A 57,671-nucleotide genomic window follows, 5' to 3' on the forward strand; every position below is an offset into this window, starting at 1 on the left:
TGTTTCCTACTGACTTCTTCTCGGAGCAAAAACAAAAACAGAAAGCAGACTGCTTGTACGGTCTACTTTCTGTTATCATAACTTGAATTGTGTAATTGCTATGATTGAGACAAAATTACATTCACTACCTCAAATACAAGTTTAATGGCTGAATCTTCAACTCTTTCAACCCCAAGTAGACAAGCTTCGCGACTTCAATCCCGCCCTGCTGTTGGAAATGCGCATTGTCTTCCACCCCATCAGGGAAGTTCATGAATTCACCAGGTGCCAACCACATAAATAACCGTTTGGTTCCCTCGGGTCCCGCTGATTCGAATAGCACCTTGCTCCGTTCAGCCAAATCGATCAATGGCACTTCTTGTTCGACGGCCAGCTCACGCATCGCTTTCAAATAGTCACCATGAGTGTCCCGAAGTGAACCATCTTCTTCGAAGAATCGCCGCTGTACGGACGTAACCAGTATCGGATAAGCGCCTCGCTCGCGAGCTCCATCGATATAAATCTTTAACGTTTCTTTATATGTCGTAAACGGCTCGGTAAACCTTGCTACATCTGGCTTTTGGTCGTTATGACCGAATTGGATGAGGAGGTAATCATGGGGCTTGATTTTGCTCCAAATCTTATCCAATACACCTTCACTTATAAAGCTCAAGGAACTGCGACCTGACAGCGCATAATTGGCAACCGACGCATCAGCCTTGACGAACAGCGGCAGCATTTGTCCCCAACCTGCATACGGATAGCCATCCGTCGGTTGGTCTGTCACCGTTGAATCCCCAGCTAGAAACAGTGTACATGCAGTTGGAAAACACTCAATCTCCAACGCATTAATACGCGGTGCTCTGCCTGTAAATGTAAGCTTCAACTGTGCATCGGTGACCCACACCGAGAAGCTCGTACGAATAAAATGCCCCGCTGAGATACGTTGCTTATGCACAACTAGTCTGCCCTCACCAGTGGTAATCGTCGTTTCTGTTTCAGCGATCTCATCGCCGACTAGCACCGAAACCTTATAGTTCCCATCTGCTGGAACATCCACGAGAAACGAGGTATCGAGCGGAATGCAAAAGTCTCTGCGCAATGGGCCTGGTTCTTCACGATCCTTGGCATGGACATTTTTCACGTTGCTGAATCCGTAGCCAACTGCCTTCTCATACTGGTCTTCCGGTGAGATTTTGGTGTAACCTTGCTCGGGATTCGCTGCCCCGAAATCAAACTTAAACGCATGTGTCATGGTAGATTTCCTTTCTTAGTTACAACGGAAGTTCTCCGCCAGGATATAAGGTTGAGCTCGATAAGTGTTTGGACTGTGGGAATGGGTTGCCTGACAAAGTTGTAGCAAACTTACCTGTCAACTTTTTATGGATTAATTGAACCACTGCGAGTAAAATGCTGCTTAAGAAGAACTGCTAACTCGCTGTCGGATAACGGGTTTCGATGTGTATTTTCCAGATAGATATGCTTTTCCGTTTCTGGCATCAAATATTCCTTATACCACAGGAAAAAATCTGGGCTATCGCCATGCATACGCAGAAACTGCCTTACCGTATCTACGTTATTAACCGTACTTTCTATATTCGTGAGCCAGTCTGCTCGGTAGAAACGGTCCCACTTCCCATGTTCAGCATCCCTTAGTATATCTAGCCCTTTTTTATAAAACGACATCGATTCGGAGGCGAAAACAAAAGCTTGTGGATATCGCTGCTCATGGTACTCCCTAAACGAACGGCACATCCAGTAAAATCCTTCGCATCCAGATAAATGAAGGGCTCCATGGAAACGAAGATGATCAGTTGCCCTTCTTAAATCGTCTGTATCTAGCTTCGCTAGGACTTCATCACAGCGTGTAAGCCAAGCGCCCCATTTCTCTATGCCTTGTGCCAAGAGATCTTCGAAATTCTTCACTTGATGGTAGAATGGAACTTCTCCCACAGCCCAGAACAATCTCGAATCTGGCTGTTTACACTTTCCTTGTAACCAATGACCGATGATTTGTCTAGCAGGATGATGATAATACTCATCTCCAGCTAAATCATCAGCATGGGGTCCGTATTGTATCGCCGCTTCCGTATAGCTTTGATAAAGTTCTTTCAGCTCATCTTGATGACTAGCATAATAGCCACTTACGAATTCATTTAAATGCTTTTTAACATCAATAGTTCCGGCACTCCATAGCTCCCGAAGAATGTCCAAGGAATAGACATGAGGGCGGATATTTCCGCAGTTAATTAGCAAATAATCGTCAGCACCAGCAGCGAATGCCGCCTCGATCTCCTGCTTCAGAAATGTCGCTGACCCTGGGTACATTGTCAAATGATTCGATGCTTGTAAATCATGGAATGTCACGTGATAATACAGACCATCTCTGCCTCTGTCATCGCTGGTAGGAAGCGATGGTACACGATGATTCTGATTGTTGTGTCTCCGGGAAACCATTTTCCCGTACCCGTTATCGGCCCATATTTTAATCACATCTTCTGGCAGATCAACATAGCCACCTTTGAACAACTCTGCGATCTCCCCATATAAAGCTACGCAGTAAACGGGATTCTTTACGACACTCCCAATCATATCGTACTGTTTTCTAATAACCTTACTAATCATTGCGCCGCGTTTTTCCGACGTGTCGAATGAAGGATCGTTATACCAAAAAGGAGCGTCTCCTTGACCACGGAAGGAAAGCACCCATAGGACCTTCATGTTCTTTTGCTCTTCGATAGCTTCTGCCCACAATCTTTCAAACAACTCTGGAGCCTCCTGATAGCTGGCGTTCCTGCCAGGGAAAGCGCGTAAGAACATTTCTGCACCCAACGGCTCAGCATGATGATGTGTCACCCATAGCCCCATTTCTGAGGCAAGCTTGTAGTGAATGCCATCTCTCGGTAGGTCCGTCCCCGGAATGACCATGTTGCCACCACTGCGCAGCAGCGCTTCAAAAACGGGTTCCCATACTTCCCTTGTAGGTGGATATGGATCTTTCCAGCCAATCAATGACACTTCGTCGTTAACGAACCAACCACGATACCGAACCTTCGGGACTGGGGCATCGTAATCAAGGCATGGAATGTTAATTTCAAGCTGCTTAGCAATGGATTGATCCGTCCAAAACCAGAACGGCTGTATGCCTAAGTATATCCTGCTGAATTCTAATATTCCGTAAACCAGTCCCAATTCATCATGACCTATAATCTCCATATAGGGTATTACGCCATCCGAATGAAAACGAAAACCAAACGCCTCAGATCGTTTCGGTATATCGTCATTTTCTAAGGCAAGCCGTATGCATAACTCAGCATTTTTATCAGATTCCGTTACCAGTTGTGGGCTAGCGCCCAATACCGTTTCTAAGTCTCTTACCAACATTCTCAGGGCATGTTCAACCGACGAAAATAGTATTTCAGGGATTTCAATGTTTACCTTTCCCTTTAAATTCAGTTTTTCAATTGCTTGCTTACTCATTACATACAACATCCTTTCTTTTAACTCACTAAGAAATTTAGAAAACCCCCATAATCAGCATGGGGGTTACTCCAACCATTATTTCTTCTTCATATCCTTGTAGGCAGCTCTGCGTTCATCAGTAACCGTTTGACCGCCAATCTTCAAATATTCTTGAACACCTGCATCAAATGTTTTTCCAAAATCATCTGGTTTCGCCATGATACTTTTTATAACAACCTCAATTGCCTTATCTTTCAGAGTTTTGCCGTATTTAATCTCGGATTCGATTGGACGATCGAAACGCGGAATAGTAAAGCCGTCTTTAAGCCCATTTTTAATCGTTTGTATTGCTAGTTCTTTATAAGGAGGAAATGAAAGAGCAGTTGCTTCAATATTTTTATCTAGGGAACCGAAATCTTTACCGTTTATCACTATCGCAATATCAGCATTATTATAGAATGTTTTCTTCGCTTCATCCGTTGTGATTGCTTTCGGAAAGCCATTCTCTAACGTGTAGTGTTGGCCTTCAATACCATTTTGAAGTGTGAACAGTACGTCTGGCTTCGACATCCAATCTAAATATTTGATGACTTCCACCGCACGCTTACTAGACTTAGGAACCATCATATACACCCCAATTGGGTCGTAAATAGCTTTTACTGACTTCCCTTCCTCGTTCGTGAATGGATCCATCGCGACATACTCAGCACCTGGCACATTCTTTTTGAGCGTATCGAATACATTGCCAGTACCAAATAAGTTTTGATGAGCAGCAAGTGCAGTAAAGGCACCTACAAGACCATTCGAAGCATCTTTCTCGAAGCTTTTGCCATCTTTATCAAGTGCGAAGTCTGGATTAATTAAGCCTTCACTATTCATTTTATTCAAGAATTGTATGCCTTCTTTGTAACCTGGTTTCGTCAATTCAGGGATGTAATTCGACGTCGACAAGGCATAGTTTTCTTCTTCTGACAATTTCTTAATGAACGAAGTTGTACTACCTGCCGACGTAATCGCCGCACTGTCGAGAGCACTGAAATCGTATGGAATTACTTTACCACCTGTTTTGCCAGGGTCTTTCTCTTTAAACGCTTTCATTGTTTTGTAAAATTCATCTGTTGTCTTCGGAACCGGCATGCCAAGCTTATCTAACCAATCCTTTCGAATGTAGGAAGACTGGGTAAATTGTAGCGTTCTCTTTGCAGGGATCGTATACTGCTTGCCGCTAAAGATACCGTAGGAGAGGACTTCCGTACCAAGGAACTTCTTCAAATTGGGTCCATTGGCATCGATCACCGAACTGAGATCGGTCAAGCCTCCACTTTTTACATAGTTGTTAATTGTCGTTGTATCATACGTGAATACGAGATCAGGAGCATCGCCGGAAGCCATGAGGACATTGAGTTTATCAACCTCTTGACTCCGTGGTACCGGTATGAATTGTAGTTTAATATTGTTAGGGTCCCCGAAATTTTTCTGAATCCATTGTGTCCAGAAATTGTTGTCAACTGGACCTGCACCTGCTGGTGCATTACCACGATCGAACATCTCCACCTTAAGAGTAACTGGATCTTTACTCGCAACAGGAGTTGCGCTTGATGTGGATCCTGCTGTGGCGCTTGGAGAAGCTTCTTTCGTTGTACTGGAACAAGCTGATAACAAACTTGCTAATACGATTACTGTAGTTGAAGCCCCAAACCATTTACGATGCTTTGCGTTCATGTTCAAACTCCCCTTCACATTTGTTTGTGATTTACATGTATGTTAGACCTCGAAAAAACCGAGGAATTAACCAATTTCAATGGTCCCAAACTAACCCTTAACTGCTCCAATCATAACGCCGGAGACGAAGTACCTCTGAAGCCAAGGATATACAATTAAGATCGGAGTGGTAGCAAATATAATGCTCGCTGCCTTGATGCTTTCCGGTACAGACTCAATCTGAGAAGCACCTTCCTGCGCTGTCAAGTCCGTTATCTGGCTGTTCACAACAATCTGATACAACTTGAGCTGGAGCGGATACAATTCCGCGTTGGTGATGTAAAATAATGCATCCAAAAAGCCATTCCACCTGGATACCGCATAAAACAAACTTAGTGTTGCCAAAGCTGGCATTGAAAGTGGCAACACGATACGCACGAGCGTCCCGATGTGAGAGCTGCCGTCTAGATAAGCCGACTCTTCTAAACTGGCCGGTATAGAGGAGAAGAACGTTCGTAAAATAATCAGATTAAATGCAGAAATCATGCTCGGTACGATCAACGCAGACAAACTATCCAACATCCCAAGCTGTTTCACTAGCAAATATTCGGGAATTAAACCTCCGCTGAAAAACATCGTGAACACGATAATCATCATGAACACTTTTCTCCCTCTAAGGCGATCTTTGGTTAACGGGTATGCAGCACAAATGCTCATAACCATACTCAGTGCTGTATATGTGACTGTCAGAACAATCGTCAGCCCCATCGACCATAATATTCTCGCATCCTGAAACACGATGCCATAGGCGTGAAAGTCCAGTTCCCGCGGATAAAACGTTACCAAATCAGATAGAATTGCATGCTTCGAGCTAAGCGAGATCGCTATGATATGCAGAAACGGCAGCAGGCAGAGCAACAGCGTCACACTGATTACTAGCATAATAACCGCATCGATTACTCGCATACGATAGGGTTTACTACGTAAAATTTCATTCTTCATGTTGATTCCTCCTACCATAATCCTTCCTCACCGAATCGCTTGGCGATCATATTGGCTGATACTACGAAAACCAGTCCAATCAGAGCCTGGAACAAACCGATCGCTGTGGCTAGAGAAAATTGTGCTGATTGCAGACCTACTTTGTAGACATAGGTAGAAATGACTTCTGCATAATCCTTAACAAGTGAATTACCCATCACGAAAGGACGCTCGAAACCAATCGTCATGATATGACCAATCTGCACAATGAGTAGAACCACGATTGTCGACCGAATCCCCGGGAGCGTAATATGCCACATTTTCTTCCATCTTCCAGCCCCGTCGACCTCGACCGCTTCATAAAGTTCCTTATTGATACCCGTTAATGCCGCCAAGTAGATAATCGTTCCCCAGCCAGCACTTTGCCAAACGCCCGTTCCCAAGTACACAAGTACCCAATTGATTTTATCCGTTAAAAATGGAATCGCAGGAATACCGACCGAGCTGAGCATATTGTTAACGAGGCCGCCTTTTGTGGCAAACATTTGATAGACGAGTCCACCGATAATGATCCACGAAATGAAGTGAGGCAGATACAGAAGCGTCTGCGCCATTTTTTTAAACCATACCACTCGCAATTCATTGAGCAGAAGCGCTAGAATAATCGGCGCTGGAAACGAAAATATCAAATCCAAAAAGTTCAGAACTAGTGTATTCCTTACAACCGTATAGAACTGGCTCATTGCGAATATTTCCTGAAAGTTCTGAAATCCAACCCATTTGCTTCCCGTTACCCCTTGAAAAATACTGTAATCCTGAAACGCTATCGCCGCTCCATACATCGGCACGTATTTGAAAACAATGAAATATAGGATTGGGAGAATAAGCAATAGATATAATTGAAAATCCTTCCGAAACCACTTTTCTTTACGACGCCTCACGGACACCGGTATCGATTGCAGCTTACTGTGTGTAGTTGTTTGGTCCATATGCATCCCTTCTTTTCTTTTATTAAGGTAGCCTATCTACTTCGGCCACCGTTCCTGATCCTACCGGTTCAGTTGAATAACCACACTATACGGTGAATGCCCGAACGGCACAACAAACTAATTTCAGATCATTAACTAAATTCCGAAAACCTTGATACAATAGGCTTTTTAGATATAAAAAAGTTTTTCATAATAGGGAAGCTGCTCATTGCTGTGATTCTCTATACTGGCCCGGCGACATGCCAACCCATTTTTTAAACACCCGGCTGAACGAGATGGAACTCGTATAACCCGTTTTCTCCGAAATATCTTGAACATTTTCTTTCGTCTGAATTAATAGCTGTTTGGCGTATTCCATTCGAAGTGCGATTAAAAAATCGCTAAAATTTTCGCCAATTTCTTCTTTAAACAACTGGCTCAGATATTTGGAATTAACTTGAAAACGATCGCTCAAAAAGGTCAAAGAAAGATTCGGATCCTTAAAGTTCTCCGTAACGAAACTTCGTATTTCTTTCATAAGCACATAATGCCTTCGATTCTGTGACAGTTCCAGTAATTGCTCTACCATCTGTTCAATCCCATGACGATAACTAGTCTCAATCTGGTCGATTGTATCCGACTGTTCCATGGCAAGCAGCAAATCGGGCTTTAAACTTGAACTCCAGTACTTTCCTACCTCTGGCATGATACCTTCTAATTCTCGCTCCAATTGAAAGATCAAATAGTGGAGAAGTCGATTAATATCTTCCTTGGGCAGCTGTTGGCTTCGCATTTCCTGAAATAAACTCACTAAATGATCCTGCCATTTCAATTCCGCTTGCCGAACTTGACGCACAAGGGATTGAATCCATTGCAAATAGGTAAACCATTCACCTGATGATCCCTCTTGAACTTCAACGGTGTCAATAATCTTGTTAATTCCGAGCGTAACCTTGCGGTTAACGGCATGAGTAGCTTCTTGATATGATCGGCTGATCATACTCGAATCGGTAGCGTTACCTATACCGAATGTAACTGTAAAATCCAACTGATCTGAGATCCATGAACGAATTTGCTCTGTTAATTTTAGTGAATTATGTTCAATGTCTTGTTCTTCCTCAGACATATGAAGAATGACAAGCCGATTTTTGGCAATCCACTCGATCATAACTTGATGATTGTGCTGCTCGGCGAATTCAATCACAACACTATTAATAACAAACTTAAACAACGATTGATCCTTCTGGTTATATCTCAAACAAAATTGTACGTAATGATCCATCTCAAGAATTGTCGCAACAAATCTTGTACCCTCTTTGAGTGCATAATGCTCACGCTCTTGTAGCCATATTGCCTTCTCTGATTCATATTCACCATTTAATAAACTAAGCAAAAACTGTTGCCTGCGTATTGTTAAATCTTCCTGCCGTTTCTCCTGAAAAGCCATATTATTGGTAATTAATCGCTCAATGGCCTGATCAATAAAAGCAAACTCATTTTTGTCATTTTTTAAATCAGCAGATTTAATTGTCGTTGAAAATCGATCTATCCGATGTAGAATCGCCTCAATCGGCTTATAGTTTCGACGAGTTACATAAAAGGTTGAACCAATGGCAAACAAGATCGCACAAATTATAGCAAAGATCCAAAACACGCTGCCATTCAGTAAAATGCTATACAATCTGCCACCTTTAATTTCCGTTTGATAGCTCCATCCTGTATAATCCGAAACGACCTCAGCATGAACTCCTTTATTACTCGAAGCAAAAGTCACTTCTGGTAGAAAAGGGACGTGCTGATCATCATAAATTTGTGCATTGGTCAAATTACGGTCAATCATCTCATCGATGAATTTGGATAGTGCGTCGACTTTTACGTTTATTACTATATATCCGAGACTGCCTGTATTTATCGGAATTTTTCTACCCAAAGATATGACCTTAATAGCCAAATCCTCCTCATTGCTCCCCTTTTTCAATCTCGGCGAAGACCAATTCACTGGATATGGCTGTTCTAACAATTCTGAAATAACGCTGCGATCAGGAAACACGTCCAAGGGACGAATTTTGCTTTGATCCAGCACTTGCTTATCTATTGCCCGATAAAAATAGACGGAATCGATGAAAGCATGTTGAACCATCATACCGCTCAGTACGTTAGATGCTACAACGTTAAGCAATCTATCTGAAGGATTGTCAAGGAATGCATGCAGTTCCATATTGGTCTCAATCAATTTTCTCACATCTGTATCTATCGTTTTTAAAGAATTATCTATCATATGACCAATATACTCGGTTGTTACTTTGTTAGATTGAATCGCGTTACGCACATTTAATTCGTTTAGAATTGTAATAAATATAAAAATTAGCACACTGATCGTGAGGAACAAAATAGGAAGATATGAAAACATCATGCGTTTAATATAAGTGTTTTTTTTCATATTTAAACTCCTGTTCAATACCCTTATATACAAATAACTCCTCAAGCTGAATGTGATCTCAGATTTCATCAACAAGAGGAGTCATTTGCTATTAAGTTAGAATATTGCGGTTACTGGGTTGTTCAATTACCCAGCATAATATTAAATATGACGGTAGCTGCCTCTGCCCTAGTAGCCAAACCTTGAGGTTTAAAACTGCCGTCAATAAACCCGTTAATGAAACTAGCTTCTTTTAGTACTGCTATGGCTTCAGAAGCATAGGTGGAAATCATCGCTTGATCCATATATCCTCCACCAGATACTGATGAAATATTGATCATCCGATTAAGAAGAAGTGCCCTGTATGTCATCACTGCCATTTCTTCTCTTGTAATTACACGCTCTCCACCGAAAGTTCCGTCACTATTGCCTGTTACGATTCCAAGCTGTTCAGCGGAAGAAAGTGCTACATAATACCAACTTCCCATCTTCACATCAGTGAATTTGCTGACAGCCTGTGATTTAGATAAATCAAGTGCGTTCATCAAGATTTGCAAAAATTCATATCGGGTAACTGGACGGTTTGGTTCGAAACTCCCATTCTCCATCCCATTAATGATCCCACGCGCTGCGAGTGATTCAATAATCTCTTTTGCCCATGTTACTTTAGCAAGATCGGTGAATCCAATACTATTATATGCGATCGCATATTTGCTGAAGTGAGATGCTTTCCATACGATTTTCCCAGTAGCCACGTCGTATTTTGCAGTCTTTACAATACTCAAGATACCATTGTCAGATAGTGAGTAAACGATAATTTGATGTGAATTTTCACCTGATTTTGGCGAATAATCGGTCTCAACCTTGACTGAATCTGTTCCCTCGAACTGACTTACTCGCTGACCATTAACCTGTAAATTGAAGTCATAGACTGTATTTTCATTAATCTTCTGCTGTATTTCAACAGGGAATGCGCTTGAGTCCACTCGAGTAATAGTCAGTTCAACATTTTTGGATTCTGGATTCAATATATTTGAAGACTCATCCACGTTAAGAGTGATTATGACCATCCCAGATTTCACTACAATTTTTGTAATCTCATTACTTTTATCAACAACACCCTTGACTGGAATGTCAATCTTTATGCTTTGGACACTAGAACCCGGTAGTGCTGATACTTCAATGACCAGCTGCTTGCCAGTTGCCGATTCTATTGCTTTAGCAATATCCTCAGCCTTAATGTTGACCTGCACATGACCAGTAGCATCTACAGTCGGAGCAATGAATACTGTACCTTCTCTCACAGTAACTTCATGTTGATTATTATCTATTGTGGACATATTACCGTTGTTATCGTTATTACCATTATTATCAGGATTAGGATCTTTGACGATTACAGCGGCCTTAAATAGTGAGATTGCCAAATTCAATTGAGTGACAGCCTCATTCACTATGCTTTGTTCGATCTCACCATCCAATAAGATCGTATACGCTGACTCGATCGCAATTCTCAGTGCCTCTCTGGACGCAGTGGTGTAATTGCCGTTTTCTATTCCTTCCACTGAATTGGTGTACAGTTCTTCGGCATTCTGAATGGCAACCTCAAGCGCAGAAGAATTCACGCCGTTGACAGAATTGGAGAAGGTACTAATAGCTGCATTTAAGTTGGCAACAACTGCATCAACCTCTGACTGACTGACATCGATACGATTATTTATAATTTCCGCAGCATTGAGTGCTGCTTGCAGATGGGCCTTCGAACCTACTGGATACTGATTACCCATTTCCCCTTCCTCAGAATGTTCGATCATATGAGTGGCTGTCGAAATCACCGTACCTAAAGTTGACTTATCAATAACAATTACTGACGATTTAAACACATCGATTGCCACGAATAAAGCTACATTTGCATTATTCACCACTGTTTGATCAGCTAATGGATCACTAAAAACTACTGATGCCGTCTCAATCGCATTTTTCAGAAGCACTTTAGATTCAACTGAATAATTCCCGTTAAATTCACCAATTATTGCCTCATGATATACTACTTCTGCTACAGAAATTGTATTTCCAAGCAGATTTTTATTGACACCATTAACCTTTCCTTGAAACGTATCTATTGCTGTTTGGAGGTTAACAACTGCAGAGTATGCTTCAGCTTGAGAGAGTCTATTGCTACTTATAGTTAAAGTCTCACCTAAAGTTTCTTGTAGCGCGCCAATGATGTCTGCTGAATATTGACCCTCATCTACTCCTACTACTGCATTAGAGATTAGCAATTGTGCCTGTGCAATAGCAGCATTAAGTGGCCCACGATCAATGGTATTAAAAGAACTGCGGAAAATTAGATCTGCATTCGACAAGGTGGAACTGGCCACATTTACATCAGACTGAGTCGACAATAAGTTCTCTTGTACTGCTTTTGCATTCTCAATTACAGCAATAAAAGCATCAACTTTGTCTTGAGTATATTGTTCTTCCTTATCACCAATAACGGTATCATCTAGGAGAGCTTCTGCCATGCCAATCGCAGTACTAAGACTTACCAAGTTTATCCCTACTACTGAAATTGAAGATATTGCAGAGTATTTCCCATCTAAACTAGTTGCGGTAATCGTCGCGCTACCCGCTTTATGCCCAGTTACATAACCATGGGAATCAACACTGGCGATGGATGGATCGCTCGAAGACCATGTAACCATTCGAGTATCCGCATCTTCGGGCAGCACCGTTGCAGTCAATTGCGCTGAATTATTCTGACCCACCGTTAAAGTCGTATTATCTATTTGAATCCCAGAAACTGGGGTCAAATACGTACCGAATCCTTGAAATTCCACAATACAAGGCCATTGTGATGATGGCGTAATACCTGTAATCGTAATTTGGATCCATCGACCAATTGCATTATCTCCTAAAGTATCAGAGTAATTCGGTCCGACAATGCTATTACTCGTCTTGTCCAAGATTAAGGTATAACCCGTTGTCTCGGAATCCGATATTTCTACTTTGTACTTATAAATGTTCGCAAATGCAACGAAGTCAGCTCTGGACAGCTTTGCTTTTGCACCTAAATCAATTCGCACCCAGCGAGGTACCGCCGATGAATTGCTACACCAGGCAGTATTCGTATTCCCATCAACAATGTTGTTCGCCGAAGAGCCACTGCCTGTTGTCTGAGCTTTTGCGGGTTTCCCACTCGTAAGCAGATTACTTACTGTCACAATACTCGTAGCAGTAAATCCACCTTCATTAGTAGTTGCTGTAATCGTCGCATTTCCATTGCTTATCCCTTTTACAACGCCATTTATATCTACAGTTGCAACCGTTTCATTACTGCTTGACCAATGTACAAGTTTATTTAAAGCGTTAGTTGGCTGTACAGTTACAGTTAATTGACCCTTGTTCCCCGATAGTAAGCTCAAAGTTCCCGAACTAATGGTGACTCCGCTGACAGGCTGTGGAATATCAGAGGTAGTTAATGTAAGTGTTGGTCCATCAGTGGTCCAATCGCTCGTACCTGTCTTAGCCTGAATCTGGAAAGTATAGTTGGTCAACTTCGTGAGGTTTTTAACTTCATATGTCTTGTATGTTGCCTCCAATGTTGTCAGCTCTACTCCATCTTTCAAAATACGGTACTCAGAGACATTGTCTCTAGGCATTGCCTCAGTCCAATTCAACGTCAATTCCGTTGCCAACACGTTCGTGGCAGAAACTTTACCATCTCCCCATATAGGCAGTCGGTTATCGGATATATCCTGCCCTGTGATATCAACAATAATTGAAGACTTCATTCCTGAACCATCTGCGGTCGTTGCGATTACTTTTACTTGTCCATTCTTGTTCGCAATTAATACGCCACTATTTGTCACATAGGCACGATCTGTTTCTGTGCCATTGAGCTCAGATACTGACCAAAGGATAGTTGGGTCACTCACGTTAAAAGGAATAACCTTGCCAGATAGCTGCAAATTTCCACGGTTGTGTGAAATTGAATTATCACCCGTAATTACAACATCCGTAGCCGTAATATGAGGAGCTTGATATACCTCTACTTCTGCAAGCTGCATCATATAATTGGCTCCACTTTCATTTCGAAGCTTCGTCCCTTCTATCTTCACATAACGAGCTTGCTTATTCTCAAAATGGAAACCCTGAGGATTGCCAGTTGAGGGATTCGGATAGTCGGTTTCATTTATTACTTTTAACCAGTTCGCCCCATCCTGTGAAACCTGAATATTAAAATCCACCGGGAAATACTTGCCCAAATTTCCAGCATCCGATCGAGGAGATAAGGTAACCTGATTAATTGAATTTACCGTACCTAAGTCGATTGTCAAGGACTCTGTATGATTACTAGCATTTCCAGATGAGCTGGACCAACCTAGACTGCTAGAATTAGATTGCGTCACACCATCCACAACGAAAGCGTTTGACCAACCTGTAGAAATTAACGAACTTGTCGTTGTTATTGTCTTATTCTTCGCAATATTTTCAGGATTTACCAACGGGGATGGTTTATTCGTTACGTTTGCTATAGCGCTAAATGCTTTGAGTTCATTTAGTTGCAAGCGATACTTACCATCAGCCTGAGACAACTGCGTAGATAATAGGCGAACATAGCGAACATTGGCTGTATCGAAATTGAATGTCTGCACGCCTGAGACCGCTGCTCCATTATTATAATTTGTGTGAGAGGATAGATCCGTCCAGAGTCCGCCATCAGCAGATCCCTGTATTTTGAAATCTATCGGGAACCCCTTACCGCTATTTCCCTCATCATCTCTCGGGTAGATTTCAACTTTATTGATAGAGCGGGTTTCACCCAAATCTACAGATACCCATTCTGTTTGATTGGGAGTATCATAACCTAAGCTAGAATAACCTCTATTTGGATTGCCAACATCCGCCATTGTGAACGAAAATACAATACTATCGGTTAGTAAATTTTTAGTCCAACCTGTTTGTGGATTCTCGTAAGAGGTGCGCGCGAAAACTTGGCGTCCAGCTGCAACATTGACAAACGGCAAAGGCGGCGTACTATCCACAGGACCGGCAGTTGGTGAACTATCCGTTGATTCCAACTCAATCTGCATAACACTATATGCAGTCAAGTTCTCAATACGGTTAAAGCTTCCTGATGAGCTTTGAATAGAACTTTCCTTCAGAGTGGCATTCTCAGAGGGACCCACAGGATATCCTCTTAAGCCCGAAGCATAATCTTTCCAATAATTCCCGTTATTGCTGTCAACAAGCTTTTTCGTTACTTTATAGTTTTTCCCCATCTCTAGGTATGGTAGATTTGAGAGGTTGATCGTCATATTGACGTCAGTATTGGAATAATTCCAAAGGAGCATTGAGACTTTACCTGTCGTAGAATCCTTCGTTACGAACCCATAAGTATTTTTACTGTCTGCATTAGTACCTGTTATTGATGATTGCACAATTTGTGATTCCAAATTGTCATACATCTCAAACGTATTAGCAACAGCCTTTTTATGTCCGTCAATGGTAAATATACCGGAATCTGAAAAAAACAAACTTGTTGGAGATAAAGCATCAGCAGGCGTAAAGTAGTAGATTTGATCCACTTCTGGACGAAGAACAGCATCGTACATTCTTTTTGCCGCATAGGCAGCGTTCAAATTTGTATCCTTCTGAGTACCTCCTGGGCCACCACTTGTGTAGTCATAGTTCCACTCCGTATATTTAATCGGTTTCACTGGAACATTGTTACTGGAAAACAAATTGTAGATATTTGTAGATGAGAAATCAGCCGCTCCATATTGATGGACAGAAATGTAGTCAAACGGAATTGTTGGATTGTTCTTCAGGTAATTCATGAAAGTCGGTTTCCAACTTCCATCTGCAATATTTAAGTTCCTGAAGCCAATCCCCCCGATAACAGCTGTTGCATCTACCCCACGAATTGCAGTTGCAAAAGCACCGTACATTTGTGCTGCCTGTGCAGGAGTTGTCGGCTTATTGAAATTCTCCGGCTCATTATGAGACTCCCAATACCAGCCCGTGTACCCAAGATTCTTATAATGCTGAGCAATTACTCCCGAAATTTGTCCAAATTCGATAATTCCTTGTGCAGAAGGCGCACCTTCACCCGAGATACCGGTTCCGCCTAATGCACTTGGCAAATACCCTAGGCACATCATCGGGGTCATTCCCCGCTCAACAAGAGGAAGAATAATTTTGTCCAATTTAGTGAAATCATATTCCAATTGCTGAGTAACAGCGTTGCGGGAAACCACATGATAGAACAAGTCAGTTATGACCCAATCGATTCGAACGACTTTTATTCCAATTTCCTTCATTTGGTCATAATACGATGGTAACCAATTTAAGTTGTTGTTTATTAAATGACCCCCACGCGCTAAATTCTGTATTTTCACCTTATCGTAATTCCCAGTCGTTATTTTATAATCCGCCGATAACGTCGTTGCCCCCGCCGCTTGAACCTGTTTAGGTCCTACGGCCCCCAATAAAATTGACATAAATAATAAGAATGCCAACCCAGTCATTAATAACCGCTTTACAAACAAACGCATCTGACTTTCCCCTCTCGAAGTATCTATTTCGAAGCTATATAACCGCCTATTTCACAGCAATAAGAAGCTGAAGGTCACTTGAAAACCTCTAAAACTACACCAGTTGACGACGCTTACATTTCAAGGCAAAGAGCCCCTTGAAGTATGTAGATCGCCGCCTTCTTCCCCAAATGTTTCATGCCCCCTCAAAACATCACTTATGAAATCAATCATCTATCCCCTTCTACAATAGCTCCCATTTTTCTTAATGTGAGAGAGTACTCCATCATTTTAAAGGAAAAAAACTTAAATGATTATTTCATTATTTTGATATCTGTATCATTCCATTAGCTTTTTAATTTAATTTCATCTAAATCTTCCTAGATAAGTTTGTGATTTTTCTATTTGAAATCTCGATTATATATTAACCTCTACTCTCCCTCCTCAAATAGTCAGCATTATAAATCCTCGCATTACACACTATAAGAGTAAATCACTATCCTTCACAATAAACTCTTTTCAGTTCCTTAACTGTTTTCCGTTCCACCTAAATTTTGTTAGCTTTTTTAAATGGTTGTGATATAAATTTAATCATTACTAAGAAAAAACAGACAGAAACGAATAAACCATTCCTGTCTTTCTATATACAACCAGCATTTCATCACCTTTGACAGATTAACCTTTCACAGCACCAGATGTAAGCCCCGACACAACATATTTTTGCAGTAAAAGAAATATGACAACAATAGGCAGGGAAATAAGAATAATATCAGCAAATAATAAATTCCAATCAGAGTGCTTTTGTCCGTAAAAACTAAAAGTAGTCAACACTACTGTAAACTTTTTTGGTGTATTCATTAGGAAGATCGAAACTGAAAAGTCATTCCAGATACCCATAAACGAGATTATGATAACTGTTACAGTAACAGGAAGGATCAGAGGAAATATAATTTGACCAAATAACCTGATAGGCCCACAACCGTCAAGTGCTGCGGATTCGTCTAAATGATTTGGAATGCTTTTAAAATAACCGGTAAAAAGAAAAACACTTGTTGGGAAAGATAAAGCAACAAAAACAAGAATGATACCTGTGTACGTCTGAGAAAGTCCTAGGCTTTTTATTAGGAAAAACGTTGCTGGAGCACAAAAAGGAACAGATAGTCCAGCAATAATCGCATAGTTAGCCCCTTCTGTCAGACGACTTTTTCTTCGTTGGATAATAAAACCGCTCATAGCTCCAAAAAAAACAATAAAAATGACAGATAAACATGTAATCAGCAAACTATTTTTGTAGGCTGTTGCCAGTTTGGCTATCTGGATAACCTCACTATAGTTATTCAGAATTTGATTTAGAGTTACACCGTTCCATGACAAGCTTAGCTTGTTACTGCCGGCATAATCTTTAAAAGAATTTACAAGAATCATGTAGATGGGGACTAAGATTAACAAACTTAACAGTACTGCAATGAATTCCATCGAATATTTACGGATAGATAATTTCATAGTTCCACTTCTCTTCTACGAATAAATGCATAAGTAATAATGGAAGTAACTGCAACGAATAGTGTTAATACGACATTACCGGCACTAGCGAGACCTTGCAAATTGTTTCCGAAATTTTCAAATATTGCTGTATTTAAAACCTCAGTCGCCCGGCCTGGACCGCCTCCGGTTGTTGCAGCAACCAAGTCAAACACTCTAAGTCCACCAATGATATTACCTACTAAAGCAACATTGAAGGCAGGCATAATCAACGGGAATGTAATGTGCCAGAAGCGTTTCACTCCAGAAGCTCCATCGATTTCTGCGGATTCATAATACTCCTTTGATATCGATTGTAGACCGGAAAGTATAATAACCATATTATATCCAGCCCACTTCCAAGTTTCGATTCCAGCAATAGAGAAAATCGCAAGTTTTACGTCCGTTAACCAACTCAATTGGAATACTTCCATATGCAAAATACCTAGTGTCTGATTAAGCAATCCGTTAGTAGGATGTAAGATCGCCGTGAACAAAATACCGACTGCAATTGTATTTAATACTGCTGGCAGGAAAAATACTGTTCGAATGAAATTACTTGTTTTTAATTTCTGATTAACGAACAAAGCAAGTCCCATCCCTAGTCCAACTTTGGTGATACCTGTAACAAACGTAAAAATTATCGTATTCTTCAGAGCAATTTTCATTAAGGGATCTATCACTATATCCTGATAATTACTTAGTCCGATGAATTTAGCGGTATAAAAATCCCAACTTGTAAAAGAGTAATAGAACGTAGTAATAAAAGGTACTAAGAAAAAAATGAAGTATACGATAAATCCTGGAGCCAGCCCCCAAAGGGGATACATCCTTTTGGTGTAATTGTTCTGCACGCATATTCTCCTACCCTATATAGAATACTCGGTTGACTTGCCTCAATGATTATAGGTAAGTCAACCGAATTCCAAATCTCTATGTTTATTTATTTAGCCGACCAATTGGGATCTTGTTTTGCCTTGGCTGCTTTTGCAAAATCATTGTCCAGTTCTTTCGCTACGTCTACTGGCGTTTTTCCACCAACGAGCATGTCTTGCAAATACTTCTCAAATGGACCTTTTTGATATTTTGTATAATCAAGAGGTGACTGGAATGATTTCCCCTCATCGATTAGTTTTTGAATATCCTGTTGCGCAGACACCAAGCCATTGACTTGGATACCTTTAGCAAAAGGAATATCGGGTTGCGCTTTAAAGTACGCTTGTTGGGCTTCCTGCGATACCATGAATGCGACTACTTTCTTTGCTAACTCTTTGTTCTTGGATTCAGATGGCACCCATAATCCACTTGGTGGTGAAAGATTAATAAGTTGACCTTCATCAAAAGGAATACCGAAAGCGCCGATATTATTGGCTTTATCCTTATCCGCTTTTACCAAATCAGGTACGATCCAAGATCCCATAGCATACATTGCGATCTTCCCGTCAAGTAACGCTTGGTGAGAAGATTGGTCATCATCAGATAAGAATGTTTTATTAATGAGCTGCTTATCTGCTAATTCTTTCACTTTACTGATCGAATCAACGAATAACTTCAGATCCGTAAAATGAGTTTTATTCGTACTTAATCCATCCGCAGTCGGTGTCACTTTTTCTTTAGAGTCTCGAACGGCACCTACAAGCGGTATAATTTGCAAGGTCCAAGCATCCTTACCTGCAAAATAAACAGGTGTTATTCCCTTCGCCTTCAATTGTTCACTTATTGCAAGAAATTCTTTCCAGTCTTTAGGTACTTGAAGGCCATTTTCTTGGAAAACTTTCTTGTTGTAAAACATAGACATTGTACCAACTTCGCCAAATGGAGCTACAATTAATTTGCCGTCTGATTTATATTTAGGAGTATCCAGCGCTTTGCTGTCATAGTTTTTCATCCAGTCACCTGAAAGATCTTCTAGTCGAGCGCTTCCACCTAATTTACTAGACCATGTAGCATCATACCAAGAAAGAATATCTGGCGGTTCGCCAGCAGCAAATTTCGTTTGAACGACTTGATCGCCAGCGTCGCCCTCTGCTATCTTCTCCAGCTCAATTTTCGCACCAAGCTCGGCTGATTTGGAATTGACCAAATCGACAACAGCTTGAAAGCCAGGTCTTACCCAAGAAGAATGTACAACGAGTGTTAATGTTTTCACAGCTTTAGCTGTAGCAGGCGTCTGAGAACTTGCTCCTGCTTTATCTGTTGCTGTTGCATTTGGCGAGCTAGTCCCTGCTGAGTTACCGCATGCAGCTAGGGTTAACATGGTGACAACCATGCCAGTGGATACAAGAAGTTTTCCCCTTTTCACTTTCATCTCTCCCTTTAAGTTAGTTACTAATTGGTTCTATGAACATGATAACTTATTTACATTTCATCAATCATTTCAATCTGTTATCATTGAGTATAGTTTTTTAAGGGAAAAAATGATTAATAAATTATACTAAAACAGCCCGCCGATCATTATGGCAGGCCCTAGTTGAAGGGGATATTTTAGTGTTCTTCTTCAATATACTGTTTTGGCGTGACACCGTATCGTTTCTTGAAAACGCTAAAAAAATAAGGGTAGTTATGAAAGCCACAGTTAGCTGCGATTTCTCTCAACTCCTGCACCCCCTCTTTAAGCAGCACGGATACCTTTTTTAACCTTACTTCTGCTAAGTATTCGGTAAAACCAATGCCTACCTGCTCTTTGAAGATTTTACTTAAATAGACTTTGCTGATGTTAATAGATTGCGCAGTTGAATCCAAAGAAATATCTTTTGCATATTGTTTATGAATATATGTTATAGCCCTATTAACATGCAAAGAATCGTACTTTTCACCTGTTTCTAACAACTCCTCAAACAACCTGTCAAAAACTTGGTGAAACCAATGTCTTGCATCGTTGATGGACTCAAAGATCTGTATGGCTTCCGAAGGTGGTTTATTATTATATACTTTCTTAATTTCCACATGGAGCTCTTTACATATCCGATTCACAATACTGATTAGATCATTAAAAATCATTTGAGAACTGTAGATATCTAGACTCCTCTGAATGATTATCTGAAACACCTGATTCAGCATCGTTTTAGTCTTCTCTGAATCTTCTAAATGAATCATCGCGATCAAGCTTTTCTCCATTTCCAGGCTGATACCTTTAAAAGAATTCGTCATTTGAGTGGGGGATGATTCTTTTATAACAGTATTCTTACCTTTTAAAAATTTCAATGTCATCTGTACCCTTGCAACCTCGTAACTACTCTTTAAATCAACAATGTTCCTTGCATTGGGACCAATACTAAAACTCACAGTTATATTCAAATATCTTTTTAAGGAAAGCCTTACTCTATCCAACACTTGCATGGTTCCTTGTTCATTAGTAGAAGAACTTACGGCATATTTGAATGAACGAAGAAGCACGAACTGCTCAGTAGCCACATGGCAGATTGCCCCATTATCCTCATCCTTCAAGATTTCCTCGATAATATTCAAAATAGCAAAATTAAATAAGGATATCTCCTTCATACTTCTCTCCGCATTCTTCTGCTTATATCCGTCAACGCACATAATAATCACGCATATATTCCTTAAGTCTAATTTTATATCCAACACGGCAAGTCTCTGCTCAATTTCCTCTTCCCTATACAAACCTGAAAGTAGGTCTAATGTAAACTTGTTTCGCAGCGCTAATAAATTGTTCTGGTCCAACGATCGGAATGTGTTTGTATTATTGGCAAGCTGTTCCTTTGCTCTAAGTAGCGTGTCTAGCATCGTCGATGCATGTAAATTATGTTTCAATATATAATCAACTACGCCGTCTTTTAAGGCACTTCGCACATAATCATAATCATCATAATTACTTAGTATGATGACCTGTATATGAGGGTATTGAACCTTTAACGTATTCATTAATTCAATACCACCCATTTTGGGCATTTTCACATCAGTCAATACAATATCGGGATTACATTCCTTGACCATAAACAACGCCTCAATCCCGTCCTTGGCTTCACCACAAATATGATAACCATTTTTTTCCCAATCCAACAGAAGCTTTACTGTTGTTCTTACTAGTAACTCATCATCAACAATCAGTATTTTAACCATCCGTACCCTCCTCTATTTCAACAATATAAGGTTGTGTAATTTTCACATGGGTGAAATAGTACTTTTCGCTTACAATGTTAAAGCTCGCCAGCTCGCCATAGTATAAGCTCAATCGTTTTCGAACATTGACAATACCTATGCTTTTGTTGTTCAAATCGTCATGCATAATCTCCATAATTCTCTCTTCATCCATACCAACTCCGTTGTCCTCGATGTCAATCATTAAAGAATCATTGCTCTTGTAAATTCTTACCACTAATATGCCTTGACCTTTCATTTGGCCAATCCCATGTCTTAATGCATTTTCAACAATCGGCTGAAGCAGAAGCTTTAATATTCTAGCATTCTCTATTTCATTCTCAACAGATATTCGTGAGATAAATTTACTATTATATTTATATTCCTGTATGCGAAGGTAATTAGTTAAGTATTCAACCTCTTCACGAACCGTAATCATTCTACGACTATCCATATTGACATGCATCAGCGTTGCTAAAGATTCAGAAACGTCCCTAATCCCTTCAGCTCCTTGCAATTGAGCTAAAAATTTAATTGTATTTAATGTATTGTATAAAAAATGAGGATTAATTTGTGCTTGCAGCGCTTTCATCTCTGCAACTCTTTTTTCACTTTCGTTATGAGCTGTCGATTCGACCAAATCCTGAATACGCTGTACCATTCGATTAAATTGGTTGTAGAGTTGGCCTACTTCATCTTGGCTCTTGATCTGTATGGCAATATCGAGGTTGCCGCGATCGATTTTTTTCATGGCTTTGCTCAGTAATAGTAGGTTGCGAGTAAGAATTAAAATAATCCCGTACAGAATTGCAAAAGAAATAAGAGCTAAAAAAGAAGTAAATAGTAAGTTAGCTCTTTGTGTTTTATGAATACCTTCTAATAATTTTGTCTTAGGAATAAGCCCCACAGTAGTCCAGTCTGTAAAAGAAGAATGGTTAAAGATAGCTAATGTGTCTTCCCCAGCGATATCTAAGTAAATGTTATTTTTGTATTCTTGCTTACTCTCCCATGCTTTCATAACTGCTTCTGGTAAAATAAAAGGTTCTAACTCACTTGGTGGTTTCAGTATCCACCCACCATTACGATTCAACATAATAATGGATGCATTGTCTTTTAAGTTAACGTTAAATATATCTAGCAATAGATTAAATCGAATGTCTGCTTTAACAAACCCAATGACCTTGTCTTCTTTTACTATAGGTCTCACAATTGAAATGACTGAATCTTTGCTTTGAGGATTCTTAAATTCGACAACTCCATTTATATAAGAATACGGCCCTATAATTAACTTACGTCCTTTAGATTGCAGTACATCGGAATACCAGCTTTGCGTCTTCACATCATCGAATCGCATAAAATCTCCTGCACCTGTCATTCTGCCAGCTAAGTCAGTTACCATTAAGCCACTAAGATATCTTTTAAAGTTCAATTCATTGGCAATCAGCGATTCAATTTTTCTTTCATCCTTCAGAAAATCGATTTGGGAAGAATAACCGCTTGAGGAAAACGCATTGATTATATCTGGATTAATGGAGAGCATTGTAACAATATGATCAACATCCCGCAGTGAAACTTCAAAATTATCATTTGTTACTTTAAGCATTTCATTCATATACGAAGTCGCGGAAGCCTCAGTATCGCTCGTTACGCGTGAATTCCATTGGTACGTATTCAATATTGTAAAAATAACAACGAACACGATCACACTTAAAATAATTTTATATTTAATACTTAGATCTCTCATAGAATGTCCTTTCTATCAGAACAAATGCAAAAAGTACAAATACCCCCATTAGGGGGTACTCTCGCTTCTTAAGACTAACCTTTCACGCTTCCCAATGTTAAACCCTTAACGAAATACTTCTGCAAGAAAGGATAAATGCAAAGAATTGGTAGTATGGATACAAAGAGTTGTGCAGCCATAACCGTACGATTCGAAATGTTGTTTAACAAGGTTAAGTCAGCTGTATTTATATTTGTTAATGACTTAGAAACGATTACCGTGCGCAAGTAGGTCTGCAATGGATAATGACTTGGCGAATTCATATAGATCAAACCGTCAAACCAGGAATTCCAATGCGTAATAATGCAAAACAATAAAATAGTTGCGATTGAAGGTTTAGAAATAGGTAAATATATGCTCCAAAGTGTTCGCCAATTTCCAGCTCCATCCATCATCGCTGACTCCTCGAGTTCATTGGGTAACGTACGAAAAAAATTCAACATTAAAATAATATTAAAAACGTTAACCGCTGATGGGATAATAAGTGCCCAGATTGAATCCATTAGTCCTGTCGCTTTCACAACCATAAAACTGGGGATCAACCCTCCGTTGAAGATCATAGTGAAGGCGAAAAACCAAGCATAAACTGTCCTCATCGGGAAGCGACGATTTGTTTTAGATAATGGATAGGCAGCCAAGATAGTCAATATCATATTTATAGAGACTCCCAAGATCACGCGCTCAACTGCAACTAGGAACGACTGACCAAAGGCGGGATTTTCCAAGATATACTTATAAGAATCCAAAGTGAATCCAATTGGCCACACACTAACCCAACCAGCTGTCACGGCTGAGTTAGAGCTAAATGACATTGCAAGCATGTGTATGATCGGAAATACGCAGGTCAGTGAGAATATGGCAAGTGCAGCATAATTAATAATAAGAAAAGATATTCTCCCGAATGTTCGCTGTTCCAACATTGTTGTAACCTCCTTAAAAAATGCGATAGTCTGCTAATTTATAAGCTAAGTAGTAAGAAGTGGAGATAAATATGAAAGAAATGACTGATTTGAATAGGCCTACCGCTGTCGCCACGCCGTATTGCATTTGTTCTATACCAAGTCGATAGACAAATGTGTCCAGAATATCCGAACTACTGTATACCTGGGGACTATATAAATTAAAGATCTGATCAAAACCAGCATTTAACACATTTCCTAGAGCTAATACAGTGAGCAGAACAATAATCGGACGCATTCCTGGAAGAGTCACATGCCACATTTGATTCATATGTCCCGCGCCGTCGAGTGCTGAAGCTTCGTACAATGATTTATCAATACTTAGAATAGCCGCCAAATAGACAATCGTGTCAAATCCAACCTCTTTCCAAATGTGTGATGCAATAAGAACGAACCGGAACCAACCTGAATCACCTAAAAAGTAGATAGGTTTAATATGAAATTGTGATAGAACAATATTTACTAATCCACCCGAGGGGGAGAGTAAGTCGATCAATATGCCAGACAGAATTACCCAAGACAGAAAATAAGGTATATATACCAGCGTCTGGACTGAACGTTTAAAGATCATATGCTTGACTTCATTCAGCATGATTGCCAAACAGATAGGAAGGACGATACCTACAACAATCTTAAGTAAAGCAATCACTATTGTATTTGACATGACTTGCATAAACCCAGGCATATTCCAAACGTATTTGAAATTATCCATTCCAATCCATGGTGAGCCAAACCAACCGTTAGCCGGAATGAAATCCTGAAACGCAATTGCAAGGCCAGCAAGCGGCCCATAACTATAGATTAGGATAAGAATTACTGCCGGCAGTAACATGATGTGGAATGCAGCTCTTGGCATACCTCTTCTTTTTCGAAATGTCGTATTCATGGTCTTAACTCCATTTCTCTCGTAATTGAAGTAGAGGGAGACTTATCTCCCTCCGTCTTCTAATGTTTTAATTTATTTCTTCGCAGCATCCCAATCGTTTACTTCTTTCGTGATTTGTGTTAATCCAAGCTTATTGAGATTTTCTACAAATGCATCGAAATGATCGATTGACTCTGCACCCATGATAACTTTTGTAAAGAATTCCATCTCTGTTTTCTTGATCGTATCCATCCGGCTCTTCATCGTATCCGTTGGAGATCCATAGAAATTGTCTAGAAGGAACAGATTATTTTTGTCGTATTCATTCATGATTCTGAACGAACCCGTTTCACCGAATACTTTTTCGAACTGTGCTTGCGTGTTGTCGCCGCCTTGATATTTTTTAATATTGTCATAATATGTTTTCTCTTCACTATTCAATTTAGCGGCATCCCCTGATTTCATTGCGTTCGTAACATTCAGATGCGCTGACAAATTTTTCTTAGCTGCCCACTCTTGGAATATTGTCGGATGTTGTCCCGGGCCTTTCGGTCCAAAAAATTTGTCATATAATTGTACATCCGGTCCGCGATTTACTTCTACAAAGTAATTTAACAACTTCACTAACGCTTCTGGATTCTTAAAATTTTTATTAACAACATAATATCCACGTACATTTAGCTTGATCTGAGGCTTAGCTGGCTGGCTGTTATTAGAAACAAGTCCATATGAGAGCCAGTTGGAGTCTTTGAAATTATCCTTCGTTTGTTGAAGTGGATACATGGCGTTCCACATTGCACCATATTCGATGCCAACTCTGCCGCTTGCTGCTAGTTCTGTCGCTTTTGCGGAATCCTTCGCGCCGAAATCCGCCTCAATAAGGCCTTCCTTGTACAGTTTGTTCAAGTACACTAGTGCTTCTTTCATTTGAGGTTGAACACTACCATAAGCAAGCTTCCCTGAGCTATCTTTTAACCAAATACGCGGATAAGCCTGGAAGCCATTAAATATACCTAATGCTTCACCAACGCCTGGATCAAGAAAGTCCTTATTTAGCATTAAACCATACGTATCTGATTTGCCATTGCCATCTGGATCCTTTTCTTTAAACGCTTTCATTACGTTATATAGTTCATCCAATGTCTTAGGGACTTTAAGTTGCAGTTTGTCCAGCCAGTCTTGCCGCATCCATAAGAATGATGCTGTATCAATAGACGAATCTACTTGTGGAATAGCCAAGACCTTACCACCAAATGTTGCCGAATCCCATGGTGCTTGGCCTGATTCACCCACGGTATCCTTCGTTAGTTTTGAAGCATACTTATCATACACATCTTTGAGATCTGTTCGAATTAAATTCGTTTTAGACAATAATGCTAATTGCTCAATGTTGACTGTCATAATATCAGGAATATTTCCAGAAGCGATGGCAACACTCTTCTTTTGAGAACATAAATCAGTCCCTGAACAAAACCAGGTTGCATTCAGGTCGATACCATACTTATCTCGATAATCTTTATTCCATGGATTGTTGGGCCAATCCGCTTCCTTAAAATCCTTTGCCATAGCATCGTTGATTTGAAAATCGATCGAAACTTTCAGTGGTGGATCATACTTCGCGTTAGGATCTGCAGAAGTTGCAGGTGTAGTTGCAGATGCAGTTGCTGCAGGCGTTGCACTATTGGTAGCACTATCTTTTTTCTCGCCACATGCAGCCATAATTCCGGCACTTAAAATAACTGTGCTAAGTACTAATAAACTTTTCTTCACTGTCTGTTCCCCCAATATGAATGATTTGTTTACATTCTTAATGATAGAACATGACAAATACGCAAGCGATATCACGTTATTGACATCGCTTACACTTTGTTGACTTCTTAAATTTCCACATATCCGTTAAAGCAAATAAAGAGAAACAGAGAGCATGTTTACTCTCAGTTTCTCTTTATTAAATCCATAATTTCTATTTATTGTTATTCCATTCATTAACTTCTTTCGTTATTTGCAGCAGCCCTATTTTATTCAATTCCTGTATGAATACATCGAAGTTATCAACCGATTCAACTCCCATAATAACTTTTGTATAGTATTCCATTTCTTTGTCACTAATAATTTTCATTTTTGATTTCATCGTCTCGGTTAGAGAGCCATAAAAACTATCCATCATAAATAGGTTTTTGTCATAATACATTTTCATTGCATTGTAGGAACCTGTTACACCAAAAACTTTTTCATATTGAGCCATACTGTTATCTCCAGCCTTGTATTTAAGAATGTTTTCATAGTATCCTCTTTGCTCCGGAGTCAACTTGGATACATCACCCGTTTTCAACGCGTTTACCACATTTTCGTGTGCTTGTAGATTCTTCTTCGTAGGCCATGCGCGGAAAGGCATGTAATGAAGGCCAGGGTTTTTTGAAGGGTCTGTTATCCCATCCCCAACATTATAAAATTTATTATATTCATCCATATTTTCGCCAAATGATTTTTCAGTGAAAAGATTTAGAATTTTAATCACAGCTTCTGGATGTCCGAATCCTTTCTTCACAACGATATAATTTTCGTTGTTTAAATTAATTTTTGCTTTTGCAGGTTGATCATCACTTGAGAGAATGCCCAATCCTCTCCAATCAGAATCCGGAAAATTATCTTTCGTTTTCTGCAACGGCGTCATTGCGTTCCACATAGCACCAAATTCCACGCCTGATCGATTTGCTGCAGCGGCATCCGTAGCCCTCTGCCAGTCCTTGGCTGCAAAATCCTTTTCAATCAAACCTTCTTTATATAACGTTTGGAGATAAGTCAGTGCTTTCTTCATTTCTGGCAGCGTGCTGCCGTAGACCAAATGCCCTGATGAATCATTAATCCAGGTTTGCGGATAAGCATGGAATCCGTTAAAAATTCCGATAGCTTCAGCTGCGCCTTGTTGTAAGAAATCTTTACTCAGCATAAGTCCGACAGGTTTGCCTGTTTTACCTAGGTCTGCTTTTACGAATGCTTTTATCACTTCATGCAATTCATCTAAATTTTTTGGCTCTTGAAGGTTCAATTGTAGCAGCCAATCTTTGCGTATCCACATGAAGGAAGCAGCATCACCTGAAGAGTTCGTCATGGGAATGGCAGTGAGCTTGCCATCGGACATTGCCGCTTGAAATGCTGCATTGCCTTCCTGTTTCATGATACTTTTTGTCAATTGGGACGCATATTGATCATAGATAGGTCCAAGATCTTTATTAATCAATTCCGCTTTGGACAGTAAAGCTAGCTGCTCAATATTTACGTTAAAAATATCCGGTAGGTCACCCGAAGCAATATCTATTGAAACTTTTTGCAATGATTGCTCAGTAGAGCGAGTAATCCATTTATACACCAGGTTAATACCTAATTCGTCTTTCATTGCCTTGTTCCATAAATTATTCTTCAAACCTAAATCTGAATATTGTTCCTTTATTGCCTCATTGACTTCAAAGATTGTTTTTATAGTAATTGGCGGATCATATTTTGCCATGATATCTGGATTCGGTTTCAAATTGGTGTCGGCGTTTGGATTATTGGATGGTAAACTTGTAGTTTCTTCACCATTGTTCGTGCAAGCGACGAGGAAAATTAGTAAAAAAGCAGCAATTGTTGGACAAACAAACATACTCTTAAATGTAGTCATTCAATTCCCCTTTCGCCCGTTCATTTGCTAAGCGCGGTTCCTGTATTCTTGCGGTGTTATGCCGACCACTTTTTTAAAAAATCTGCTAAAATAGCCTGCAGTAGTAAAACCTAATTGGCTCGCGACTTCTTGAATTTGAAGAGCAGGGTTTTTAAGGTTTTCTTTAGCAGAATGAATTTTAAGATTTGTAATGTAATCCGATAACGTCATTCCCTCCGTTTGTTTAAACAGCCGCGACAAATATTCAGGCGTTAAATAGATCTGTTCAGCAAGATGAATAAGCGTCAGATCGCCATCCAAATGTTTATTAATATATTGTTTTACCTGGTATATCGCCCTTTCCTTTTCCTTCCCCATCTGTTCTCTGTTTAACTCAAACAGGAAATTCGTCATTTCCTTCGCATAATCCCAAACAGCCTCCCATTTGCCTTGTAAAAACAGTTCTTGCCATCTTGTTAGCAATGACAAATGTACACTTCGATCTCTCTCTTCCAAATTCGTATATAACGAACTAAAACCTAGCCCCAGCAGATAAAAGAGTTCAAAGACAAATGTGTTATCCTTATCAATCGGTCCATGTAAGGCCTCCTTAAACTCGGCAATCGCTCTAAAACAAGCCTCTTGCTGTCTTGTCTCCAAATGATTTTGTAATTGCCCAGCCTTTTTGATTAAGACATGTCCCTCGATCGCATCAGATAAGTTCTGATGATTTGGTGATCCCCAGTGATCGTTTGCATCCGTTAATATCATTCCCCTCTCACCATAAAACTGCATCAATAACAGTTTTAGAAATGAAAAGTGTTGAGGTAGTTCATCTATTAGCGATGATTTGTTAAGCCAAGCAACTGACAGCGGAGCTCTCCATGACATCTGGGCAGTTTTCAACAATGTTTCTAGCGTACCACCAACAAAAGAACATGCACGCTCCCAACTCAGGTTCATCTGAGTTTTCGGTTGAAGCATAACAATAATATAGGACGGGCTGTATATACTGCTCACAACTTCAGTCAATGAGCCTAGAAGCATATGAGCTACATTTTGAATTGAAACAAATTGGTTATTTATTTCCGTTCTTGACATACCTTCAGCATCATCCATACGAATCAATACAAGAATAAAGGGTTGATTGACAGATAAACAAATAGATAACTCCTTGAACTGTTGTTGATTAATATCACTCACTTTGAGTGAACCTTCCATCAAATCAGTGATGTATAACGTTCTCATGTGCTCAATATGCATTTTATAATAAATATCCGCTTTATCGGTGAGCGTTTCCATGAGTAAGTCAGTTTCAACATCTTTAATGGCAAGTGAGACATTTTCCAGAATTAGTGCATCGCCATCTGCTTTTAACACATACCGGACATCCGAATATTGAATTGCTTGATAAACGTAATCAAATTCATTATGTCCCGTAAGAAAAATCACTTTACAGCGCGGCCAACGCATTTTAATTTGATCTAGTAATTGAAGGCCTGACATTTGTGGCATTCGAATGTCAGTAAGCACAATGTCCATACGGACACGCTCTAAAATTGCTATCGCCTCAAAAGCGGATGATGCCTTAAATATAGTAAGCTCCAGTTGCTCATTTTCAGTGAACAACTCAACTAAACCTTCTAGAATATAAGGCTCGTCATCAACAATCAGCAATTTATGCATGTGATAAATCCTCCCCCTCAATGATAATACAAATACAAATCCCCCCATATCGACGACTTAAAGAAGCATTCAATCCACTATTTGGACCAAATACAGATTTGAGTCTCCGGTCGACATTGCGAATAGCTGTTGTTTCCTTATCAAAAGAATCATCGGTATTCAGGCATGCATGAATGCGTGCCAAATTATCCTCTGCACGATCCCCATTATCTTCAACGCATATTTTCAGTTGTTGATCGTTCAGTTCAAAAGTAATAGACAAAACGCCTTTATCCAACTTGTCCTCCATCCCATGTATATAAGCATTCTCAATCAACGGTTGAATAATGAGTCGGGGGACCTGTCGAGGCTTGAAGCGTTCAGGTACTTCTCCAAAAATGAGTGTCACTCGGTTGTTAAATCGTGTTTGTTGGATATTCGCATAATTTTTAGCGTGTTGAACCTCATTTTCCAGAACAACCAAATCACTTGAGTTTTTAGTGACAAATCTGAAATATTGAGCCAATTGGTCAACAAAAATAACCGCTTCTTCCAGTTTCTCTAATTTGATCATTCGAACAACGATAAAAAGACTGTTATACAGAAAATGAGGATTAATTTGAGATTGCAGCTGCTTTAATTCTGCTGTCTGAAGCAAGATGGTTTTCCTGTACTGCTCATCTATTAAATGCCGAAGACTATCCACAGTCCAGTTGAACTGTTCATACAGGTATCTGTACTCATCCTGATGGTTATGATGTATGACCGTTTCCAAATTCCCCTCTTCCACCCGTTTAAACGCACGTACCATTTGAAGCAGCGGGCGGTGAATCGTATTATTGTTGTAAGCAAGAAAAAAGCAAATAGCGACGAACGTCAATACTGTAAAAATCCAGAACCAAATAGCTCTTCTATGCACTTGCTTGAAAATGACATCTTTTGGAATAAACTGTTGGAGAAGCAGCTTGTTATCTTTTGATGCGGCAACCTGAATGACCATGTAAGACTTCCCAGATATATTTCTTTCTTCTGAAAGCTGTAATTGATTGGAATTACCATCAGTCTCTGATTTTAGAAATGGTTCAAATTGATTCTCTCCATTACTATCGTAAGTAAACTGATATTGATCACCTATTCTTAGAATCACAATTCCACTATAGGTTCTAATATTCGACTGAACTAAGTCATTTTCAATTTCAGGAATTGATAATTCTATTTCTAAAATTACGGTCGGTGTCTCTTTCATTGGATCAATTGTTATTGGAGATAGATCTGAAATGGTCATATAAAGCTTCCCACTGCTATACACAATTTGGGATGGGTGCCTTAAATTCTTCTCATTTATCATTTGGGAGTCAAATTCGCCTAGTCCAGTCACCGCGGATAAAGCTATGTTTTCTTTAGGTGCATATAATTTTATATCTTCCACAATGGGACTCATATTTCTGATTGACTGCAGTCTTGACTGAACAGAAAGAATAGCCTGTATTCTCGCATATGAATCATGACTATCATAGCCGATAGCAATTTGATTCACATAACGGTCTGTTAACATTTCAAACTGCATTAAGGAAATTTTATTAATTGTATTTTCTAAATTTTTGAGGTAGTAATCTGATTGTTCCATGGATTGTTCAGTAATGTATTTCTTCATATGTGATATATCCCAATTATATAAATAAAGGCTGAACACATAGATAGGTATGATAGCAATAATAAAACTGATGATTAACTTACTAAAAATTGATTTTAGCTGAAATTTTCGATAGCGAATAAGGATGTCCTCCTATTAACTTACTTAAAACAGGTTTCAAACTGATAGTTGCCCGAACCAACTCTAACTATCGTATAATAGTATCCACCTTCATACACAACATCATGGCTAATTGGATAGCCGTTCTCTAACACCAATGCACCTATCCCAAGAATTGGAATACGCACCTGTGCGGATGTATTAGCTGGAATGCTCACAGCTAAACTGACTTTCTCTTTGGAATGTGAAAAATCGACTTCAATTAATCCTCTGACTGAATGATATTTGCCGCGCACATGGTGAAGTTTCTCACATAGGTACGGTGCAATACTAATTTCTTTATAGGCTCCCGAGATTGATGATATACCGAGTAAATCCTTGTAAAGCCATTCCAATATATGTCCCATCATATCATGATTACGTGAACGTGCATCATCTGTCCAGAACTCCGGCAGTGCTGTCTCTCCTTTTTCGACGAATCGTATGTAACTCGGATGCTCTGGTTGCATCATCATATCAAACACAATATCATTGCGTTTCGTTGCTGACAGCGCTCCAAATAAAAACCTAAGACCTATCTCTCCTGAATGTATTTGCCGTGAAGAGGCGGTTTTATGAAGAGTTAATTCAACTTCCTTTCGATTGGCTTCAGGAACTAATTCGAAAAACAGTGGCATTGCCTGGATAACCTGATTATCAGAATCAAACTTGCCGTCAATTTTACAATACACAGTGCGAATTTGACCGAAGCAAGTAACCGTCTTAAGTAACAGTGAGTTGTAAACCTTACGTATCCTTTCTGACTCTTCCAAGTAGTAATTAGCATCAGCTGGCAGTCCCAGTAGTTCAGCAAATTTAACCATTAGTCGGAAATTCCCATAATAAATCGCAGACTCCACATTCTCGATATAATCACCACCCGTTTGTGGATGAATACCCCAATCCCCAAGACCATGATTAATCAGTCCACCATAAACTTCTTTCGACTTCAAGTAAGCCATATAGGTTTTCATTGCCGGATAGGCCAATTCAATTGCTGTTTTATTTCCATATGTCTCTAAAAGCAAGTCCGGGACGGTTAAAATAGAACTTCCCCATGCAATAGAATCACGAAATCCTTCTTCAAATTTAGAGTATTCTGGTGCAATATCGGGTATAAGGCCTTCATCTGTTTGAGCTTCTATCATATCCTGTACAATCTTGAGCCATAGGTCTTCTACATGTTTCACATACATGATGGAGGGACCCATTAGGCCAGCGGTTTCAATCCAACCTAACTTCTCAATCGTCGGACAGTCTGAATGAACACTTTGCAGATTGCTTTCAATAGCTTTCGTAATGATATCTGCAAGCTTTCCAATTCTGGGATCATTCGTTTCCAGTTCGCCTGTATCAACCGAGTCTGATGTAGCGAAATGCCCCTTTACATCATGTATAAATGGCTTGTATTTATTCTCTACATCTCGTGTACAACCTTCAATCTGTACCCATCTTGCCCCATAGCAGGAGAAATCAGGTTTCCATACTTCAACTTCGCCAGTCCCCTCCAGTATATACTCGGAGTACGTAACTATATCCCAAGGTGTCGCGATGGTTCCGTCTTCCCTCATTAATTCACCTGGTTTGATCGTAACTTTTGTTCCTGCTGAACCACTAACATAAATTTCAAACATGCCTGACATATTTTGCCCTAAATCGAACACAAAAACCTCAGGTAACGGTTCGTTAATTTGAATGGCATTGTAGATATTTTTCACAGTAATAGCAGGCTGATTTTGCACAACCAATTCTCCAGTAGGAGGGTTCAAGATCACTGCTTTCAGCCAATCTGAATCGTTATAACCTACTTGCGACCAGCCGTGTGGGTATAGACGAGCGTCAAAATTTTCAGATCCATATACGTTAGCTAGCGTGGTGGCGCTATTCCGCACCTGCCAATCTTCATCATTCGTAAGTATAATTGAACGACTTCCGTCCTCATACTCGATGTGGCATTCAGCTATAGTCATAAGTTGACTGCCGTATGGCTCATAACCTTTGTCCATCGTGTAAAAGTGCCTACCCCCGCTGTCTCCAGCAAAAAATCCGTTGCCAACATGCAACCCCATAACATTCCAACCCTGAGTCAAAACATCTGTCACATCAAAACAGATATACTGTATGGACTTATGGTAGTTCGTCCATCCCGGATCCATCTCATGATTCCCTATTTTGCTGCCATTCATATAACAATTAAAATGCCCTAGACCTGAAACTAAAACATAGGCTTTTCTCACTTTAGAGTTAATTTCAAAGGAGCGGCGGGTATAGAATGGCTTACTTTGTCCACTGCCGATCCATTTGGCTTTCCATGAATCCTCCAAGTAACCAGTTACAAATGATGACACATCGCTCCATGAAATATGATCATCTTGATCCCATACTTCCACTTGCCAGTAGTAGTCTGTGACACTACCAAGTGGTAACCCTGCGTAGCTCACAGCCAGTTGTTCTGAGGACGTAATTATACCGCTATCCCATACTAGATTCTGAGCTAACGCCAGGGACTGCTGGTCTTCAGCCACCACAATTCTATATCTTGTTTGGTGCTCATTCTGTTTCTCGTTCTGAAGCTGCCATGAAAATATCGGTTTACTCGCAGTAATCCCCAGGGGTGAAGCAAAGTTTTTTATTTTTAAGAGAATCGGTCTCATTTGTTTTCTCCTTTTTCAATCTGTGATTCTAAAAGATATACATAACTTAAATTCTTAAGAAAGAAAGCCCAGTCGCAAAGAGCGAACTGAGCTTTATATTGATTTTTAACTTTTGACGGCTTTATAGCTTCTTATACATATGAATCTGACTCATCAACCCATAAGGAACAGTTACATATTCCGGCGTATATTCCTGCCCAGTACGTCGATAGTCCCACCATTCCTTCCAATCATATGCCGTTCCTGCCTGATGCAATGGGCCGAGCATATTACGAGGACTTCCAACGACCTCGATATCAATCGAGTTCTGACCTTGTTTCAGAAAATCCGTAACATCTATGTTTTTAGCTGAACGCCAAGGGATATGTCCAACTTCATTTCCATTTACCCGGACGACAATTGTAACTGCGGCAAAATCACCTAACTCCATTATCATGCGGCAGTCTTTTGATTCGGAATGTTCGTATTTCAAATGATAAATCATACTTCCACAGTAGTGTAAATAGCCCTGAAGACACCAGTCTCCGAATCTGAGCAATTCCGGCTCCTTAATAATCTGACGATCAGACCCTAGTGCGAATTCACCTATTAAAAAGCAGTCTTCCATTTCCATTTCATGCGTATATGAACAAGTAAGCAATAGTGTATTTAAACCATTAACTAATGTAGGAAGCTTAATTGTTCCCATGCAACGATCTAAGTACCAACCTGTGACTCCATCATCTACCTTTTGACCGTTTAAACTTACCTCAAATCGCTGCGCTTGTTCAGCAACCAGATATACTTCTTTTTCTGGCACGTCTGACACATGGATTGTAAATTCAAAAGTGATCCGTGAATGATCATTCTCATGCGACTGGTGGATCCAAAGATGACGCTGCAGCCCACCATTAAAGTAAACCTGGCGCATTCCGAGTGTTGACCGAATATCCCTTTGTGCTTGCCAAACGTCTGTCACTGCTGACCAATCGCCTGTTTCAATTTGATAGCGGCACTTGTCCAACACTAGCACATTAGGTGCTGTACGGCTAAACAAACTTACCGGTCCAAGAGCAGTTACTATTTCCACCTTCTGCTCTTGAGGTGGATTGAACATCCAATTATTAGTGCGTACAACCTCAACTGGTTTTATGGCGTTATTCATCACATACAATTTGGAATCCGTAGGACCAAAGGTTTGTTTAAAACACACTCCACCATCTACGCTTTGGGTTTCAACTCGACTTATATCACCACTTAGGAGATCCCAGATTTCTACATCCCCGTACCCGACAAGCTGAATTTCAACCACGTGTTCATTAGTGCGATCTTTATTTACAACAAACACGACTTGCCCATCATCCATCTGCCTTTGCATATATAAGAAAGTGTCGGCTTCCCTCATTTTGCGATCCCTGATGCTGACTTTTCGATCCAAAATCTTTTCAAGTTCAAATGGAACTGCTCCTGCCTCATCAACAAGAATGAAATTAGGATGCCCCGAAAGCTGAAGAACCTCATCCGAGATATTACCATCTACAAGATTAGGAAGACTCCCTACTGCTACAACTTTTCCACCTGCATCGATAAATTGACGAATAAGATCTACCGTGCTGCCGAATATATTAACCATCGAAGGCAACACGACTACTTCATATGCTGCTTTATTGACATGAAACTTTCCGTCAATAATCTGTCCTGTTTCTTGCAAGATAGTCTCGTCACCAAGATCATAATCGTAATGAGCAGCAAGCATTAGGTCAATAAATTCATTAAATTGACGATTAAATGCTTGTAGTTCGTCATGATTGCCAGCGGAATTGCCCCATCTTCCATTCACATCAATACCAAGCATCGCCCATACAGTTGATACAGGGTGAACTATAAGTACGTCCCGAACTACCTTACCCTGACTGAGAACAGCACTTAATTTTGAATAATAGTCCTCAAGAATATGATTATATTCCCACCAATTCGTATTGTAATTAAAACTTGGCGGATAGTCCCGTTTACGGCAACCTTTTAGCGAGTAAAGTGCAAGATGGTGCGTTAAATAATTAATACCAAGAACGAATTGCCAATCACCCATCCATTTTCGGCCTTCGAAAGTAAGCTCCCACCCTGTGACGCCATACGTTTCGGTAATAACACGCTTTTTGCCATATTGATTAGCTACGCTTGCCACTTGTTTTATCGTAAGGCTTTCATCGGTCTGCTCACACAGCGTATCAATACCAGGAATATCCATGTATCGATAGTGTGGCATGACTGCACCTGTTGTTTGCACAGAAGAGACCAAATTGCCCTCAGAATGGTAATGACCACTAAATTGAATGCCATTTTCCTTACACCAATCCCCTAATTGTTTGGTGTAAGAATCAGTAAACAATTGAGTCATCGTTCTCCAATAATCGTGTCTTGTCTTTGCAGATTTCTCACCAGTGAAGAATAAGTAGGGCAGCACACTCCATAGCTCATAACCACACTTTTCCTTAAAATACGTAGGAAATAAGTCCGTCCATGGCGTCCACGCATAGGCGCTTCGATTTTGTCCAAAGCCACGGATAGAAGGCTCGTCAGTGAAAATACCAGGAATTGTTTTTCCAAATTCGCTACCTACAGCATCCTTGTAAGCCTCGTATGTTGATTGAATGAACAACTCTACCGTTTTTGGATTTAAATTATCTGTATACGAATCTCCATGACACCATTCGTTTGCAATAGCTATCTCGCGGCGGAAAACCAAATAAACGTTGCCATGTGGAAGTGGCTCAGCTAAAGTTGGCCCGATTTGCTCAAAATGTATGACTTCATTGCCTTGAACTTCAGCCATATAAACTGCAACAATTGACTCGCTGTACAAGAATTCGACATCTACTTCTAAAGTAAGTGCCTTAGCACGAACTTCATCTCCGCCCATCTTCGGCACGAGTCCCCCGCCCATGCCAGATGAATATCGGTCTTCGTCATATAACCATGCATGCATGGATTCCTGTTTGGCTGTCTCTACGGTTTGTTTTATACGTTCCATGAATTCATGGCTCAAGTAGGGCGTTTCCAGACCTTCTCGAACATGCATCATGAACCCGCCCATTCCCTGTTCCTTGAATCCTTTCACCTGGGTATCAAGTTCATCCTGCTCGAGTGTATCATTCCATGACCAGAAAGGTACTCCTTTATATTCTACTGGAGGTTGTTCAAACATTTTCTTTAAATTGCTAATATTCAACGAAATCAACTCCATCTAATTACTTGAATAAGCTATGGCTATTTTTCATTCTACACAAATAATTACATGCTGAAGATTGCACTTTGTTAACATCTCTTTCAATTTTTTAGCCTTTCTTCTTTGAAGAATAAAATAAGGTACCCCCCTTCAAAAGATGGTGGGCACCTTATTTTGCCATTCATACAAAAAAGCAAAAAAAGTATAATGAATATTAATATTTTATACCGATAGTCATTTAGAAAAAATTTACAATAAATAAGCAACTATGATTACACACAACAGACATCTTAAAAATTTATGTAGAATGGAGGAGCAGTTACAAAAGATTATCGATTTCCACTATGTTCATACTCAACAAATTAAAATGGTTTTACTATGAAGGGAGTGCAAAAATTTTGAAATCCAAAACATTGAAATCATTTTTAATTGCAATGTCTTTAGTCGTCACTACTACAATAATCGGAACATTTCAAACTGCCTATGCAGCCGGAACGGTAACTTTTAACTACAAAACGGCAACAAACAGTTCGGGCAGCCCACTACTATTCGGCGGTTCCAATGAACCTAGTCCAGAGCATAACTCAAATGTTTATCCCAAACTGAAAGGTGCAGCTTTTAAGTATCAACGAGGTACAATCCATATGGACACTCTCCTGCCCAGTAACATCACCCTCGCGGATTACAAAAACAATGTGAATAATGTACAAGATCCAAATACGTGGGATTGGACTGGACTACAGTGGGTTGATTTTGCAAAAGCAAACGGTATAACTACAATGTTAAATATGTTTTATGCTCCACCTTGGCTTACTTATAGTGGTAACGCTAAAGGCGTTCCAAAAGACTGGAGTGTATATCAAGATATTATCAAAAAAATTATTACTAAATATGGATCTAAGCTTGATTATGTTGAACCCTTGAATGAACCGATGACCAGCAATATGCTATCACGATCAGGCAGTCCTTATACTTCCCAACAAACTGCTGCTAAAGATATATATTACTATACAGTGAAGGCTATTAGGGCAGTAAATACAACTGTCCAAGTTGGCGGTGATGGAGATGATAAGCAAGGCGGGGATTTTGGTGCTTTAGGAACTATTCTTAGGGACACTAGGCTTTCATCAACTGATATTCAATTTGTGAGTTATCACGCTTACAGCAGTGACCCTGTCGCAAAATCTCAAATAGGAGCAATGAATACATTGTTGAGTAATTCAGGAAGAGCCGGGCTTCCCATTTTCATAGATGAGTGGAATTACACTTATGTTGGGGATACGACCGATCCGCATGTTGTGGGCAATCAGGCAGCTACATTTGTCGGTACGACATTAATGAAATTTATGCTTCAACCATCCGTTAAAGGCGCGGCGTTTATGTCGTTTTTGCCTACTAACGTTGTGCTTTCACCATATGAGGATTGTCCAAGCTGCGTCATCAAACAAGGGCTTTACACTTGGAACAATAATACTGCAACGCTGATGTCGCAAACCAATGCATTCCGACTGCTTAGCTCCTCTATGAAGCTGGGAGCCGGTACCTTTAAGGCATATACGGCAACTTATGCAGGTGTAGTTGATACTGCGGTTGGTGCCATAAATAGTGCTGGTAACGTAGTTGGCACGATGGTTAACGATACCTCATCAGCAAAAACTGTAAATGTAAACTTCACCAACATTAATGCTTCTAACGGCACACGAACAGTCACAGTGTATATAGCAAGCTCAACAAATACTGGAAGCACTGCTACCCAAACATTTACAAATGTACCATTAACAAGTGGAAACCTCAGTATATCCAATGTATCAATTCCTGCTTATTCCGTAGCGGGCATTATAATTAATTAGCTCAAAAAAACAGCCGTTGAGCAATTGCTCAACAGCAAAATCTTAGGGTATTAAAAGTAAGCTGACACGGGAATTTCATCTGTGTCAGCTTGTTTAACTTTAATTGGATTGTGGAGCTCACTCTAAAGAATTAAATATACTACCGATCAGACAGTGGGGGCTCATCCTCCAGCCAGTTCCATTCGTTATTTAGGATAAACCGGCTCACTGCTTCGTGAGGAGCTATCCCCCATGCATGGAAGGAACGAATGCATTCCACGAATGCCCGGATCGTTTCCCTGTTGGTATTAAGTAACATATCCTCTTGCAACTCAAAATAACGCTCAGGTATATGAGTGAGCGTTCTCAACACAGCCATCATAGACTTGTGGCATGGGAATAACACACGGTTGTAAGCTAGCAGCAGCCTTCCGGCGAATAAAGTAACCTGTCCGATCGAATAGATTAATAAATATTCGTTTCCCGTTTCAATAGCCCGATTTGCAAAGTATCCACCATATAGCTCTACTTGTGCAAAGAAATCTTGGAAATTTTTTTCCCTGTTTTTTTCCGGATACACGGGGATTTTTGCAACTAGATCATCCACTCCTGGAATCTGTGAGAATGCAACGAACGCCTTCTCGAATGAAGCACGGGTAGGTTCGCTCCCCCTGAGTGCAGCAGCTTCAAGAAAGTGATATGGTATGATTTTCCCATCGAAATAGCCACCTGTGTAATCACATCCCTCTTTTGCAAAATAAAACAATTGATCTTGTCGTTTCTTTTCTTCAAACATTTCATCGCTAACGACCAGATAACAATCGATATCGGAGTCCTCACGTGCAATCCCTTTTGCAACAGACCCCGCAATAATAATTGCTAGGATCGAAGGGTCTAGGCTGAGCTTACCTGCTAGATAATCAATCGAATCTTTATGATGTGCTCGTAACGTAATGCCCTCTAATGGATAAGCCATAGTTAGCATCTTCCTTTTTTTAAGTAATCCTAACATATCAACTATCAAATCTATAGGGGTATTTAAGACATCCTAATAGGGCATTTAGGACCATTACAATATGAATTAAAATTGCTCAAAATCTTCCGTATTCACAAAAACCTAGTATCGGACTAAACATTGAAGGGGAGTGCTTCTATCGTTATATATGCTGGTCTATATTTGTGATTAAAATGAACTATGTGGTTGATAGTTGAACAACCATAAATGTACAAAAACATATAAAAACAACCAGATGTCGCCACGCAAATCTATTCGCCCCTCGGGGAAAGTCGATGAATTCTTACCAAGCCTATTCTCAATTCCAGTCTAATGAACCAAACGCCCATCCCGAAACCTCACAATCCTATTCGCCTGCTGTGCTACCGCATGATCATGCGTAATCAAAATAATCGTTCTCCCCTGGTCATTCAACCTCGTGAAAATATCCATGATCTCGATGCCCGTTTTCGAATCCAGTGCACCTGTCGGTTCATCCGCCAAAATTATGGCCGGATCTCCAGCCAACGTTCGTGCTATCGCGACACGCTGCTGCTGTCCGCCGGACAATTCCGATGGCATATGCTTCCTGCGATCCAACAAATCGACGGCTTCCAGTGCTTGCAGAACCAAAGGCTCCCGCTGCTTTCTTGTAAGCCCCCGATAGATCAGCGGCAGCTCTACATTCTCATAAGCGCTTAACCTCGGCAGTAGATTGAAACTCTGAAACACAAACCCGATCTTCTGATTCCGAATTTCGGCCAATTGGGTATCTCGCATAGCATGGATCTGTTTCCCATCCAGCGTGTAAACCCCTTCGTCCGATACGTCCAAGCAGCCGATGATATTCATCAGTGTGGACTTTCCGGAGCCCGATGGCCCCATGATAGCCACAAACTCGCCGTGTGCAATATTTAGCGAAATGTCATCTAGGGCGCGGATTGTCTCCCCGCCCATCTGGTAAAATTTACTCACATGCTCAATTTGAATTAAGGCTGTCATTCTCTTCGCCCCCCATTGCCAAATGAATGAAGTCTGCGATACATGCAATTCCCTTAACCTTTTAATGCTATTACCGCTTCGCCTTATAAAACTCATGATAAAGCTTCATCAACGCCCGCTTCTCTATCCGCGACACATAAGAACGCGAAATCCCCAGCTCCTTCGCGATCTCCCGCTGCGTCCGCTCTTCCCCGCCAAGCTCCAAACCAAACCGTCCGACCACAACTTCCTTCTCGCGGTCGTCCAATATCTCTAAATTTTTATATATCTTCGACTTCTCTATCTTCAACTGCACCGCATCCACCACATCGTCAGCTTCGCTGCCGAGGATATCAATCAACGTAATCTCATTCCCCTCTTTATCCGTTCCGATCGGATCATGCAAGGATACATCTTTACGCGTTTTCTTCAAGGAACGCAGATGCATCAAGATCTCATTCTCGATACAACGCGCTGCAAAAGTCGCGAGCTTTGTCCCCTTATTCGGCGAAAACGACTCGATCGCTTTGATCAATCCAATCGTACCAATCGAGATCAGATCCTCCAAATCTTCGCCCGTATTGTCGAATTTTTTCACTATATGCGCGACAAGTCTCAAATTGTGTTCAATTAACTTGTTCCTGGAGTGATCATTACCTTCTGCCATTTGACGCAAGTGTAATTCTTCTTCTGCCTCGGTGAGTGGTTGTGGAAAAGCGTTGTTCTTCACGTAAGATACAAGCAACGTGAGCTGCTTGATTAAGACGGCGATCGCACTAAAAAATCCTGGCATTCCAGCACCCCCTGAGTGTTTGCGAATCGTAGCAGACTTTGAAGCTCCGCTTTGCAGACTACTATTAGTGTATGTGGGTGTGTGCCTAGAAGTGCCTGTACGGATCTCACGAATATTTTCTCTCATATATTAGATACCGTATATTTATCTTGCTCAATACAAATGTAAACCTCAAAAGGCTTCTGTTTAATTATGAATAACATCTAATCTCATAAACGGCGGCGCTAGGGTCGCCATTCGTTGCGTGAATGACTAGTCTCAGCTTCGTTGTGTTTATCTGTGAATGCAACTGGTGTTTGCGATGCCTTTGATAATTGTCCTGGATCCTTTCCAGTTCAGCCCATTCCTCATCTACCCAGGCAAGTATACTGTAGTCTCTGGGACATTGGGGATCCCTGTAGAAAGGCTCATACACGTGATACTCGTGCAACAAATGACCGGGGAACGTCAATTCAACGCAACTAATCGTCTGCTCATCAGGCCAACTCAACTGTATCCACTGCGCATTTGGCAAATTGGGATCGGATCTCCATAGATTCGTGTATTTGCTCGGTCGAGTAACTCCATTAATTACATTCATCGCGCCATAGCAGGATTGAGCGGGTTCGACACGAAAACTGAGCGTGCCGCCATATCTGCGCATTTTACCTTTGCCCATTTCAAAAGAAGAGACATGTCCGGGTTCAAATGTTCCGGCCGTATACCAATGCACATGCGGATTCGCCATCAAATCCAGACGAACATACCTTCCTGTGATCAAGCCTGCGTCATGATCTAGCTGAACCGGCCATTCGATCCATTGATCTACGCCCGGAGGTACTTGCAAAACGGTTGTCGCCAGCGCTTTCCCCGTATTAACCCGGTAATCCCAGATATGATCGGCGGGATAAATTCCCGCTTCCACCAACTGAACCCCATCGGTCGGATTACTCAGGCAAATGAAAACAGCATCCAATCCCTCCTCGCCAATCGCAATAAGCTGTCCGCGGCGATGATTTAACGGTTCTGCCTTTCTAGCATCTGGTTGCTTGCTCCGCTCTTTCAGACCAGACACTCCACGGCTTTCCGGCCCGACGCCAACTAATTTGGCCTCGCTGCTTGACGTAACTATAGCCCGGCGCGCCAAGTCTTTTGGATCCTCATTACTTACGTTCGGTAAGAAACACCCGTCTCGAAGCAGTATTTGTTGTACCTCCTTAATGCCGCGAGTCGGAATCTCCGATAATGGAATCCCGTTTTTTAACGAATACGCAGCGGCTATTCCTACAGCCTGACCCATCAGTGCCGTCGTCGACATGACACGGACCGTCCCCAACGCAGCATGCGTCACACTTACGTTGCGTCCCGCCATCATGAGATTATCGATATCCTTCGCAATCATGATCCGAAGTGGAATACCATACGGCCCGCAATAGCTTTTAATCGCATATTCACTCGTTTCCGCGTATCCCTCCGCACTTGCGGGTTCTGCTGTCGGAGCAAGTAAACCGCCTGGTGTATGCAAGTCAATAAACCAACCACCGAAGGCGATCTCATCCGGAAATACCGTTTTGTTGGCAGGATCGTGTTCTGTCATGAAATAATGCCCCATAATACGGCGGCTCTCCCTTTTGCCCGGCACCTGCCCAATCCAGTCCAGCGCAAAATTGGCCGCTTTATGCTTCATTTCTGGATCCTTATTTTTAATCCAGTCCCATATGCCATGGACATGGCGTGTCAATTCGTGTCGAATATTCTCAGAATCGTAGATGGTATTCCAAGGAACGCCTATCTCGATCCACCAGTATCCGCCATGCAAACTTTGAAAAGGCCTTCCCTGCTTATAAAAATAATCTGGGTCTTCATGCTTAACCGCCCATTCCGGCGCTTGAAACGGGACCGGACGCCCCATATCCTTGGCCCTGAAATGAATGGAATTACCCATTGTATCCTTGCTTGCCTGGAGCGGAGCATGCGGTTCATTGAATTCTTCAATGCCTTCTGAGCCCCAGCGCCATTCGCATCCAGCCTGATCGGCAACAATGCCGTCGCCCGTACAGTCGATAAAAATGTTGCCCGCTATCGTAATTTCCGTTTCCGCATTAGCCACACGTGCCACAACAGCGCTGATCGTACGGTCACTGTTTTTCATCACTGAGACGATAGATGTATTTAAGTGAAACGATAAATTTGGCGTACTCATCGCCATATCATACATCGTCATATCCCACACGCTATTCGTCCAGCCGTTCTCAAGGATCGGTGCGTGGTTGCGAGCGCGTTCTTCGATAAGCAGTTCCGAAATGATGCCAGTTTCTCGCGCATAAGCATGAAAAGCAGCCGCTCCATGCGGTGTCACGCACACTTCCGAGGAACTGTTGCCGCCAAACACAGGACGGTCCTGGATGATGCAAGTTTTGGCTCCGTGCCTAGCTGCTGATATGGCTGCACAAAAACCAGCTAAACCACCTCCGCAGACTACCACATCATATTGTTCCTGTTTTTTAACTGTCACTCTCTCCACACTCCAATTTCTGTGTACTATGAACAAGTACGGAGAGAAGAAACAAGTTTCTCCTCTCCGTATGGCATTGTTAGATTAGTTTGTATAACCAAGTTCTTTCAACCGTTTTTGTGCCCCATCCAAATACAGATTATATTTGAATTTTGTTTCTAAATTTTTCAAGAATTCGTCGTATTTATCCAACGAAGTTTTACCGTAAATAAACTTGGACAATTCTTCTTTGATGAATCGCGTAGCATCAGCAGACACAAAGTCCGCTGGCGGATTCAGAAGGCCATTGTACGCTGTCATTCTTGGCTGTTTCTGCACAAAATCAATTAACGGGGCTTGCGAAGGAAATTTCGTTTGCAGATACTCTGCTTCAGGACGACCTGTCACTTGGTAGAGCCATGTATAAGCCCCTTCTTTGGCCAATAAATCTGTAGGAACTACTTTTTCACCGTTTAATGTATAATGCCGTCCCTCCACGCCATAACTGACCAAACGATTGCCCTCTTTAGTGGATATATAATTAATGTAGTCAAAAATTTTATCTAGTTTGGCCGTATCCTTCTCTAATGCTTTTGGGATTCCAAATAAAGTAAAGGATGTTCCTTTTCCTACAGAAAGATCATATTGGCCGCCTGGTCCTTTGGGAGGTGCAATCTGCATCCACTCTGCCTTCGGATTAACCTCTTTGATTTGCTTCGCAGGTGCATCCTTTGCTAGATCTGTCCATGAGAAGTTGCCCATTCCTGCCTTACCTTGAATGGCCTTCTGAACATATTGCTGACCCGTTGACGCTAGCAATTCGGGGTCTACAAGCCCTTCATCAATCATTTTCTTAATGAAAGCAAGCGCATTTTTCATATTGGGATCATACAGCGAACTAACCATTTTGTTGTCTTTTACATAGATTTCCGGCAGACTGTTGTTTGGAGTAGGAGAGCCTACGCCGAATGCGCCATAAATAACCGAGAAGGCATCGAATCCTGATCCCGTAATTGCATACGTATCCTTTTTGCCATTTTTATCAGGGTCATCATTTGTAAAGGCTTTCGCAACCGCATACAAATCATCCAACGTAACTGGTACTTTTAAGTTTAAATTGTCCAGCCAATCTTTCCGGAGCCAATAACTGTTAGAACTAACACCTGGCTTCTTCGTAATCGTGTATAGTTTTCCGTCTACCTTATCGTTATTCAGTGTATCTTCGCCAACAAAGTCAGCAAATGGTTTCAACTTGGTTTTCAAGTAGGGGGTTAGATCCAACAAACTATCCGTAGAAATGCTTTTAAGCAAGCTGTCCCTATTTAATATTTGATACACATCCGGTGGCGTCCCGCCAGCCAAGCGTACGTTTAATTGGTTCTGATAATCTTCATTAGTAGCTGGAGAGGTTAAAATAAGGTTTGTTCCTAATTTTTTATCCAATTCCTTCTTGACAAAGTCATCGCTAGTAGGCACATTCGTGCCCCATCCTACTTGCATCCATTCAATTTTCACTGGTGCTGCTGGCGCTTTGCTTGCTGCTGGTGCACTGGTTGCAGCTGTTTGGTTAGTTTCTGCTCCATTAGAGCATCCGGCCATAATAACAGCAACTGGAATCGACATGGCTAGAACCGTTGTTAAGACCCTTAATTTCTTCATTGTAATCAACCCTTCTATTTTTCTTATTTATTGAATTTGACAAGCATCGGTAACGAGCTACGAAATACCTTGTCAAAATATCAACCCTTAATCGCACCAAGCATCATGCCTTTTGTAAAGTATTTCTGAATAAACGGGTATACAATAATCATCGGCGCACTCGCAAAAATGACAACTGCCATCTGCAGCGTAGCGGAAGGCAATGTGACCTCTGGATTTTCAAAAGCTTGATTGGATTGCATCAAGATGGATCTGACAACGATCTGGAGCGGTTGAAGCTTAATCGGTGTCACATATAGAATCGCCTGGAAAAACTCATTCCAATGCCCGACCATGTAAAAGAGACTCACCGTCATAATAACTGGCATGGATAGTGGAACAATAATTTGCATTAAAATCCGTAGCTCTTTAGCGCCATCTATACTGGCAGACTCCAGTAGCTCCTCTGGCAAGCTTTCAATAAAACTTTTTACGATTAATACATTAAAACTCCAAATTGCTCCTGGGATAATCATGGCCCATATGCTGTTCAGCAACCCCAAATATTTAACCGTCAAGTAGGATGGAATGATCCCTCCACTAAACAGCATAGTGAAGACAATCATCAACAAGAAAAAACTACGACCAGGAAGCTTTTTTCTACTTAATGGATAAGCCAGCAGTATCGTTAGTATCATATTAACAATCGTGCCTACGACGGTAATAAACAGCGTTACTCGAAACGCATCCGGTATACGTGGCATCGAGAATAGCTCTTTATACGCTGCAAAAGTAATTGATTTTGGTATAATGACAAACCCGCCATTCCTCAATAACTCAGAAAAAGGTGTGAGTGAAACCGAGAACACATACAATAATGGGAATAAAGCAGTAATGCCGACAGCGATCAGAAAACAGAAGACGAAGCCGTCAAAAATTCGATCTCCTTTCCCCCTTACCATATACCTTCACCCCACCTTTTCGCGATTCGATTAGAAAGTAAAACCAAGATACAGCCAATAATCGATTTAAATAAGCCAACGGATGCGGCTAAACTAAAATTCAACTGTTCAAGACCTGTCCGGAACACCCATGTATCAATGATATCTCCTACGGAATACACATAACTGTTATACAGGACATAGATTTGTTCAAATCCTGCATCCATAATACTCCCAAGTCTTAAGATTAAAAGGATCGTGATGATCGATCGTAAATTAGGAAGCGTCACATGCCAAATGAGGCGAATTCGTTTGCACCCATCCATTGTTGCTGCTTCATATAGGGAGGGATCGATTCCTGCGATTGCGGCCAGATAAATGATTGCTCCCCAGCCCATGTTTTGCCAGATGTCCGAACTAACCAATATGCTTCTGAACCAACTCTCCGATGTCAGGAATGGAATGGCTTTACCGCCGGCTTCAACAATCCATCGATTGAACAAGCCGCTATCCTGTGATAATAATGCGATTAATATCCCATAAATAATTACCCACGATAAAAAGTGCGGCATATAGCTCAAGGTTTGGATAAACCTTTTGAACCACGAAACCCTGCATTCGTTAAGCAGTATCGCCAGAATAATGGGCGGAATCATGCCAAATATAAGTTTATACAAACTAATTAAAAGCGTGTTCGTCAGCAGTTGCGAAAAATAGGGTGAACTGACAAAAACCTCAAAATACTTATACCAGGGATCCGCCCAAGGGCTGCTCAGAATACCTTTGGTAATGTTGTACTCTTTGAATGCCACGATAATCCCGAACATGGGCAGATACTTAAATATCAAGTAGTAGAGGATGCCAGGAGAAAGCATCGCATATAAAGCTCTATACTTCCATATTTTGAGCACAAATTTACTCCTTACAAACTTCCGATGAACCACCTTAGACCGTTGTACTGCCAAGTCTTCCTGCATCTCCGATTCCCTCCATGTGAGGACTTTCAAGCCTCAGATTCCCTAGTAAACCGCTTTCATTTACTTTCTACATGTATTATATCGCCCCTGTCATATAGACAGATATACATAAAAAGTTCAATTATGTAATGGATTTTGTCTAGATTTCAAAGGAAAGACCATCAGGCATAATTGCACTGATGGTCTATTTACATGTTGCGTATTCCCGACATTTCAACCTCGTGATCATCATTCATAACGGGCAGATCGATACGGACAATCGTCCCTCGATGTATACGACTTACAATATGCAGACCGTATTGATTACCGAAATAAATCTGAATCCGTTCATGCACATTCATGATGCCGATACTGTTAAACCCGTCTCTCAACTTCCTTTCACTACTGGAAATCAACAGCTTTCTATACTGCTCCTTCTCCATGCCGATTCCGTTATCTATCACGTATATTCTCATTGTGTTTTTGATCAACCTACCTCGTATTTCGATTGTGCCGGAGCTTTTCTTTGAAAGCAAGCCATGAAAGATAGCATTCTCGACAATAGGCTGCAGAGTAAGCTTAAGCACTTTGCATCTCATTAATTCCGGACTAATATCAAAATGGCAGGTGAATGAATCGCCATATCTTGTTTTTTGGATATAGATATAGCTGTTCAGAGCTTCGATTTCTTCTTCGAGCGCAATATACTCATACCTTTTGTCAAAGCTGTACGACAACAGATTGACAAGTGAGCGAATCGTATCCCGGACTTCCGTATTCCGCCCCTGTTTCGCCAAACTCCCGATCCCAGCTAATGTGTTATATAAAAAATGGGGACCAATCTGGCTTTGCAGCATTTTTAATTCATAGGCTTGTTTCTGCACCTCAACTTCTCTGATTTCACGAATTAGGCCATTAATCCGGTCCATCATGGAGTTATAGCTCATGGCAAGCTGTCCGATTTCATCTTCACGCTCCATTTCAATATTGGATAATCGTCCATATTTGGTGACAGTATTCATTTTAAGGACGAGCTTCCGTATGGGATTCGTAAAATAATAGGAGATCAGAAAGGAGCCGAACAAAAAAACGATAATCCAAAGCAAAGCAGTAAAGGCAAAATTGTGGTATAGCTTTGAAACATTTGCATTCAATATTTTTTCATTCATGAGCAAGGACACACGCCAGCCCAAATTATTTCCTTTCGAGTTCGCAACAATATAATACTGTGTTCCTAATTCAGTACTGTCTACACCATCGTTCATCTGCCCGATGCCTTTCATAAAATCACTCGTAATCACGGGTGGAAAAAAACCTTTCTCATAAGGCAGAAGTTCGCTCTGAGGATCAAAAACAATCGGCTCGTTTGCTAATGAACTCAATATGATCGACTGTTCACTGCTTGAAATCATGGGAATGATTTTCTGATTCAAATACTCGATGCTAATCTCGGCGATTGCTGATCCCAAATACTTGTTAGCCTTACTCCTTATTGGAAAAATAAAAGCGACCGTTCGATCCGATAAGGCTGTTTCATATGGTTCACTCCACCTTAATCCTTCAACCCCTTGACTCCCCATTTCATTTAATTTTGGCAGCATAGGATTGCCATAGATCTCATACAGGACTTGCTTGCTGCTCCAAACCATGCCATCTGATCGCACCAAATAAAGTGTTTTAATAAGATGGCTGTTCAATTCGCCATAATGCTGCAAAATAGTTTGTGCTTCATTGGTTCCGTTTTCAATCAGATCTTTCTGCGCAGAAATAAGCAGCAAAATATTCGTAATGTTTTCCAGATACATATTCAAAAAAGTGTTTGTCCGCAAGACCGTGAGCTTGGAATCCTCAATCATTTTGTTTTCAAGGCTTTTTTTCGATATCCCGATGTTATTCCAAGAAATTGTCATAAATATGGTGACGGTCAGCACAAAAAGCAATAAAAACTGTTTGGTTGCCATGCCGTAGTTTCTATAGCTTTTCACAAAAACCTTATTCTTCATCTGTATCATCCTTTTTTAAACTCCAATGGCGTAACGCCCATCCAGTTGCGGAAGACGATTGAGAAATATCTATAACTTGGAATCCCAACCTGTTCAGCTACTTCATATACTTTTAGATTCATATTTTTCAGAAGAAATGCTGCTTTTTCCATACGAAGCCGAGTAACGTAATCATTAAATGATTCTCCGACCTCTTCGCTAAATAAACGACTGAGATAAGGGGAGCTGAAGCCTACTTCTTCAGCTACAGAGGATAGACTGAGGGGCTGACTGATCTTCTCTCGTATGATCTTCATGACGAGGCGAATCTCTGGCCTATACCTGTTTTCTTTGCCGAAATTGATGTAGATATCTTGAATCAACGCTGCAATCATTTCATGTAGAGTCACAGTCTGGTAGGTATGCTGAGACAATATGACATCCTCATTCGAATCCCCAAGCTCTTCATTCCATAACACATGCCATTTATGGACTAACTTTTTGAGATCATTCGGAATAATGCGATGTTCCCTTGCCCAATCGAGAAAATCTCCTTCAATAAAAGTCGATAACCCCGCCTGATTCCAGATCACCTTTTTCATCTTCTCTTCAATCCCAGCCAGGGCCTTTGGTTCAATGGCATGTGTGCCTTCTGGTTTCCCCAAGAACACATGGTTACTGTTGTTGTAGAAATAATCATTTTTCCACAAATTCATTTCTTGGAATGTTTGATTGAATTGTTCAGGATTTTCCACATCATCACTAATGGAAGCATAGATATGAATGCATTCAGGCTTATGCAAGTGTATACTTTTCAGTCTGTGATGCATATCAGAAATGACCGCTTCAATCGTTTTCATGATGGAAATGCGATCTTTACTTGGATGACCAAAGTACGCAAAATGCTCTCCGATATCCACCGGCACCCAGGCAAAATCATGGTCATAGCTCCCTAATACATGCCGAACCTCACGGTCAACGAATAGCCAATCACCATGCTTGGCTTCCACATAAAACCGTACAATCTGGAGTGGAAACGCAATCGGAAGCCCATTATCTGCCAAGCTTTTATATAAGAGCTTCGTTGAATCATTGTGATTGTGATTCAGCAGTTGTCCAAGCAACTTGGATTGGTTCCACCTGTTTTCTTCCTGTTTCTTGGTACTGTAAGATTTTTCCTTTTCAATTGACCTTCTTGCCTCTACAAGTGCTTGTTCTATCTCGCTGTCATCCATCATGACTTTGACGACATATCCAATAGCCCCTAATTTTAAAGCCTCTCTTGCGTACTCGAAGTCACTATGGCAGCTAAGAATAACAACCTGAATCTGTGGGAACTCGTTCTTCAAGGTTCGAATTAATGCCAGTCCATTCATAACTGGCATTGTAATGTCTGTTATAATCACATCGGGTACATACTTTCTGCAAAAGGCAAGCGCTTCTTCACCATTGCTAGCTTCGCCTACAAGTACGGATCCTCGAGATTCCCAATCAAACATTTGCAGTTCTTGGCGAATGAGAATTTCATCATCCACAATAAGTACGCTTAAAACATGATCATCCATGCAAAGGTCTCCATTCAGCGTGTTGATTGGAGAAAGCCCCAAATGATTTTGGGGCTTTCTCACTACAATGGTTATTCTTTAATTATAGAACCTGCCTACGGTCGGTGCAATGACGAGATCATTTTTGTATACTGGACAAAAGATTGAAAATCACTTGCGCGCTTTCAGCACGCGTCATCAGCGCTTGCGGCACGAATTGATTGTTGCTGCGTCCTTGAATCAAACCAACTTCTTGTGCAGCATGTACTGCATTTTGTGCCCACTCTTTAATTTGAGCTTGATCACTAAACGAATTGGTGTTTGTCACCGTTACTTTTTCGCCATTTACATGCTCATAGGCACGAACAGTTATAACCGCCATTTCTTCGCGCGTAATAGGTTCGTCAGGTGCAAATGTATCTGAACTGCGTCCAAGCACGATACCCGCTTCACTTACTGCCGCGATTACCTGTGCATGCCAATCATCCGGATTTACATCCTTAAAGTGAGCACTTCCAATCGCTTTCAAACCTAAAGCTCTTGCAAGCAAAGCTACAAATTGCGCCCTTGTCACATTCCCCCCAGGATTGAACTCCGTATCTGTGACACCTTCAATAATATGTTTGGCTGCCATTTCCTTAATTACACGGCTAGCCCATAAGGAGGAAGCTACATCTGAGAATGTTTTATCATAGGCCAGCACGGCATATGGACTGAAATGGGTGAGTTTTGCGGTCATACTACCATTCACCAATGTGCCCCCCATATATTGAATCGTTCCGTCTGGCGCAAAATAATACAAGCCTAAGAGATGAGAGTCCGTATTCGGATTCACTTGAAATGAAAGGACCAACGGTTCCTTAAACGTTATGATAGGTATGCGCGTTCCATCTGTTGTTACAACATGTAAGCCAAAATTATACACTTGACTTGCCGTAACGACACGGGTAGAACCGTCTGTTGCTCCTTGAATAAATTTAGCAATATCATCCTGAGTGGCAATGATTGCCGAGAAGCTAAGTTGTGCACCGTCAACTTGTTTGCCAGCGAGAGCTCCCTGCATATATTTGAGGGCTTCCTTGGGAATTTCAATTGTAAAATCTTTCTGCACAATTTGAAGACTGTTCTCTCCAATCAGGTCAGTAAGACGGCTTGGCAGCAAGACCGTATTCTTGCCTTCTTCCATTTGGATGGTTATTTTCCCCTTAACGGCGGCAGGCAAATCATTTTCTAGAATAATCTGAGTTGTCGACGGTTTGGGAGTCGTTATTGGTGTGCTTGAAGTTGGAATAGACGATGAAGAATCAGTCGGTTCAATCCCAGGTATTCGTACGCCGATACTGAATGCAGTCTGCATCTGCGTACTGGACTGAATCTGCTCCAAATTACCGTTTACAGCTGTAATGCCATGTAATTGTATCATCCCTGTTCCGCTCTTCAGCGCTTTAAAATGGATCTGACCTATAGCTTCGGTTTTGGTAATTTGAACTGGAGTCTTATTTAATATGTCATAGGTCAGACTCCCATTGGTTGTATCTACAATCGCCCCGCCAAAAGTTTCGTACGAGGGAGATAACACAAGACCATCTCCCTGTAAACTTAACTGGCTTGGATCATAATGCAGTGTAAACCCGACCCCATTCAAGTCGAGAATATTCTCTCCCTTGATGATGACCTTGATGGTATCGCCTACGTAATAGCTTGTTTGGTCTGTCGTTGCTACGATGGTACTGCTACTCAAAGCATGTGCTTTATGTGTATCCATCGCAGTTGCCGCAACGAATAGACATAGTAACGACAGAAGTATTGTTCGTACATTCCGCATCGTGCTCTCTCTCCTTTTGGTTACGGATGACTTCTCAGTAGGTTAAGCTGTTTATACACATAGACCATATCCACGATGTCGATCTTTCCGTCCATATTCATGTCTAGTCTTGGATCAAAATTGTTATCGCTGCTAGTCAGTCTCGAATGATTGGCGATATAGCCTAGCACCTTTACATAGGCTTGTTCGTTCATCATAGCAACGCCGTCAATATTGGAATTCGCCAGGATCATGTTGTCCTGATAATCATTTTGAGCGAACGTAAAGCTGCCGTCTTTATTCGATATCAAACTTTCTTTGCGAACTATAAATGGCACCTTGCCTGCTGCCTGTTTGCTTTTAAATCTAATTTTCAGGAGTTCGACGGAAATGCCAGGCTGCGGGTTGATCTGTTCACTTAAGTGAAATTGAATGGAAATAATACCGCTCGAACTATACACATTTGTATAGACCGATGCCGTAACGCCAAGATTAGCCAACTGACTGCTCAGCATAATGTCTGCTGTCCCCACGTCCAATAAGCTATTATCGTAGGAGATGCTGAAGTTCCCGCCCCATACAGCAGCGGACGACAGTAAACTTAATGTTGTTTCTTCCCCTGCTTCCATCATCTTGGCTTTATTGTCAAAAGAGGTATACAGTGAATTCGCTGCACTCACATTCAACTTCGTTGTTGTGGTCAAGCTCTCCGTTGACCAATTGCCAGCTGCGTCTCCAGCTGTAACCTTAAATTTGTAGGAAGTATTCGCTGAAAGGCCTGTTACATCAAGCTGATATACATTTCCTCCAACGGTTTGCAGCAAGGCCCCATCTTGATAGATTTTATAATTGGTTACACCAACAAGATCGGTTGCAGGCAGCCAGTTTAAAGTAACGCTATTGTAGGTAGCATTGCTGACGGTCATTTGACCTCCTCCCGGCCATGAAGGCGGCTGCATATCAACTTGCGGGGTTGCCGGCAAGTAAAATCGGATTGCATCGGCAATGATATTGCCATAGCTTGCTTTATCGGTTAACTCCACATACCCGGAAGTTCCCGGAACGAAGTGATGCTTGCCAAGCAAGATCCAGTTGCCTCCTGGAACAACCCTTTGATCAACCGTGTACAGCTTGCTGCCTCCACTATAGAAAACCGTAAATTGGGCTGCACTCGGACGATTGCTGGTGCCATCCGGAAGCCAATAATACACGTCATAATCGCCCTCTGTAGTAATCGTTGGCGTCCATTTGAATTTATGTGTGCCAGTGCCGTCCCCCGGAATGGTGCTATAGCTGGCACCGTATTTGTTAGGTTGGGCTGTTCCAAGGTTCCATGTTCCTGTTCCTGTAGATACCGCATTCACATTGTCCACGATAATTTCTACTGGTTCGGTGACAGCTGGAGTCGTCGGTTCCTCTGGTGTCACGGGCGGTGTGCTGTTAGGAAGAGCAAATTTGATGGCGTCGCCAATCACATAACCGCTTGCATTATCATTAAGCTCCACATAACCGCTCGTCCCTTCATCAAAGAAGAAGCTTCCGAATCCAACCCACTTACCACCTGGTACAGTTTGATCCACATAAAACACTTGGTTGTCACCGCTATAATTAATGGTAAATGGCGCCGCATTCGCTCTGTTGCTGCTACCGTCAGGAAGCCAGTAGTAGACATCGTAATTACCGCTCACTGGTAAATACGGTCTCCAGCTTAATTTGTTTGCCCCAGCTCCATTAGTGGCATTCACATAACCAGTCGAATAATAGTTGGGGTTAAAGCTGGATTGCGTCCATTTCCCAGTTGCCAGCGCATCGCTATCATCCATGATCATACTTCTCATGACAAATTTGACCGCGTCACCAACAATGTTGCCTGTCACGTTGTCAGAAATTTCAACATACCCTGTGGTGCCGCGCACCAACGAATATATGCCAAGCGAAACCCACTGCCCGCCGGGTTTACTCTCATCCACCGATACGGCTTTGCCTACTTTGCCGTCATAAACCGTAAATGCCACGTTTTTCGCCATACTACTATTTCCGTCAGGCAACCAATAGTACGCCTCATATTCGCCGGATGCCTCAATATTCGGCCTCCATCTCATCTTATTGGCACCTGCTCCGCCTCCAGCCACAATGGCATAATCTGATCCATATTTGTTGGCATTGATCGAGGCTGTGCTCCAGGTTCCCGTGAATTCCGCACTTCCATTATCGATGGTGATCTCCATTGCCGGCTTCACAGGTGCAGGTGGAACAACCGGAGGTGGCGTTGTTGGAGGTACAACAATCGGAAGATCAATTGGATACGCAACAAGTTCAAAAGCAAACCCTTTCGCCGTATCCAGGTTAATAGAGATATGCTGACCGTTCACCTGGACAGGTATTTCTTCCAGTCTTGCTCCGTTCGTCGCCAGCTTGTAAGCCTTGAATTGCGTTGGATCCAGTGTTGTTGTCATACCGAACTGGGCTGTACCAAATTTAGTTAATGTGGGTCTGCTCCCTTTGCTGAATAGGACTTCCCCATTGGTTAATTGAGTAAGGCTTTCACCCGTACTTGCCGCATCTGTTGTATGCGTTACTAAAATTCTGCTGCTCTGATCTAGTCGTTTACTTTCCAAGGATGACGCCATAAACGTGCCTTTGTCCACACTGCCTTGGAAGGAGGCTGACGCTTTATCATATATGAAATTGTGATGATTGAGTGTTCCCGCTGCTGCCACCAAATAAGGTGTATTCACGGTATATACATCTGTCCCAATGTCGAAGATCAGCTCACCGGTATCGGAAATCAACTTATTCTGGTCTAAATAGGCAAGCTGCATATCCTTAATGTCTCTATCTTCGTTTCCAAGTGAGCCGATGAAAACCTGAGCCGCTTCTTTCAATGTCATCGTGGAAGTGATATTCAGTTTATTTTGCGCTGGTATATTCCCACTGGCAATTTGAGCTGGAGTCAGATCTGGGGTCACCTTATAGATGGTAAGCGGTTCTCCTGGTTTGTCGGCATAAACCGTCTGCGTATTATATAAATGAGAGAGATAATAGAGGTTTTCAAGCCCAATTTGCGGCTGTGCGCCTTTCTCATCCGTGGTGCTATACGTTTTATCTCGTACAAATATAAATCGTGGATCTGCTTTTTCAATGAAGCCTTTTCGGAATAACAGCGTTCCTGCATATTCAGACATGATTTGCAGAGGGTCGCCGAGGATCTCGAAACTCCCTAATTCCCCAATCCCAAGATTGTCGATGGCATGTGCAGGGTTATAACCAAAGTCAAACCTGTTCAGCATGTCCCAGCCCTGATAGGCGCCGACGGCTCCAGTAAATATATCCGTTTCATCTCTGCCCTTCATCGGATAGTTGTCCTGATATTCGGTTAGAAAGACTGGCTTGGCATATAACTGTTTCAAAGATAATCCTGGATAGTAGTTTTCAAAACTGCCATCAATGACGTCAAATGCTTTACTTAATCTCCTCATTGACGATGGATCGTATTGGTACCCGC

General features: G+C 41.2%; 32 protein-coding genes (1 of these 32 running past the window's edge). 1 reads left to right on the top strand and 31 read right to left on the bottom strand.

Translation table 11 applies throughout. The features are described 5' to 3' along the window. Window positions 1-124 precede the first annotated feature (124 nt). From A8708_RS16145 to A8708_RS16240, 20 genes are all read right to left on the bottom strand, one after another. Window positions 125-1,234: a rhamnogalacturonan acetylesterase gene (locus A8708_RS16145; protein WP_068665152.1), complete on the bottom strand. Its 1,110-nt coding sequence runs from the start codon at window positions 1,232-1,234 to the stop codon at window positions 125-127. Window positions 1,235-1,359: 125 nt separating this feature from the next. Then, window positions 1,360-3,459 carry a glycosyl hydrolase 115 family protein gene (locus A8708_RS16150; protein ID WP_068665154.1) on the bottom strand — a complete coding sequence of 700 codons (2,100 nt, stop codon included), beginning with the start codon at window positions 3,457-3,459 and terminating at the stop codon, window positions 1,360-1,362. Window positions 3,460-3,537: 78 nt separating this feature from the next. Next, window positions 3,538-5,163 carry an extracellular solute-binding protein gene (locus A8708_RS16155; protein ID WP_068665156.1) on the bottom strand — a complete coding sequence of 542 codons (1,626 nt, stop codon included), beginning with the start codon at window positions 5,161-5,163 and terminating at the stop codon, window positions 3,538-3,540. A 90-nt stretch (window positions 5,164-5,253) separates the two neighbouring features. Continuing rightward, entirely contained in the window at window positions 5,254-6,144 is an 891-nt protein-coding gene (locus A8708_RS16160) for a carbohydrate ABC transporter permease (protein ID WP_068665158.1), read from the bottom strand. Between the two features lie 11 nt (window positions 6,145-6,155). Further along, window positions 6,156-7,112: an ABC transporter permease gene (locus tag A8708_RS16165; RefSeq protein WP_068665160.1), complete on the bottom strand. Its 957-nt coding sequence runs from the start codon at window positions 7,110-7,112 to the stop codon at window positions 6,156-6,158. Between the two features lie 205 nt (window positions 7,113-7,317). Continuing rightward, window positions 7,318-9,531, bottom strand: a complete 2,214-nt coding sequence (locus A8708_RS16170; RefSeq protein WP_068665162.1) for a helix-turn-helix domain-containing protein — start codon at window positions 9,529-9,531, stop codon at window positions 7,318-7,320. Window positions 9,532-9,653: 122 nt separating this feature from the next. Beyond that, on the bottom strand, window positions 9,654-16,013 hold the full coding sequence (locus A8708_RS16175; RefSeq protein WP_204787561.1) for a discoidin domain-containing protein: 6,360 nt from the start codon (window positions 16,011-16,013) through the stop codon (window positions 9,654-9,656). A 708-nt stretch (window positions 16,014-16,721) separates the two neighbouring features. Beyond that, a complete protein-coding gene (locus tag A8708_RS16180; protein ID WP_068665166.1) occupies window positions 16,722-17,549 on the bottom strand; it encodes a carbohydrate ABC transporter permease in 828 nt (275 codons plus the stop codon). Beyond that, window positions 17,546-18,421, bottom strand: coding sequence for a carbohydrate ABC transporter permease (locus tag A8708_RS16185; protein ID WP_204787563.1), 876 nt, complete (start codon window positions 18,419-18,421; stop codon window positions 17,546-17,548). Before A8708_RS16185 ends, A8708_RS16180 begins: the two co-directional genes overlap by 4 nt. Window positions 18,422-18,510: 89 nt before the next feature. Further along, window positions 18,511-19,869, bottom strand: coding sequence for an ABC transporter substrate-binding protein (locus A8708_RS16190; protein WP_068665168.1), 1,359 nt, complete (start codon window positions 19,867-19,869; stop codon window positions 18,511-18,513). A gap of 182 nt (window positions 19,870-20,051) precedes the next feature. Next, on the bottom strand, window positions 20,052-21,650 hold the full coding sequence (locus A8708_RS16195) for a response regulator (RefSeq protein ID WP_068665170.1): 1,599 nt from the start codon (window positions 21,648-21,650) through the stop codon (window positions 20,052-20,054). Next, window positions 21,643-23,412 (bottom strand): sensor histidine kinase, encoded by a 1,770-nt coding sequence (locus tag A8708_RS16200; protein ID WP_068665172.1) that lies wholly within the window; start codon window positions 23,410-23,412, stop codon window positions 21,643-21,645. The genes A8708_RS16195 and A8708_RS16200 overlap by 8 nt, the downstream gene beginning before the upstream one ends. A gap of 74 nt (window positions 23,413-23,486) precedes the next feature. Continuing rightward, a complete protein-coding gene (locus A8708_RS16205; RefSeq protein ID WP_068665174.1) occupies window positions 23,487-24,371 on the bottom strand; it encodes a carbohydrate ABC transporter permease in 885 nt (294 codons plus the stop codon). A 13-nt stretch (window positions 24,372-24,384) separates the two neighbouring features. Then, window positions 24,385-25,296, bottom strand: coding sequence for an ABC transporter permease (locus A8708_RS16210; RefSeq protein WP_068665176.1), 912 nt, complete (start codon window positions 25,294-25,296; stop codon window positions 24,385-24,387). Between the two features lie 72 nt (window positions 25,297-25,368). Beyond that, window positions 25,369-27,045 (bottom strand): extracellular solute-binding protein, encoded by a 1,677-nt coding sequence (locus A8708_RS16215; protein ID WP_082927551.1) that lies wholly within the window; start codon window positions 27,043-27,045, stop codon window positions 25,369-25,371. Between the two features lie 193 nt (window positions 27,046-27,238). Next, a complete protein-coding gene (locus A8708_RS16220; RefSeq protein ID WP_068665178.1) occupies window positions 27,239-28,936 on the bottom strand; it encodes a type 2 periplasmic-binding domain-containing protein in 1,698 nt (565 codons plus the stop codon). A gap of 27 nt (window positions 28,937-28,963) precedes the next feature. Continuing rightward, complete coding sequence (locus A8708_RS16225; RefSeq protein WP_068665180.1) at window positions 28,964-30,601, bottom strand: response regulator transcription factor; 1,638 nt, start codon at window positions 30,599-30,601, stop codon at window positions 28,964-28,966. Next, window positions 30,594-32,234, bottom strand: a complete 1,641-nt coding sequence (locus A8708_RS16230) for a sensor histidine kinase (protein WP_068665182.1) — start codon at window positions 32,232-32,234, stop codon at window positions 30,594-30,596. The genes A8708_RS16225 and A8708_RS16230 overlap by 8 nt, the downstream gene beginning before the upstream one ends. Window positions 32,235-32,374: 140 nt before the next feature. Continuing rightward, on the bottom strand, window positions 32,375-35,026 hold the full coding sequence (locus A8708_RS16235) for a family 78 glycoside hydrolase catalytic domain (RefSeq protein WP_068665184.1): 2,652 nt from the start codon (window positions 35,024-35,026) through the stop codon (window positions 32,375-32,377). 121 nt (window positions 35,027-35,147) lie between these two features. Further along, window positions 35,148-38,210, bottom strand: a complete 3,063-nt coding sequence (locus A8708_RS16240) for a glycosyl hydrolase (RefSeq protein ID WP_204787565.1) — start codon at window positions 38,208-38,210, stop codon at window positions 35,148-35,150. A gap of 419 nt (window positions 38,211-38,629) precedes the next feature. Here A8708_RS16240 and A8708_RS16245 point away from each other — a divergent pair, with 419 nt between their 5' ends. After that, window positions 38,630-40,081, top strand: coding sequence for a cellulase family glycosylhydrolase (locus A8708_RS16245; protein ID WP_167355895.1), 1,452 nt, complete (start codon window positions 38,630-38,632; stop codon window positions 40,079-40,081). A gap of 139 nt (window positions 40,082-40,220) precedes the next feature. Here the strand turns inward: A8708_RS16245 and A8708_RS16250 are convergent, their stop codons facing one another. The 11 genes from A8708_RS16250 to A8708_RS16300 all read right to left on the bottom strand — a co-directional run. Beyond that, complete coding sequence (locus A8708_RS16250) at window positions 40,221-41,036, bottom strand: nucleotidyltransferase domain-containing protein (RefSeq protein WP_068665190.1); 816 nt, start codon at window positions 41,034-41,036, stop codon at window positions 40,221-40,223. Between the two features lie 348 nt (window positions 41,037-41,384). Next, a complete protein-coding gene (locus tag A8708_RS16255; RefSeq protein WP_068665192.1) occupies window positions 41,385-42,056 on the bottom strand; it encodes an ABC transporter ATP-binding protein in 672 nt (223 codons plus the stop codon). Window positions 42,057-42,126: 70 nt separating this feature from the next. Continuing rightward, entirely contained in the window at window positions 42,127-42,828 is a 702-nt protein-coding gene (sigK, locus tag A8708_RS16260) for an RNA polymerase sporulation sigma factor SigK (RefSeq protein WP_068665194.1), read from the bottom strand. A gap of 190 nt (window positions 42,829-43,018) precedes the next feature. After that, window positions 43,019-45,322 carry an FAD-dependent oxidoreductase gene (locus tag A8708_RS16265; RefSeq protein WP_068665196.1) on the bottom strand — a complete coding sequence of 768 codons (2,304 nt, stop codon included), beginning with the start codon at window positions 45,320-45,322 and terminating at the stop codon, window positions 43,019-43,021. 84 nt (window positions 45,323-45,406) lie between these two features. Beyond that, the gene (locus tag A8708_RS16270; protein WP_068665198.1) at window positions 45,407-46,960 is read right to left on the bottom strand and encodes a type 2 periplasmic-binding domain-containing protein; all 1,554 of its coding nucleotides are present in this window, start codon (window positions 46,958-46,960) and stop codon (window positions 45,407-45,409) included. Between the two features lie 80 nt (window positions 46,961-47,040). Beyond that, window positions 47,041-47,901 carry a carbohydrate ABC transporter permease gene (locus A8708_RS16275; protein WP_068665200.1) on the bottom strand — a complete coding sequence of 287 codons (861 nt, stop codon included), beginning with the start codon at window positions 47,899-47,901 and terminating at the stop codon, window positions 47,041-47,043. Beyond that, window positions 47,895-48,857: an ABC transporter permease gene (locus A8708_RS16280; RefSeq protein WP_068665202.1), complete on the bottom strand. Its 963-nt coding sequence runs from the start codon at window positions 48,855-48,857 to the stop codon at window positions 47,895-47,897. The genes A8708_RS16275 and A8708_RS16280 overlap by 7 nt, the downstream gene beginning before the upstream one ends. A 188-nt stretch (window positions 48,858-49,045) precedes the next feature. Further along, window positions 49,046-50,839, bottom strand: a complete 1,794-nt coding sequence (locus A8708_RS16285; RefSeq protein ID WP_068665258.1) for a cache domain-containing sensor histidine kinase — start codon at window positions 50,837-50,839, stop codon at window positions 49,046-49,048. A gap of 5 nt (window positions 50,840-50,844) precedes the next feature. Further along, window positions 50,845-52,383, bottom strand: a complete 1,539-nt coding sequence (locus A8708_RS16290; protein WP_068665204.1) for a response regulator — start codon at window positions 52,381-52,383, stop codon at window positions 50,845-50,847. Between the two features lie 118 nt (window positions 52,384-52,501). Beyond that, window positions 52,502-54,187, bottom strand: a complete 1,686-nt coding sequence (locus A8708_RS16295) for an S-layer homology domain-containing protein (RefSeq protein WP_068665206.1) — start codon at window positions 54,185-54,187, stop codon at window positions 52,502-52,504. 20 nt (window positions 54,188-54,207) lie between these two features. Next, a protein-coding gene (locus tag A8708_RS16300) for a golvesin C-terminal-like domain-containing protein (RefSeq protein ID WP_068665208.1) crosses the window boundary here: on the bottom strand, window positions 54,208-57,671 show its 3' portion. 2,743 nt of this gene lie beyond the right edge of the window; only the last 3,464 of its 6,207 coding nucleotides appear in the window; the start codon falls outside the window, past its right edge; the stop codon is at window positions 54,208-54,210.

The sequence above is a fragment of the Paenibacillus oryzisoli genome (assembly GCF_001653565.1).
GTDB lineage: Bacteria > Bacillota > Bacilli > Paenibacillales > NBRC-103111 > Paenibacillus_E > Paenibacillus_E oryzisoli.

Coding starts and splice junctions, on each gene's coding strand:
- A8708_RS16240 (WP_204787565.1), bottom strand. CDS start 38,210: ATGTTTGAACAACCTCCAGTAGAATATAAAGGAGTACCTTTCTGGTCA.
- A8708_RS16225 (WP_068665180.1), bottom strand. CDS start 30,601: ATGCATAAATTGCTGATTGTTGATGACGAGCCTTATATTCTAGAAGGT.
- A8708_RS16205 (WP_068665174.1), bottom strand. CDS start 24,371: ATGTTGGAACAGCGAACATTCGGGAGAATATCTTTTCTTATTATTAAT.
- sigK (WP_068665194.1), bottom strand. CDS start 42,828: ATGCCAGGATTTTTTAGTGCGATCGCCGTCTTAATCAAGCAGCTCACG.
- A8708_RS16290 (WP_068665204.1), bottom strand. CDS start 52,383: ATGGATGATCATGTTTTAAGCGTACTTATTGTGGATGATGAAATTCTC.
- A8708_RS16235 (WP_068665184.1), bottom strand. CDS start 35,026: ATGAGACCGATTCTCTTAAAAATAAAAAACTTTGCTTCACCCCTGGGG.
- A8708_RS16170 (WP_068665162.1), bottom strand. CDS start 9,531: ATGAAAAAAAACACTTATATTAAACGCATGATGTTTTCATATCTTCCT.
- A8708_RS16165 (WP_068665160.1), bottom strand. CDS start 7,112: ATGGACCAAACAACTACACACAGTAAGCTGCAATCGATACCGGTGTCC.
- A8708_RS16200 (WP_068665172.1), bottom strand. CDS start 23,412: ATGAGAGATCTAAGTATTAAATATAAAATTATTTTAAGTGTGATCGTG.
- A8708_RS16250 (WP_068665190.1), bottom strand. CDS start 41,036: ATGGCTTATCCATTAGAGGGCATTACGTTACGAGCACATCATAAAGAT.
- A8708_RS16155 (WP_068665156.1), bottom strand. CDS start 5,163: ATGAACGCAAAGCATCGTAAATGGTTTGGGGCTTCAACTACAGTAATC.
- A8708_RS16255 (WP_068665192.1), bottom strand. CDS start 42,056: ATGACAGCCTTAATTCAAATTGAGCATGTGAGTAAATTTTACCAGATG.
- A8708_RS16275 (WP_068665200.1), bottom strand. CDS start 47,901: ATGGTAAGGGGGAAAGGAGATCGAATTTTTGACGGCTTCGTCTTCTGT.
- A8708_RS16195 (WP_068665170.1), bottom strand. CDS start 21,650: ATGGTTAAAATACTGATTGTTGATGATGAGTTACTAGTAAGAACAACA.
- A8708_RS16270 (WP_068665198.1), bottom strand. CDS start 46,960: ATGAAGAAATTAAGGGTCTTAACAACGGTTCTAGCCATGTCGATTCCA.
- A8708_RS16175 (WP_204787561.1), bottom strand. CDS start 16,013: ATGTCAATTTTATTGGGGGCCGTAGGACCTAAACAGGTTCAAGCGGCG.
- A8708_RS16150 (WP_068665154.1), bottom strand. CDS start 3,459: ATGAGTAAGCAAGCAATTGAAAAACTGAATTTAAAGGGAAAGGTAAAC.
- A8708_RS16160 (WP_068665158.1), bottom strand. CDS start 6,144: ATGAAGAATGAAATTTTACGTAGTAAACCCTATCGTATGCGAGTAATC.
- A8708_RS16220 (WP_068665178.1), bottom strand. CDS start 28,936: ATGACTACATTTAAGAGTATGTTTGTTTGTCCAACAATTGCTGCTTTT.
- A8708_RS16210 (WP_068665176.1), bottom strand. CDS start 25,296: ATGAATACGACATTTCGAAAAAGAAGAGGTATGCCAAGAGCTGCATTC.
- A8708_RS16295 (WP_068665206.1), bottom strand. CDS start 54,187: ATGCGGAATGTACGAACAATACTTCTGTCGTTACTATGTCTATTCGTT.
- A8708_RS16180 (WP_068665166.1), bottom strand. CDS start 17,549: ATGAAATTATCTATCCGTAAATATTCGATGGAATTCATTGCAGTACTG.
- A8708_RS16145 (WP_068665152.1), bottom strand. CDS start 1,234: ATGACACATGCGTTTAAGTTTGATTTCGGGGCAGCGAATCCCGAGCAA.
- A8708_RS16230 (WP_068665182.1), bottom strand. CDS start 32,234: ATGAAGAAATACATTACTGAACAATCCATGGAACAATCAGATTACTAC.
- A8708_RS16280 (WP_068665202.1), bottom strand. CDS start 48,857: ATGCAGGAAGACTTGGCAGTACAACGGTCTAAGGTGGTTCATCGGAAG.
- A8708_RS16285 (WP_068665258.1), bottom strand. CDS start 50,839: ATGAAGAATAAGGTTTTTGTGAAAAGCTATAGAAACTACGGCATGGCA.